General features: G+C 38.7%; 62 protein-coding genes and 1 pseudogene (2 of these 63 only partly in view). 16 read left to right on the top strand and 47 right to left on the bottom strand.

What is annotated here, in order from left to right:
* On the top strand, positions 1-217 hold the final stretch of the coding sequence (locus KQI66_RS08200) for a helix-turn-helix domain-containing protein (RefSeq protein ID WP_216428463.1). Its footprint begins 746 nt before the window's first position; 217 of the gene's 963 nt are visible here — the last part of the coding sequence; the start codon falls outside the window, past its left edge; it ends in the stop codon at positions 215-217.
* 112 nt (positions 218-329) lie between these two features.
* A complete protein-coding gene (locus tag KQI66_RS08195) occupies positions 330-1604 on the top strand; it encodes a GLUG motif-containing protein (protein WP_216428461.1) in 1275 nt (424 codons plus the stop codon).
* A 128-nt stretch (positions 1605-1732) separates the two neighbouring features.
* Here KQI66_RS08195 and KQI66_RS08190 read toward each other — a convergent pair whose 3' ends face one another.
* The 9 genes from KQI66_RS08190 to polA all read right to left on the bottom strand — a co-directional run bounded on the left by KQI66_RS08190 (position 1733) and on the right by polA (position 10898).
* Positions 1733-2101, bottom strand: coding sequence for a DUF6514 family protein (locus KQI66_RS08190; protein ID WP_216428459.1), 369 nt, complete (start codon positions 2099-2101; stop codon positions 1733-1735).
* Positions 2102-2179: 78 nt separating this feature from the next.
* The gene (hflX, locus tag KQI66_RS08185; RefSeq protein ID WP_216428766.1) at positions 2180-3448 is read right to left on the bottom strand and encodes a GTPase HflX; all 1269 of its coding nucleotides are present in this window, start codon (positions 3446-3448) and stop codon (positions 2180-2182) included.
* 165 nt (positions 3449-3613) lie between these two features.
* Positions 3614-4222 carry a Fic/DOC family protein gene (locus KQI66_RS08180; RefSeq protein ID WP_216428456.1) on the bottom strand — a complete coding sequence of 203 codons (609 nt, stop codon included), beginning with the start codon at positions 4220-4222 and terminating at the stop codon, positions 3614-3616.
* A gap of 5 nt (positions 4223-4227) precedes the next feature.
* Complete coding sequence (locus tag KQI66_RS08175) at positions 4228-4443, bottom strand: hypothetical protein (RefSeq protein WP_216428454.1); 216 nt, start codon at positions 4441-4443, stop codon at positions 4228-4230.
* Complete coding sequence (locus KQI66_RS08170; RefSeq protein ID WP_216428452.1) at positions 4440-5432, bottom strand: galactose-1-phosphate uridylyltransferase; 993 nt, start codon at positions 5430-5432, stop codon at positions 4440-4442. Before KQI66_RS08170 ends, KQI66_RS08175 begins: the two co-directional genes overlap by 4 nt.
* Before the next feature lie 22 nt (positions 5433-5454).
* A complete protein-coding gene (locus tag KQI66_RS08165; protein ID WP_216428450.1) occupies positions 5455-7038 on the bottom strand; it encodes an ABC transporter substrate-binding protein in 1584 nt (527 codons plus the stop codon).
* 3 nt (positions 7039-7041) lie between these two features.
* Complete coding sequence (locus tag KQI66_RS08160) at positions 7042-7599, bottom strand: lytic transglycosylase domain-containing protein (RefSeq protein ID WP_216428448.1); 558 nt, start codon at positions 7597-7599, stop codon at positions 7042-7044.
* Between the two features lie 29 nt (positions 7600-7628).
* Entirely contained in the window at positions 7629-8213 is a 585-nt protein-coding gene (gene coaE, locus KQI66_RS08155; RefSeq protein ID WP_216428446.1) for a dephospho-CoA kinase, read from the bottom strand.
* 24 nt (positions 8214-8237) lie between these two features.
* Entirely contained in the window at positions 8238-10898 is a 2661-nt protein-coding gene (gene polA / locus KQI66_RS08150) for a DNA polymerase I (protein WP_216428444.1), read from the bottom strand.
* 194 nt (positions 10899-11092) lie between these two features.
* Here polA and KQI66_RS08145 point away from each other — a divergent pair, with 194 nt between their 5' ends.
* Positions 11093-12103 (top strand): ABC transporter substrate-binding protein, encoded by a 1011-nt coding sequence (locus tag KQI66_RS08145; protein ID WP_216428442.1) that lies wholly within the window; start codon positions 11093-11095, stop codon positions 12101-12103.
* 51 nt (positions 12104-12154) lie between these two features.
* Here the strand turns inward: KQI66_RS08145 and KQI66_RS08140 are convergent, their stop codons facing one another.
* From KQI66_RS08140 to KQI66_RS08125, 4 genes are all read right to left on the bottom strand, one after another.
* Entirely contained in the window at positions 12155-12574 is a 420-nt protein-coding gene (locus tag KQI66_RS08140; protein ID WP_216428440.1) for an NUDIX domain-containing protein, read from the bottom strand.
* Between the two features lie 17 nt (positions 12575-12591).
* The gene (hslO, locus tag KQI66_RS08135) at positions 12592-13476 is read right to left on the bottom strand and encodes an Hsp33 family molecular chaperone HslO (RefSeq protein ID WP_216428438.1); all 885 of its coding nucleotides are present in this window, start codon (positions 13474-13476) and stop codon (positions 12592-12594) included.
* Entirely contained in the window at positions 13469-14242 is a 774-nt protein-coding gene (locus tag KQI66_RS08130) for a class I SAM-dependent DNA methyltransferase (RefSeq protein WP_216428436.1), read from the bottom strand. The genes hslO and KQI66_RS08130 overlap by 8 nt, the downstream gene beginning before the upstream one ends.
* A gap of 90 nt (positions 14243-14332) precedes the next feature.
* On the bottom strand, positions 14333-14563 hold the full coding sequence (locus KQI66_RS08125) for a small, acid-soluble spore protein, alpha/beta type (RefSeq protein WP_216428435.1): 231 nt from the start codon (positions 14561-14563) through the stop codon (positions 14333-14335).
* Positions 14564-14794: 231 nt separating this feature from the next.
* Here KQI66_RS08125 and KQI66_RS08120 point away from each other — a divergent pair, with 231 nt between their 5' ends.
* Genes KQI66_RS08120 through dapB form a run of 3 tightly spaced genes read left to right on the top strand, consistent with a single transcriptional unit; the run spans position 14795 to position 17500 of the window.
* Complete coding sequence (locus KQI66_RS08120) at positions 14795-15796, top strand: aspartate-semialdehyde dehydrogenase (RefSeq protein ID WP_216428433.1); 1002 nt, start codon at positions 14795-14797, stop codon at positions 15794-15796.
* A gap of 26 nt (positions 15797-15822) precedes the next feature.
* Positions 15823-16707, top strand: a complete 885-nt coding sequence (gene dapA / locus KQI66_RS08115) for a 4-hydroxy-tetrahydrodipicolinate synthase (RefSeq protein ID WP_216428426.1) — start codon at positions 15823-15825, stop codon at positions 16705-16707.
* Positions 16708-16735: 28 nt separating this feature from the next.
* The gene (gene dapB / locus KQI66_RS08110; protein ID WP_216428424.1) at positions 16736-17500 is read left to right on the top strand and encodes a 4-hydroxy-tetrahydrodipicolinate reductase; all 765 of its coding nucleotides are present in this window, start codon (positions 16736-16738) and stop codon (positions 17498-17500) included.
* A gap of 212 nt (positions 17501-17712) precedes the next feature.
* Here dapB and ligA read toward each other — a convergent pair whose 3' ends face one another.
* The 12 genes from ligA to KQI66_RS08050 form a co-directional block, all read right to left on the bottom strand.
* The gene (gene ligA / locus KQI66_RS08105; RefSeq protein ID WP_442859972.1) at positions 17713-19632 is read right to left on the bottom strand and encodes an NAD-dependent DNA ligase LigA; all 1920 of its coding nucleotides are present in this window, start codon (positions 19630-19632) and stop codon (positions 17713-17715) included.
* Between the two features lie 15 nt (positions 19633-19647).
* The gene (pcrA, locus tag KQI66_RS08100) at positions 19648-21924 is read right to left on the bottom strand and encodes a DNA helicase PcrA (protein ID WP_216428420.1); all 2277 of its coding nucleotides are present in this window, start codon (positions 21922-21924) and stop codon (positions 19648-19650) included.
* Positions 21925-22003: 79 nt separating this feature from the next.
* Positions 22004-23017, bottom strand: a complete 1014-nt coding sequence (locus KQI66_RS08095) for an S-layer homology domain-containing protein (RefSeq protein ID WP_216428418.1) — start codon at positions 23015-23017, stop codon at positions 22004-22006.
* A 58-nt stretch (positions 23018-23075) separates the two neighbouring features.
* On the bottom strand, positions 23076-23402 hold the full coding sequence (locus tag KQI66_RS08090; protein ID WP_216428415.1) for a YerC/YecD family TrpR-related protein: 327 nt from the start codon (positions 23400-23402) through the stop codon (positions 23076-23078).
* A gap of 93 nt (positions 23403-23495) precedes the next feature.
* Positions 23496-24206, bottom strand: a complete 711-nt coding sequence (locus KQI66_RS08085) for a phosphatase (protein WP_216428413.1) — start codon at positions 24204-24206, stop codon at positions 23496-23498.
* Positions 24207-24866, bottom strand: coding sequence for a tRNA (guanosine(46)-N7)-methyltransferase TrmB (gene trmB / locus KQI66_RS08080; protein WP_216428411.1), 660 nt, complete (start codon positions 24864-24866; stop codon positions 24207-24209). It abuts the gene before it with no gap.
* Positions 24867-24883: 17 nt separating this feature from the next.
* Entirely contained in the window at positions 24884-25156 is a 273-nt protein-coding gene (locus KQI66_RS08075; RefSeq protein WP_216428410.1) for a barstar family protein, read from the bottom strand.
* Positions 25157-25158: 2 nt separating this feature from the next.
* The gene (locus KQI66_RS08070) at positions 25159-25650 is read right to left on the bottom strand and encodes a ribonuclease domain-containing protein (RefSeq protein WP_216428408.1); all 492 of its coding nucleotides are present in this window, start codon (positions 25648-25650) and stop codon (positions 25159-25161) included.
* 57 nt (positions 25651-25707) lie between these two features.
* Positions 25708-26241 carry a biotin transporter BioY gene (locus KQI66_RS08065; protein ID WP_216428407.1) on the bottom strand — a complete coding sequence of 178 codons (534 nt, stop codon included), beginning with the start codon at positions 26239-26241 and terminating at the stop codon, positions 25708-25710.
* Complete coding sequence (locus KQI66_RS08060; protein WP_216428405.1) at positions 26238-27191, bottom strand: biotin--[acetyl-CoA-carboxylase] ligase; 954 nt, start codon at positions 27189-27191, stop codon at positions 26238-26240. The genes KQI66_RS08065 and KQI66_RS08060 overlap by 4 nt, the downstream gene beginning before the upstream one ends.
* A gap of 93 nt (positions 27192-27284) precedes the next feature.
* Positions 27285-29483 carry an S-layer homology domain-containing protein gene (locus KQI66_RS08055; protein ID WP_216428403.1) on the bottom strand — a complete coding sequence of 733 codons (2199 nt, stop codon included), beginning with the start codon at positions 29481-29483 and terminating at the stop codon, positions 27285-27287.
* A 239-nt stretch (positions 29484-29722) separates the two neighbouring features.
* Positions 29723-30322, bottom strand: a complete 600-nt coding sequence (locus KQI66_RS08050) for a peroxidase-related enzyme (protein WP_216428401.1) — start codon at positions 30320-30322, stop codon at positions 29723-29725.
* Positions 30323-30552: 230 nt separating this feature from the next.
* Between KQI66_RS08050 and KQI66_RS08045 the strand changes: the two genes are divergently transcribed.
* From KQI66_RS08045 to KQI66_RS08035, 3 genes are all read left to right on the top strand, one after another.
* Complete coding sequence (locus KQI66_RS08045) at positions 30553-31734, top strand: pyridoxal phosphate-dependent aminotransferase (RefSeq protein ID WP_216428399.1); 1182 nt, start codon at positions 30553-30555, stop codon at positions 31732-31734.
* Between the two features lie 369 nt (positions 31735-32103).
* Positions 32104-32646: a PBECR4 domain-containing protein gene (locus KQI66_RS08040; RefSeq protein ID WP_216428764.1), complete on the top strand. Its 543-nt coding sequence runs from the start codon at positions 32104-32106 to the stop codon at positions 32644-32646.
* A 79-nt stretch (positions 32647-32725) separates the two neighbouring features.
* A complete protein-coding gene (locus tag KQI66_RS08035) occupies positions 32726-33268 on the top strand; it encodes an isochorismatase family protein (protein ID WP_216428397.1) in 543 nt (180 codons plus the stop codon).
* 111 nt (positions 33269-33379) lie between these two features.
* Here KQI66_RS08035 and KQI66_RS08030 read toward each other — a convergent pair.
* The 12 genes and pseudogenes from KQI66_RS08030 to KQI66_RS07970 form a co-directional block, all read right to left on the bottom strand.
* A pseudogene (locus KQI66_RS08030) lies at positions 33380-33489 on the bottom strand (transposase); the annotation flags it as partial.
* 56 nt (positions 33490-33545) lie between these two features.
* Positions 33546-33785 carry a transposase family protein gene (locus KQI66_RS11625; protein WP_216428393.1) on the bottom strand — a complete coding sequence of 80 codons (240 nt, stop codon included), beginning with the start codon at positions 33783-33785 and terminating at the stop codon, positions 33546-33548.
* Between the two features lie 217 nt (positions 33786-34002).
* Positions 34003-34422: a hypothetical protein gene (locus KQI66_RS08015; protein WP_253287710.1), complete on the bottom strand. Its 420-nt coding sequence runs from the start codon at positions 34420-34422 to the stop codon at positions 34003-34005.
* A 115-nt stretch (positions 34423-34537) separates the two neighbouring features.
* Positions 34538-36187, bottom strand: a complete 1650-nt coding sequence (locus KQI66_RS08010; protein WP_216428392.1) for a sensor histidine kinase — start codon at positions 36185-36187, stop codon at positions 34538-34540.
* A 33-nt stretch (positions 36188-36220) separates the two neighbouring features.
* A complete protein-coding gene (locus tag KQI66_RS08005) occupies positions 36221-36889 on the bottom strand; it encodes a response regulator transcription factor (RefSeq protein ID WP_216428390.1) in 669 nt (222 codons plus the stop codon).
* 74 nt (positions 36890-36963) lie between these two features.
* Positions 36964-37620, bottom strand: coding sequence for an HD domain-containing protein (locus KQI66_RS08000; RefSeq protein WP_216428388.1), 657 nt, complete (start codon positions 37618-37620; stop codon positions 36964-36966).
* 11 nt (positions 37621-37631) lie between these two features.
* Complete coding sequence (gene phoU / locus KQI66_RS07995; protein WP_216428386.1) at positions 37632-38279, bottom strand: phosphate signaling complex protein PhoU; 648 nt, start codon at positions 38277-38279, stop codon at positions 37632-37634.
* Positions 38279-39034 carry a phosphate ABC transporter ATP-binding protein PstB gene (gene pstB / locus KQI66_RS07990; protein ID WP_216428384.1) on the bottom strand — a complete coding sequence of 252 codons (756 nt, stop codon included), beginning with the start codon at positions 39032-39034 and terminating at the stop codon, positions 38279-38281. The genes phoU and pstB overlap by 1 nt, the downstream gene beginning before the upstream one ends.
* Positions 39035-39153: 119 nt before the next feature.
* Positions 39154-39996, bottom strand: a complete 843-nt coding sequence (gene pstA, locus KQI66_RS07985) for a phosphate ABC transporter permease PstA (RefSeq protein ID WP_216428382.1) — start codon at positions 39994-39996, stop codon at positions 39154-39156.
* Positions 39996-40820: a phosphate ABC transporter permease subunit PstC gene (pstC, locus tag KQI66_RS07980; RefSeq protein WP_253287709.1), complete on the bottom strand. Its 825-nt coding sequence runs from the start codon at positions 40818-40820 to the stop codon at positions 39996-39998. The genes pstA and pstC overlap by 1 nt, the downstream gene beginning before the upstream one ends.
* 122 nt (positions 40821-40942) lie before the next feature.
* Positions 40943-41839: a substrate-binding domain-containing protein gene (locus KQI66_RS07975; RefSeq protein WP_216428379.1), complete on the bottom strand. Its 897-nt coding sequence runs from the start codon at positions 41837-41839 to the stop codon at positions 40943-40945.
* A gap of 236 nt (positions 41840-42075) precedes the next feature.
* The gene (locus tag KQI66_RS07970; protein ID WP_216428377.1) at positions 42076-43230 is read right to left on the bottom strand and encodes an AlbA family DNA-binding domain-containing protein; all 1155 of its coding nucleotides are present in this window, start codon (positions 43228-43230) and stop codon (positions 42076-42078) included.
* A gap of 238 nt (positions 43231-43468) precedes the next feature.
* Here KQI66_RS07970 and KQI66_RS07965 point away from each other — a divergent pair, with 238 nt between their 5' ends.
* The 6 genes from KQI66_RS07965 to KQI66_RS07940 all read left to right on the top strand — a co-directional run bounded on the left by KQI66_RS07965 (position 43469) and on the right by KQI66_RS07940 (position 48971).
* A complete protein-coding gene (locus KQI66_RS07965; protein ID WP_216428375.1) occupies positions 43469-44572 on the top strand; it encodes a C40 family peptidase in 1104 nt (367 codons plus the stop codon).
* Between the two features lie 77 nt (positions 44573-44649).
* Positions 44650-45210, top strand: a complete 561-nt coding sequence (locus KQI66_RS07960; protein WP_216428373.1) for a phosphatase PAP2 family protein — start codon at positions 44650-44652, stop codon at positions 45208-45210.
* A gap of 114 nt (positions 45211-45324) precedes the next feature.
* Entirely contained in the window at positions 45325-46395 is a 1071-nt protein-coding gene (spoIVB, locus tag KQI66_RS07955) for a SpoIVB peptidase (RefSeq protein WP_216428371.1), read from the top strand.
* Positions 46396-46547: 152 nt separating this feature from the next.
* Positions 46548-47510 (top strand): TAXI family TRAP transporter solute-binding subunit, encoded by a 963-nt coding sequence (locus KQI66_RS07950; protein ID WP_216428369.1) that lies wholly within the window; start codon positions 46548-46550, stop codon positions 47508-47510.
* Positions 47507-48694 carry a sodium/glutamate symporter gene (gltS, locus tag KQI66_RS07945; protein WP_216428368.1) on the top strand — a complete coding sequence of 396 codons (1188 nt, stop codon included), beginning with the start codon at positions 47507-47509 and terminating at the stop codon, positions 48692-48694. Before KQI66_RS07950 ends, gltS begins: the two co-directional genes overlap by 4 nt.
* A 79-nt stretch (positions 48695-48773) precedes the next feature.
* The gene (locus KQI66_RS07940) at positions 48774-48971 is read left to right on the top strand and encodes a hypothetical protein (RefSeq protein ID WP_216428366.1); all 198 of its coding nucleotides are present in this window, start codon (positions 48774-48776) and stop codon (positions 48969-48971) included.
* Positions 48972-49036: 65 nt separating this feature from the next.
* Here KQI66_RS07940 and KQI66_RS07935 read toward each other — a convergent pair whose 3' ends face one another.
* From KQI66_RS07935 to KQI66_RS07920, 4 genes are all read right to left on the bottom strand, one after another.
* Positions 49037-50068 carry a glycosyltransferase gene (locus tag KQI66_RS07935; RefSeq protein ID WP_330655091.1) on the bottom strand — a complete coding sequence of 344 codons (1032 nt, stop codon included), beginning with the start codon at positions 50066-50068 and terminating at the stop codon, positions 49037-49039.
* A gap of 42 nt (positions 50069-50110) precedes the next feature.
* Complete coding sequence (locus KQI66_RS07930; protein ID WP_253287708.1) at positions 50111-50719, bottom strand: TVP38/TMEM64 family protein; 609 nt, start codon at positions 50717-50719, stop codon at positions 50111-50113.
* 130 nt (positions 50720-50849) lie between these two features.
* Complete coding sequence (locus KQI66_RS07925) at positions 50850-51923, bottom strand: GGDEF domain-containing protein (protein ID WP_216428362.1); 1074 nt, start codon at positions 51921-51923, stop codon at positions 50850-50852.
* A 145-nt stretch (positions 51924-52068) separates the two neighbouring features.
* Complete coding sequence (locus tag KQI66_RS07920; protein WP_216428361.1) at positions 52069-52782, bottom strand: M48 family metallopeptidase; 714 nt, start codon at positions 52780-52782, stop codon at positions 52069-52071.
* A 196-nt stretch (positions 52783-52978) separates the two neighbouring features.
* Between KQI66_RS07920 and KQI66_RS07915 the strand changes: the two genes are divergently transcribed.
* Positions 52979-54916, top strand: a complete 1938-nt coding sequence (locus KQI66_RS07915) for an NAD(+) synthase (protein WP_216428359.1) — start codon at positions 52979-52981, stop codon at positions 54914-54916.
* Between the two features lie 44 nt (positions 54917-54960).
* Here KQI66_RS07915 and KQI66_RS07910 read toward each other — a convergent pair whose 3' ends face one another.
* The 6 genes from KQI66_RS07910 to KQI66_RS07885 form a co-directional block, all read right to left on the bottom strand.
* On the bottom strand, positions 54961-55149 hold the full coding sequence (locus tag KQI66_RS07910) for a hypothetical protein (RefSeq protein WP_216428356.1): 189 nt from the start codon (positions 55147-55149) through the stop codon (positions 54961-54963).
* A gap of 17 nt (positions 55150-55166) precedes the next feature.
* On the bottom strand, positions 55167-55748 hold the full coding sequence (locus KQI66_RS07905) for a TlpA family protein disulfide reductase (RefSeq protein ID WP_216428354.1): 582 nt from the start codon (positions 55746-55748) through the stop codon (positions 55167-55169).
* Positions 55732-56574, bottom strand: a complete 843-nt coding sequence (locus KQI66_RS07900) for a 4Fe-4S binding protein (RefSeq protein WP_216428352.1) — start codon at positions 56572-56574, stop codon at positions 55732-55734. Before KQI66_RS07900 ends, KQI66_RS07905 begins: the two co-directional genes overlap by 17 nt.
* Position 56575: 1 nt before the next feature.
* Complete coding sequence (locus tag KQI66_RS07895; protein ID WP_216428351.1) at positions 56576-56716, bottom strand: CD1871A family CXXC motif-containing protein; 141 nt, start codon at positions 56714-56716, stop codon at positions 56576-56578.
* A gap of 9 nt (positions 56717-56725) precedes the next feature.
* Positions 56726-57034: a heavy metal-binding domain-containing protein gene (locus KQI66_RS07890; protein WP_216428349.1), complete on the bottom strand. Its 309-nt coding sequence runs from the start codon at positions 57032-57034 to the stop codon at positions 56726-56728.
* Between the two features lie 153 nt (positions 57035-57187).
* On the bottom strand, positions 57188-57671 hold the final stretch of the coding sequence (locus tag KQI66_RS07885) for a bifunctional 4-hydroxy-3-methylbut-2-enyl diphosphate reductase/30S ribosomal protein S1 (RefSeq protein ID WP_216428347.1). Its footprint extends 1466 nt past the window's final position; only the last 484 of its 1950 coding nucleotides appear in the window; its start codon lies beyond the right edge, outside the window; it ends in the stop codon at positions 57188-57190.

Genomic DNA, 57671 nt, shown 5'->3' with positions numbered 1-57671 from the left:
CACTTCCATGAAGTCCTGTTTTAAGGGTGTATACGGAACATCAATATATTCATATATGAAAGCATACAGAATGCAGTCAGCCGCACTTATGCTCAAACTTACCGGTGACAATGTTACAGAGGTTGCCGCAAAAATGGGCTATGACAACCCAAGCAAATTTACGGAAAGCTTTAAAAAGCAGTTTGGCTGTCTTCCTTCTGAATACAAAAAACGCTGACCGTTCGGATTATTGCCTGTCCACAAAGAGTTGCCGACAATTTTATTAAATCATAATATATTAATTAGTTAGTCTTAGATAACATATGGACAGATACATAAGGAGGTATATTATGAAGAAATATGTTGGAATTTTTACAGCTCTCTGCTTAACAACAGCTCTTATGTCCGGCTGTGGAAGCAGCAATACTAAAACCGAAACGGCTGCGGCAGAAAACGAAAGCGAAAGCAGCTCAATATTCAGCGAAGGAACAGGTACGGCAGAGGATCCTTATCAGATTTCCGATGCAGAAACATTTCTTGCCTTTGCCGAAGGCGTAAATTCAGGTACGGAAGGCGGTTATGCAGACAAATACATTCAGCTTACCGCCGACATTGATTTAAGCGGAATAGACTGGACACCTATCGGAAATATGAACGATATGGAAAACTACACAACATTTTTTCTCGGAACATTTGACGGTTTAGAGCATACGGTATCTAACCTCACCTATACAACAGATGATTTCATATGTGGTGCAGGCCTTTTCGGAATGAATGCCGGAGTGATAGAAAATCTCAATGTTGAAAATTCGGTAATAACAGCCAACGAAGGTACATCGCTTGCCATCGGCGGTGTAATCGGCTACAACATGGGTGTTGCCGACAATATTCATATTTCGGGCAATTCGGAAATAACCGGAAACAACTGCACAGGCGGCATAATCGGCGGAAACAAAGGTACTGTTAAAAATTGCTCTGCAGAAGATGTAAATATTGTTGTAATCGGTGACAATCAATTCGATGACAGAATAATTCAAGTCGATATTGCCGAATGCGGCGGTCTTATAATCGGCGGAAGCTTTGGCGGAACAATAGACAACTGCACAGCCAAAGGCACAATAACAGCAGAAGGAAACGAGCCTGTCGGACTTGGCGGCATTGGCGGCTGCCTTGAAATGATGGATTCCGTAACCAACTGCACAGCAGACGTAACAATAAAATCTGCCAAAGGTGGACACGCAATAGGCGGTCTTTGCGGATATGCCGGAACTCACTCCGATCCTGATGTATGCCTTGAAACAGAAGGTTTTTCAACGACAAATTATCCGTCTGTAATTAATAACTGCAATGTAACTGTCAGCATTGATGCAGACAATGCAACACATGTAGGCGGTATCGTCGGAACAGGGCTTTATTATTACGGAGAAGAAACTGCTTTCAAAATAACAAACTGCTCTGTAAAAGGTGAAATAAACGGTGCCGTAACTCCCGGGGCCATTGCAGGACGTGCGGAAGGCAGCACAATAGAAAACTGCAACGCAGACGTATTATTTAACAGAAATTCACTTACAAGCGAAATTGGTTCTACAACTTGTATGTATGAAAGCGCCGACCAGTATGAATAAACATATTTTTAATTTTTGACTCACACAAAAATGACAAAACCCATTGGTAATTCAATTCATTACCGATGGGTTTCTTTTAAAACACTATTTATGCTTTATGGGGATAAAAGCATTTATTTCTAAATTCGTTATACATTAATATCTTTGGCTTCGTCAATCGCCTCAGCGAGATGAATCGGTGAAACATCATTTTTTGAAAAGTACTCCAGAATTTCTTCCACCTCTTTACGATTTTCACTGACACCGGCGACATAATCAATAAACCTTTCATTAGAAATCATAATACCGTAAATGGCATTATCGCCGACATCTTTTTTCAACATGTAATAACGGTTCCCCTTTTCGTTATTACCGTGGAACATAAGTAATTTTTCACACAGCATTTGTATTCCCCCATTAATTGTTATATTTACATTATTATCCACAACTCCTATATACGCAACGATTTTATAACGATAAAATTCGACACCAACAACAGCTTGATTATAATAAATCAAATATAATCAGGATTTTATTTGCGTAATACGGAAAAATTCACGCAAACATTGTCGATTATTTAAAAATTTTGTTTACAATTATTTTACTAAATAATTACTTAAACGGTTCTCCATTTCTTCATCAACATATAACTCCATGAGAATTCCGTTACCGGTATGCTCTTCACTTATCACTTCACATCTGCCGTATACCATTGACGCTGTCTTTCCGTCACTATACGGAATACAGACCTTAATACTCTTTTTAAAGCTCTTTATCAGCTTTTCGATTGTTTCAAGCATTGCTTCAACACCTTTACCGTCGAGTGCCGATATTCTTGCTTCACATCTTGCATTAAAATCGATAGTCAACGGCAGTTCTACATCTCTGTCCATCTTGTTATACACCGTAATCACAGGTGTATTCTCACAGCCCAGCTCCTTAAGTGTATCATATACAGTATTCATCTGTTCCTGTCTGTCCGGATTAGAGGCATCGACAACATGCAGCAGTATATCTGCATATTTAAGCTCTTCCAAGGTTGCTCTGAAAGCTCTTATAAGATGATGAGGCAATTTTCTTATAAATCCTACTGTATCTGTAAGAAGTATCTCTGTACCTCCGGGGAGCTTAAGACTCCTCGTTGTTGTGTCAAGTGTTGCAAAAAGTTTATTTTCGGCAAGCACACCGGCATCTGTAAGTCTGTTAAGCAATGTGGATTTTCCCGCATTTGTATAACCGACAAGCGATACACTGATCGTTCCACGTTTATTTCTTCCGTTTCTCAAAAGCTCTCTGTGCGTCTGGATATTTTTAAGCTCGCCTTCAAGCTCCGATATTCTGTCTTTTATATATCTTCTGTCTGTTTCAAGCTTTTTTTCTCCGGGGCCTCTTGTACCTATACCACCGCCAAGTCTTGAAAGTGATGTTCCCTGTCCCGAAAGTCTTGTAAGACGGTACTTAAGCTGTGCAAGCTCAACCTGAATTTTACCTTCGTTGGATAATGCTCTTGCGGCAAAAATATCGAGTATAAGCATTGTTCTGTCCATAACCTTTGTTCCGAGCATTTCTTCAAGATTTCTCATCTGTGCCGGCGAAAGCTCGTCATCACATATTATTCCGGTTGCGTCAACAGCATTTATAAGCATTTTCACTTCTTCGATTTTGCCTTTACCGATGTAATGACCGGGATGTCTTTTTTCTCTTCGCTGTATAACTCTGCCGACAGTAACCGCACCGGCTGTTTTTGCCAGCTCCTCAAGCTCATTTAAAAATGACTCTGCGTCTGTGCCGTCCTCTTCGACAGCAACAAGAATAACTCTTTCCTCTTCTTCCTCTATATTATATAATTTTGTTTCTTTAGCCATTTTATCACCTCTGATTTCAAACTGATTACCGTTTATTTTAGCACACATTTCTAATCCGTTCCATATTCTTTTATAATTGCAAAATCTTTATAATAAAACAAAGAGAATATCAGCAATTTGTGACATTCTACATAATAATTATCATCTTCTAAATTTCTATCAAATTTAACCTCGTATAATTGCATCCTTAATTATTCGAATCAAATAGTTATACTCGGAATATTCACCGTCCGAAGCTTTTACAAGTGAATCCCTTACATAATCTGAATTTTCTTTTAATAACGATTTATTCATTTTAAAGCCATGATATTCGGCAAACTGTGTTGCAAAAGTAATTACTGTTCTTGTATTTCCTTCTCTAAACGGATGTACCTGCCAAATTGCAGCTATGATTTTAGCAAATTTATCTGCTGTTTCCTCTATGCTTAATTCTTCCCATTTAACACTATTCAACTCTTTTAAAGCCTTATTTATATCTCTTTCAATGTAGTTTGAATCAGAATATCTTACAGTATCTCCTCCAAGAACACGTTCTCCTTTTACGATATTAATTCCTCTTTCTTTTCCTGCCCATTCATAAATATCACCGAATATATAAAAATGAATTTTCTTCAATCTGTCATAATCAAAATTCTCTGACTTTACTTTGTCATCAATATCCAACAACTTTATATATGTGATATTGCTTTCAGCTTCAAGAAGGAGTTTTTCGTCCTTGATATTGAGTAAATTTCTTAATACAGGAACATCATCATATAAATAATAATCCTTCATAAAGCTTATACCTCTGCAATCTTATAGCGCTTTATAGTGGCTTCCAATATTTCTGAAATTTCTTTTTGCCCGTCTATATACTCCTGTACCAAATCCATAGTTTCTTTAGTAGGTTCGCTTGCGTCAAGAGTTGATATCGCAAGAGCATCATTTACTATTTTTTCACGAATAACCTTCGTTGTTTCCTTTATAGTATATTTCTTTTCAACAGTATAGCTCATTTTACCACCTCATTTTTCTTTACCAAAATATTTCTATAATATTCAGCCGCAGTTTCCGGCAGAACAGGATTTATATAGCTGTTCGTTCCATATTCAAAGCCTGCCGGATTTCCCATTCTCGGCAATATACGCATGAACCAATGTCCGTCACAATCCTTTGGTGTATCCTCAAAACATATATTGTAACAGATATTTTCTCTTAAACCGCTTACCATTTTTAGCATTGTTTTAAGCATACAAGCAAGCTCATCAAGCATTTCATCACTGAAATCTCCATAATGCTTAATATGCTTTTTTGCGGCTATATCTATTTCATAGGACATTCTCGATGCAAACGGAGTATATGCCGCAAAATTATCACTTTCGTCTATAATTCTTATTTTTTTATCAAGCTCATATTCCGTTATTGCACAAACCGCACATTTTCCGTTTTTCAGCTTATATTCATTATTCCGTTCGCATATCACCTTCTGTTCTCTCGGAACAACCGTAACAGCAATTATCTGCCAGTGCGAGTGCATAAGCGATGCACCGGATTCCGGACCGCAGTTTTTAAAAGCCTCAACATATTTTATGTCCGGATTTTTCATCATTTCGTTATATCTCAAACGTATTGTTTTGAGCACCTCTGCAATATGCTTAACCGAAAAATCGTGTATTGCCTCGGAATGCTCTGCCGTATCAACAACAACCTCATGTATTCCGTTTCCATATGCCGATGTATAAAAATCTTCATCACAGCACTCTGACTTATCATTGTTTACTGCCGGATATTTATTGGGAAATACTCTTATTGTCCATTCTCCATCAGCGGCATTTTGATAAACCGCATTGGGTGTCATGGCTTCATTACCGGGGCAGAATTGACAATCGGTTTTATCAGATGTTTTAGGTATGCTGTGCTTAATAAAATCATATGGTCTTGATTTTCGGTTACCTGCAAATATAACCCATTCACCGGTCAGTATATCCTGTCTTAATTCCGACATGTTACCATCTCCCCGTTGTATTTTATCTCACTGTTATGTTTTCTATGCCGTTAAAAACTCTGTTTCTTACCGGCGTAAGATCTCCGTGTATTCTCTGCGACATATAAACAGACGATTTTCTGTAAACAAGGCTTATATAAGGCAATTCCTGTGAAATATAATTCTGAAGCTTGCCATATGCGGTCATCATTTCTTCATCGGTTACGGCGGAACTGCATTCGGAAATATATTCATCCATTCTTGAACTTGAATATCCCATTACATTATTATCGGTACCAAACATATTTGAAAAATCATTGGACGGAGATACTGTCCAACCACCGACAAAAATATCATAACTTCCGTTATTTATTTTATCCATATATGTCTGATAATCTGCCTCTGTCACCGATACCTCAAAGCCAAGTGCATTTAATGCCGAAGCAAGATTTTGTGCAACCTGGCATCTTTCGGAATTTTCTTTATTAACAAGTATTGCCGCCTGAAGCTTCCTGCCGTCCTCATTTTCTCTTACCGTCTGGCTTGTTCTGAATCTCCAGCCGGACTGCTCAACGAGCATTTTTGCCGTTGTCAAATCGTTATCATATCCGTATACACTGCTGTCATAAAGCCATGATGATGTTCTGACAGGAGAATATGCTCTTTCAGCATTGCCGAGATAAATTCCGTCAATTATATTCTGAATATCAAGGGAATAAGCTATTGCCTGACGTATATTTCTATCCATAAATACGGCGTTATTGAAATTAAAGCCTATAAAATCATACACATTTGTAATATAGCTTACACGTTTTCCGTTAAAGGCTGTATTTCCGCCGGCAAGCTCCGTTTCCTCTGCCAGAAGAATATCCGTAATGCCCTTTGTGAACAGATTAAGCTGTGTTTCCCTGTCCTTTGTCATTGTAACAGTTATTTTATTAACAGCCGCCTGTCCTTTGAAATCATTCATTGCCGCCGTAAGCATAAGCTCCTTTGCCGGAGAAAAGCTTTCAAATCTGTATAAACCGGTTGTTACGGCAGTTGTAGGATTATCACTCATAACCGCATAATCTCCGCCGTAAAAGGCACTGCTTATAACAGGAAAAGCAAGATATACCATATTTCCGGCTCCGCTGTCATAAAAGGTTATGTCAATCTGATAGCCGCCCTGTGCCGACCAGTTTTTTATATGATCTGTACAGCTTTTATAATATGAATTTTCGGCATTATCTATCGTTCTGAGCGAATATATCACATCGTCAGCTGTAAGTATTGAGCCGTCCGAAAAGCTTACACTGCTCTTTAATGTAATATGTGCTGTTTTTCCGTCCTCATCAAATGTCCAGCTGTCGGCAATATTTGGCTCTGCTTTTCCGTCCTCACCTATATTTACAAGATTTTCATACATCAGTGTAAACACATCATTAACCGTTTCATCTGAATTGAGCAGAGGATTAAGTGTTTTTGTCATATTCATTGAAAGCTGTAATTCGGTTTCATCATTATTTTCGCTGTTTATTGATGCCCCCTGTCCCGTTACGCTGCCCTGAACAGCCGCCGTTTCGGAGGACGAACAGCCTGTTATAACAAATATCAAAGCACTAAGCAATGCAATAATTTTTTTCATCAATTACAGCTCCTTATAATATTTTTCATAGGCAGACATATATTTAACGGTTTTTTCAACATATCCGTCCGTTTCCTTATACGGTATGTTATCAAGAGTTTCTCCGTCTGAACTGTATTTGGAATCTGCAAGCCATTTGTTTACATTTCCGCAGCCCGCATTATAAGCGGCAAGTGAGGTTTCCAGTTTTCCGTCATACATATCCAGAAGATACCTCAGATACCAACAGCCTATTCTTATATTTGTGTCCTCATCATAAAGCATATCAAGACTGAAATCATCAATTCCGATTATATCTGCCGCCCATATGCCTGTTTCCGGCATAATCTGCATAAGTCCTCTGGCACCTGTTTTTGAACGGTCGTTTTTATCAAAACCGCTTTCCGCTTTTATTACTGCAAACACAAGTTTTTTATCTATATTATAATCTGTGGCATATTTTTCAACATATTCATCATAGCGAACAGGATAAAGCACATTTGGTACAACATATGCCCTGTATACAACCGAAACCGCTATAACAAAAATAATAATGCCGATCAAACATTTACTTTTTTTCATTTATAAAGCTCCCAATCGTATTTTTATCATCAAATAAGAGCATCAAGCTGACTTTCTATATTATCATCATCTGAGCTGTTGTCAATTATAACTGCACCCATAGCCTTGTATTCCTTCCATGATTTTTGAGAAGCAATGCGTTTTTCTGCCTGCTCATATGTTATTCCGTCACGTTTCATAATTCTTTCGGCTCTCACCTTTTCATCGGCATAAACCACCCATACGGAATCGCATATATCAACAAGTCCTGCCTCTGCAAGAAGAGGTGCATCAATTATAAATATCGAATATTTATCCGTCTGCGGTGTTATTTCTTCAATAAGTTTTTTAATTTCCGCAACTATGTATTTATGTGTGCATTCATCAAGGAATTCAAGCTCATTTTTATCCGAAAAAACAATATCTCCAAGCTTTCGTCTTATAATATTGTCGTTTTCATCAAGTATGCCTTTTCCGAAATGCTCAACAAGCTCATTATAAGCCGGCTTTTCTTTTTCTATTATTTCATGTGCTATGACATCGGCATCGGCTATGTATGCGTGTCTTTCCTTAAGCATTGAGCCTACATGGCTTTTTCCGCTGCCTGTTCCGCCAGTTAATCCTATTATTCTCATATTTATCACCAGTTTTATTATTTTTTATTTTGCCTCATACCAGCTTTTGCCGCTGTGTACATCTACTTCAAGAGGTGCTTTGAGTTCGGCGGCATTCTCCATTTCCTCCTTAAGATACTGCTTAACTCTTTCCACCTCATCATCATAAGCCTCAATAAGGAGTTCGTCATGTACCTGTAATATAAGCTTTGATTTCATATTTTCGTTTTTAAGTCTTTTGCTTACATTAATCATCGCTATCTTGATTATATCTGCGGCACTGCCTTGTATAGGCATATTCATTGCCACTCTTTCGGCAAACGATCTCTGTATGGGATTACCCGAATTTATTTCCGGAACCGGTCTTCTTCTTCCGTAAATAGTCGAAACATATCCGTTTTCGGACGCCTCCGTAATTGTTCTGTTCATATATACCTTGATATTCGGATATTTTGCAAAATAGCCTGCCATATATTCCTCGGCTCTTTTTCTTGTTATTCCGAGGTCCTTGCTTAAGCTTGACGCTCCCATACCGTATATCATTCCAAAATTGACCGTCTTTGCCTCACTTCTCTGCTTCGGTGTAACCTCATCAAAAGGAACATTAAACACCTGTGATGCAGTAAGGCGGTGAATATCCTGCCCTTCCTTAAACGCATTTATAAGCGTTTCGTCCTCTGCCATAGATGCAAGAACTCTGAGCTCAATCTGCGAATAATCCGCATCAACAAATTCACAGCCGTCCTTAGGTATAAATACCTTTCTAAGCTCTCTGCCAAGCTCAAGTCTTACAGGAATGTTCTGAAGATTTGGCTCTGTTGAGCTTATTCTTCCGGTTGCCGTTATTGTCTGATTGAAGGTAGAATATATTCGTCCGGTTTTTTTATCAATAACCGAAAGAAGTCCGTCTGCATACGTACTCTTGAGCTTTGCAAGCTGTCTGTAATAAAGCACACTTGCGACTATCGGATTATCTCTCTTAAGGCTTTCGAGAACATCGGCGGCAGTTGAATAGCCTGTTTTTGTCTTTTTGCCGCCCTTAAGTCCGAGCTTTTCAAACAATATAACTCCAAGCTGTTTGGGCGAATTAATATTAAATTTTTCTCCGGCAAGCTCGTATATTTCCTTTGAAACCTCATTCATACTTTCCTCAAGACGTTTCTGGAAATCCTCAAGTGCTTTTTTATCAACAAGTATACCTTCCCATTCCATATCCGAAAGCACGCCGATGAGCGGCAGTTCTATATCATAATATAAACTATGCTGTCCGTTTTCATCAAGCTTGTTTTCCAGTATGTCCTTAGCCTTAAATGCTGTTTCCGCACTCTTTACGGCAATATATCTTCTTTCTTCCTCAGAAACTGCCCAAAGGCTTTTCTTTGATTTTCCTTTTCCCAGTATTTCCTCTTCGGATTTTATCTCTTCTCCGAAAAACTCACTTGATATATCATCAAAATGGTAAGTATCCTTCATCGGATTTATTAAATATGCCGCAATGGACACATCAAATGACAAACCGTTATATTCAATGCCGTTCTTTCTTAAAAATGCCATATCGGATTTGCTGTCTATTGTTATTTTCTTAAGGCTTTCGGACTCAAAATAAGACTTTACGGCATTAAGAAAATCATCCGATGACATAAGCCCGCCTGTTTCCGCCCACGCAGTAACATCATCACAGGCAAACGCCATTCCGACAACGGCATTATCCTCATGCAAAAGCGTATAAGCAGACATCTTGTTTTCAAGTTTTGTTATAAATTCCTTAACGTCGTTGGCGTCTTTAAGCAAAAGCATATGCTTCTGTTTATTTTCTTCGTCCTCTATATTTGCCTCAAGCTTAACTCTTCCAAGCATACTTTTAAATCCAAGCTGTTTAAATATATTATAAGCCTCTTCGGAATAAGGTCTTAAGGCGTCCATATCGTCAAAATTACATTCAATAGGCACATTAAGGTCAATTTCCACAAGCTTTCGGCTGAGTCTTGCCTGTTCTGCAAAGGCTGTAAGATTTTCAGACGCCTTTTTCGGCTTTATCTCTGCCGCATGCTCTATCGAATTTTCCACATCACCGTACTGCTGTATTATTTTTACAGCAGTCTTTTCGCCTATTCCGGGCACGCCGGGAACATTATCTCCGGCATCGCCCATAAGAGCCTTTACCTCAATAAAAGCCTTTGGATTTACACCGTATTTATTTTCAACCTCATTCGGACCGTAATCCTCTATTTCGGTTTTGCCCTTAACTGTTTTCGGTATTCTTACCTTTATATTTTCAGTACATATCTGAAGCAGATCTCTGTCGCCGGAAACAACGGTTGCACTTATTCCGTTTTCTTCCGCTTTTTTTGCCATTGTGCCGAGTATATCGTCTGCCTCATATCCGGCAAGCTCAAAGCATGACACATTCATTGCGGCAAGTGCCTCTTTAAGAATCGGCATCTGGCCTCTTAATTCTTCGGGCATACCTTTTCTGTTTCCTTTGTAATCGGAATACATTTCATGTCTGAATGTAGGTGCGTGAACATCAAAGGCAACACCGAGATAATCGGGCTTTTCATCGTCCATAAGCTTAAAAAATATATTCATAAATCCGTAAACGCCGTTTGTATACCTTCCCTGTGAATCCGTAAGAAGCGGAACACCGTAGAAAGCACGGTTTACGATACTGTTTCCGTCTATAATAAGCAATTTTTTACGGGACATTGTTTTTCCTCCCTGTCAGTCATATGTAATCAATTTATTATACATCAATTCCTTTGTTTACACATTACTTTTTTATTAATATTTATAAAACAATGCTTTATATTTTGACAAAATAAGCATGTCAATTTTATTAACATATTCTTTGGTACCGCATATAATATAATACGTTTTTTCTATCGGAGGTAAATTTATATATGTCTGAAAAAAAGTTATTAAGCATAGCCGCTGTAACAATTTCCGCAATAACCGCTTTGTCCGGTTGCGGTTCGTCAAAAGAAAATGAGCTGACAACAGTACGGCTGAATGAGGTTGTTCATTCCGTATTTTATGCACCGCAGTATGTAGCACTGGAAAATGGATATTTCAATGAAGAAGGCTTGGATATTGAGCTTTCTGTCGGTCAGGGAGCCGATAAAAGCATGACAGCTCTTTTATCCGATTCGGCAGACATTGCACTTCTCGGAACAGAAGCCGGAATATATATAATTAATGAAGGTAAGGAAGATCATATAAAAACATTTGCACAGCTTACACAACGTGCCGGAAACTTTCTTGTATCGAGAAAAGATGAACCGAATTTCAAATGGTCGGATTTAAAGGGAAAATCAATAATCGGCGGCAGACCGGGCGGTATGCCGGAGCTTGTGTTGGAATACGTTCTCAATGAAAAAGGTCTGGAAAAAGGCAAAGACGTAGATATAATAAACAATATTTCCTTTGAATCTACCTCCGGAGCATTTGCGGCCGATGTCGGAGATTACACAGTTGAATTTGAGCCGTCTGCATCGGCTTTGGAGCAGAAGGGCTTAGGCCATGTTGTGGCATCTCTCGGAACCGAATCCGGCTTTGTTCCGTATACGGTATATATGTCCACCTCGGATTATATAAATGAAAATCCCGAAATAATACAGTCCTTCACAAATGCAATATACAAAGGACAGCTCTGGGTAAACGAGCATACCTCCGAAGAAATTGCTGCAGTAATACTTCCGTACTTCACCGAAAGCGATCTTGAAACGCTTACCGGCATAATCGAGCGGTATAAAGCTCAGGACACATGGAAAACCGATCCGATATTCGAAAAAGAAAGCCTTGAGCATATTGAAGACATAATGGAATTCGGCGGAGAACTTTCCAAACGTGTTGATTTTGACGGCTTTATAGATAACAGTTTTGCGGAAAACGCAGTCAAAAATATAAAATAAGCTAAAAATGCCGAGCCTTTTTTTCAAAGGTTCGGCAAATATTATTGTCAGTTATTTTAATTCCTGTAACGCTCTTTTCATATCCTTTATCATCCAGTTCGGAATCTTCATCTCTTCAGCTTCTTTGACCGTAAGCCAATAATAGCTGTCGTGTTCTTCGCTGAGTATTACCTTTCCGCCTTTATACACACATAAGTATGTACAAAGCGTCATATGTACCTGCTCTCTGATAACATCAAATATTCTGAGCGGTTTTATTATTTTTACCTTAACCGAGGTTTCTTCGGAAATTTCTCTTAAAAGACCTTCTGTGCATTTTTCGCAGAAACGCACACTGCCTCCCGGCAAATCCCATACCTCATATTTGTTAAGAAAGCTTTTTTCCATTTCTTTTTTACTTCTTCTTAAAAGAAGTATTTTATCCCCATTCACTATAACTGCCTTTGCAGCCAGTGCAAATCCCGACCTCATACACGACCTCCGAATAATTACTTGGATGTCGCTTCGTCTAAGAGCTTTTTAAGATCTGCCTCATCAAAGTTATAAACCTTGTTACAGAAATGACATGATATTTCTGCTTTTTTATCCTCTTCAAGGATAGTTCTTAAGTCCTTTTCACCTATTGAAATAAGTGCTTTTTCAACTCTCTCTCTTGAGCAATCACAATAAAATTCGGTAGGCATCTTATCAATTATTTCAAGATCCATATCACCGAGAACAGCATCAAGTATAGTTTCCGGTGTTTCGCCTCTGTCAAGAAGCTCTGTTATATACTTAAGATGAGTTATTCTTTCCTCAAGCATTGTTGCAACCTCAAGCGTTGCTCCGGGCATAAGCTGGATTATAAATCCGCCTGCCGCTTTTATTGATGTATCCGTATCAACAAGAACGCCGAGTGCAATGGCTGTCGGTATCTGCTCACTCTTTGCATAATAATATGTGAGATCCTCTGCAATTTCTCCCGAAACAAGCTCTGTCTTTCCTACATAAGGCTCTTTAAGTCCGAGATCCTTAATTACTGTAAGATAACCTTTGCCAACTGCTCCGCCAACATCAAGCTTAACAGGCGATTTGGGAGGTATATCTACATTTGGATTAAATGGATAACCCTTAACTCTGCCTTTGCTGTCGGCTGTAACAAGAAGTCCTTCGATAGGGCCGTCACCCTTTATCTGCAATGTAACAAGGTCTTTCTCGCCCTTAAGCATAGTTCCCATCATTGCTCCGGCTGTAAGAAGTCTGCCTAAAGCCGCAGACGCAACCGGAGTTGTGTTATGAAGAGATCTTGCTGTCTGAACTGTATTTTTTGTTGTAGCGGCAAATGCTCTGATAAGTCCGTCTGCCGCAGTTGCTCTTAATATATAATCATCCATTGACTATTTCCTCCTTTTTGGTTATTTCTCTTGCGACAACGTAAATACGCTCGCTGTCGTCCCTTGCAGGCTCAAAAGTAAAGGCATCATATGCCGCTTCAAATTTCATTCCGCTTTCTTCAATATATCTGCGTATCGTTTCGAGATCATAAGCTCTTTCGTAATGCTCTTCCTGTGTTCGGTCATATGTGCCGTTTTCATTTTTAACAAAGAAGTTAAGATAATATTCGTTTATCTTTTCTTCCTCATCATAATAATTTTCCCATATATATGCGGCATCGTCCGTTATTTCCGAAAAAGTATTATAACTATAAATATTTTTGAATTTATATTCAGTATTCAAATCAAAAATAAACAGACCATTTGGATGAAGATAATTATTGACAAGTCTGAAAACCTCTTTTATATCCTCGTCCTCTGTTATGTAATTCAAGCTGTCGCAAAGGCACAGTATACAGTTGACTGTGCCGTAAAGCTCAAATTCACGCATATCCTGGAGAAGAAAAAGCGTATCAAGGCCTTCCTTTTCCGCTTTAAGCTTTGCCTCGGAAAGCATGTCCTCGGAAACATCAATTCCGATAACATCATAACCCTTCTTTGCAAGACGGAGAGCAATGTTGCCCGTTCCGCAGCCAAGCTCACAGACAAGCTCCGGCTTTATATTGAATTCAGAAAATATTTTTTCCACATAGTCAACCCATTCATCATAGTTGACATCCTCCATAAAGAGGTCGTAAACAGATGCAAAGCTTTCATATGCACCCACAAAATCACCTGCTTTTTATATATTTACAATACAGGACTGTATAACTAATTAATTATAAATAATTTACAAAACATTTGCAAGTTTTTGCCGTCAATTTTTATTATTTTTTTCGCGGTGTTTTCCCGCTATCTTTCCGCCGATTGCTCCGCTTTCTCTTGAGGTAAGACTCTTCCAGCCTGTTTTTTCTATTTTTTCACGCAGTCCCAGTTCTTCGGCTATTTCAAGCTTAAGTCTGCCGACCTCGGTTTCCAGATCGAATAGTGGTTTTTTCTTCTTCTCCTTTTTATTCTTATTACCGGTCTTTTTGGTATTCTCATTCATTTCGGCACCTCCGATGTTTTATAATACTCCTATTGTTGACATTTACTCATAGTTTTATGTATATTTATTAATTCATACCCTAATTTCATTGACACTTTAAAGGATTGGTGTTAATATTTAATAATATTTACAGTATATAAATTTCATACTTTTGCAGATTAAATTTTTGTCTGTTTTGTATCATAACCGGATAATTTAATTTTATATAATATGTATAAAGGAGTGTTTCCAATGAAAAAGGTAAATCTCGCTGTTGTCGGTGCCACAGGCATGGTAGGTAGAACATTTTTAAAGGTGCTTAAGGAGAAGAATTTCCCTATTGACAACCTTTATCTTATGGCATCTAAACGCTCTGCCGGCACTAAGCTTGAATATGACGGAAAAGAATACATTGTTGAAGAACTTACAGAGCATTCATTTGACAAACCGATTGACATCGCTCTTTTCTCAGCAGGCGGTTCAACAAGCGAAAAGTTCGCTCCTATCGCTGCCGCTCATGGTGTAATCGTTGTTGATAACTCTGCTCAGTGGAGACAGCATCCAGACGTACCGCTTGTTGTTCCCGAAGTAAACCCTGAGGATATTTCATGGAACCACGGTATCATTGCCAATCCCAACTGCTCAACAATACAGGCTGTTGCCGTTCTTAAGCCGCTTGATGACAAATATAAAATAAAGAGAGTTGTATATTCTACATATCAGGCTGTTTCCGGTGCAGGTGTTGCCGGATGGAACGATCTTGAAAACGGACTTAAGGGCGAGGCTCCCAAAAAATTTCCTCATCCTATCGCAGGCAACTGCCTTCCCCATATAGACGTATTCATGGAAAACGGCTATACAAAGGAAGAAATGAAGATGATCTGGGAAACAAGAAAAATTCTCCATGATCCCGATTTAAAGGTAACAGCAACAACAGTACGTGTTCCCGTATTCAGCAGCCATTCCGAATCAATCAACGTTGAGTTTGAAAAACCCATTGATGATATTGAAGATGTTAAAAAGCTTCTTGCCGCTGCTCCCGACGTTGTTCTTGTTGACGATCCCGCAAACAACAAATATCCTCTTGCAATCGACGCCGCAGGCACAGATGAGGTATATGTAGGACGTATCAGAAGAGACGAAAGCGTTGAAAACGGTATCAACCTTTGGGTTGTAGCAGACAACATCCGTAAAGGTGCGGCAACAAACGCAGTTCAGATTGCCGAAATTCTTGCAGAGGCAATGGATAAATAATTTTTTAATATAGAGGAGGAAAATATATGTCAATATTCACAGGCTCGGCAGTAGCCCTTATCACTCCCTTCAATCCCGACGGTTCAGTTAATTTTGAAAAGCTCAAAGAGCTTATTGATTTTCATTTAGCACACAAAACAGATGCTCTTGTTGTATGCGGAACAACAGGCGAGGCTTCAACTCTTACAGATGAAGATCAGGTTGAATGCATCCGAGTTGCGGCAGAGCACGTAAATAAAAGAGTTCCGGTTATCGCCGGAGCAGGAAGCAACGACACAGCACATGCGGTAAACCTTGCAAAAGCCTGCGAAAACGCAGGTGCGGACGGACTGCTCCTTGTAACTCCATACTATAACAAAACTACACAGCGTGGACTTATACATCATTACACAACAGTTGCAAATGCAGTAAACATTCCTATCATTCTTTACAATGTACCCGGAAGAACAGGAATGAGCATTGCTCCCGAAACATGTGCAGAGCTTTCAAAGATTCCCAACATCGTTGCCGTTAAAGAAGCAAGCGGAGATATTTCCGAGGTTGCAAAGGTTGCAAAGCTTTGCGGTCCCGATTTTGATATTTATTCCGGAAATGATGACCAGACACTTCCTATTCTTTCACTTGGCGGAAAAGGTGTTATTTCGGTAACAGCCAACGTAATTCCCGATGAAATGCACGACTTATGCGAGGCATATTTCAACCACGAAACAGAAAAAGCCCGTGATTTACAGATAAATATACTCGGTCTTTGCGACGCACTTTTCTGCGAGGTAAATCCTATTCCCGTTAAAGGTGCAATGAACATGCTCAGCTTCGGCGTTGGCGAATGCAGACTTCCTCTTTATGAAATGAGCGATGACCACAAGGCATTTGTTAAAAAAGAGCTTGAAAAATTAGGACTTATTAAATAAGAAGTACAGACTTAGGAGTAAAAACTATATGACTAAAATAATTATGAACGGCTGCTCCGGAAAAATGGGCCATGTTGTATGCTCGCTCGTTGCCGAAGACAAGGATTGCGAAATCGTTGCTGGTATTGATCCTTTCGGCGAAAGCAAGGACTTCCCTATTTTCAGAACACCGTCTGAATGTAATATTGATGCAGATGCTATAATCGACTTTTCAACAGCAAAGGCCATACCTGCCCTTCTTGATTTTGTCGAGGAAAGAAAAATTCCTATTGTTCTCTGCACAACAGGTTTAGATGAGGAGCTTCTCAAAAAAGTTGATGAGGTTTCAAAAAAGGTTGCCGTATTGAAGAGTGCGAATATGTCAATCGGTGTAAATCTTTTATTTGCACTTGTGCAGAAAGCCGCTCTTGCTCTTCAGGATTCCGGCTTTGACATTGAAATTGTTGAAAAACACCACAATCAGAAGATTGACGCTCCCAGCGGAACGGCACTTGCCATTGCAGACGCAATCAATGAGGTTTCCGACAACCGCTATAACTACGTTTATGACCGCTCACAGGTCAGAGAAAAACGTACAGCAGACGAAATCGGTATTCATGCCGTAAGAGGCGGAAACATTGTCGGCGAGCATGAGGTTATGTTTGCCGGAAAGGACGAAATAATCGAAATAAACCACAGAGCAATGTCAAAGGAGATTTTTGCAGTAGGCGCAGTTAAAGCCGCAAAATATCTTGCAGGCAAGCCGGCAGGTTTCTATACAATGAAGGACGTTCTTAAGGATATACTGGAATAAAAAGCTCTATTTCAAATAAGCAACACATAGCTAAAACTAAACCCTCGTAGAAATACTGCGAGGGTTTTTAGCTGTTCAAGTTTGTAATACTAATTTCAATTTTTCCTAAACTACATTCGCCAGAATGTAGTTATTAAAATTTGGATTGAACCTTTTTAAAGGTTCATGGGGTTTGGGGCAAAGCCCCAAGGTCTTTCAATAAAGTATATTACTTATTCCGTCATTTCTATAAAATCCTCTTCGGAAATAACCGGTATTCCGAGCTCTGCCGCCTTTTTGTTTTTAGACGATGCAGACATTTTATCATTATTTATAAGATAGCTTGTTTTTCCGGTTACACTGCCCGTAACCTTGCCGCCGAGTGACTCAATATAAGCCTTAAGCTCATTTCGATTTTTATAATGTGTTACGTCACCGGTTATTACAAACGTAAGGCCTTTGAGCCTTTCACCGGTTTCCGCCGGCTTTTCAAATGTGAGCAATGAAACCGCTTTATTGAACAGCTCCATGTTTTCCTCTTTTTTGAAATAAGCACATATGCTGTGCGAAATTACTTCGCCAAAGCCTTCTATTGATGCAAGCTCATCCTCATCTGCCGCAAGTATTTTATCTATATCATAATCAAAATGCTTGCAAAGAAGCTTTGCATTGCTCAAGCCGACCTGATTTATGCCAAGTGCATTTATAAAATTTTCAAGCGGAACCGTTCTTGATTTTTCAATGGCAGCTGTCAGCTTTTCAAAGCTTTTCTGTCCGAAACCGTCCATATCCTTTATTTCTTCGTGATCCTTTATGCTGTATATATCGGTATAGTTTTCAAGTATGCCCTTATCGGCAAACTTTCGTATTGTTTCCTCCGAAAGGCCTTCTATGTTCATCGCATCTCTCGAAACATAATGAACAAGCGATTTTATACGCTGGGCCGAGCAGTTCGGATTTGTGCAGTAAAGCTCTCTTCCTTCCTTAAGCATACGTATTTCCGTTTCGCCGCCGCATACGGGACAGTATTCGGGAATGGTTTCCGTTGCCGAACAGGTAAGGTTTTCTGCAATCTGCGGTATAATCATATTTGCCTTATATACCTTTATTCTGTCGCCTTTGCCAAGCTTAAGCTCCTCCATGATGCTGACATTATGCACACTTGCCCTATTCACTGTTGAGCCTTCAATATCCACAGGCTCAAACACAGCAACAGGATTGATTCTGCCTGTTCGTGATGTGTTCCATTCAACGCCAATGAGCGTTGTTTCTGCCATTTCATCACTCCATTTGAAAGCGATTGAATCTCTCGGAAACTTAGCCGTTATTCCGAGAGAACGGCTGTATTCAATATCGTTATAAGTAAGCACAAGTCCGTCCGAGGCAAAGTCGTTTTCGGTTATTTTGTTTGCAAACATTCTTACTTTGTCCTCAACCTCATTGCCCTTTATAACATAATGCTCCACAACATCAAAGCCAAGCTCAGAAAGAAAATCGAGCTGTTCACTCTTTTTCTTGAACTCCATGCCATCAGCCTTAACAAATGTGAAAGCATAGAACATTACATTTCTGTCTGCCGCAATTTTGCTGTTCAGCTGTCTTACAGTACCGCTGCAAAGGTTTCTCGGATTTTTATATACCTCATCATCGTCAAGCTCAGCGTTTATTCTTTCAAACTCACTGTATGCTATAACGCCTTCACCACGCAAATTCAGTTCTCCGTTAAACTTGATTTTTTTCGGAAGATTTTTGAAATATCTTGCATTGTGCGTTATATCTTCTCCGATTTCTCCGTTTCCCCTTGTTACCGCTCTTTCGAGAACCCCGTTATTATACGTCAGCACAATAGTCAGTCCATCAAGCTTCCAGCTTATTATTCCTTCTCTGTCGCCAAGCCATTCGGCAAGCTTTTCCGGGCTTTTGGTTTTGTCCAGCGACAATATAGGACTGTCATGCTTTACCTTTTGCAATGAACTTAAAACGGTATAACCGACTCTCTGCGTAGGACTTCCACCATACACTATTCCACTCTCTTTTTCAAGCTTTACAAGCTCATCATAAAGCTTATCATATTCATGGTCGCTCATTATCTCTCTATCTTCCTGATAATAAGCTCTTGACGCATTGTTCAGAACATTTATAAGTTCCTTCATTCTATCCATATATCATTACTCCGTTTCAACCTTTTTCAGCTTAGACAGACCTGCCATAAATTTCTTTGTGCCTTTGCCTGTGAAAGCAACCTCAACCTCATAATCCCTTCCGGCATTTTTTATGGATTTTACCTCACCTATACCGTATTTCGGTGCTCTTACCTTATCTCCGACAGCAAAGTCAATTGTTACATTTGTCGGCTTAGGCATTTCAGCTGCGTAAGGCTTAGGCACAACAGGTCTTGCCGACATATTCCCGGCGGCAACTCCTGCCCTGCTTGCGGCAAATCTTGCACCGAAGTTATAGGGTGATGCCTTCGGCGGTTCATGACTCGGTATTTCTCTTGTCTGAACCTTTTTGAAAGGATTGTCCAAAAGCTCAGGCGGCAGTTCTCCGAGAAATCTTGACGGTGCATTATAAACAAACTGTCCATGCTGCATTCTCTGTCTTGCATAGGTAAGGAAAAGCTCTTTCTTTGCTCTTGTTATACCGACATAGCAAAGTCGTCTTTCTTCCTCAAGCTCCTTAGAATCTCCTGTGTTTATTGCCCTTCCGCTGGGAAAAAGTCCTTCCTCCATGCCTATCATAAACACATAAGGGAACTCAAGTCCCTTTGCACTGTGCAATGTCATAAGAACGACAGCGTCATCATCTTCGCTGTATGAATCAATATCTGCAACAAGTGCAACATCTTCAAGAAATGCAGACAATGTGGCATTTTCGTTTTCCTTTTCAAACTCGGCCGCTTTTGATGCAAACTCCTCTATGTTTTCAATACGCATCATTGCATCATCTGAGCCGTCCTGTTCAAGCTCATCACGATAGCCTGTTGCATTTACAACATATTCAATAAGCTCATGTACAGAAAGCTCCTCTGCCTTCTGCTTGAATGAACAGATAAGCTCATAAAACTCACCAAGCTTTTTGCCTCTGCTTTTCAATTCGGGATATTCCGCAGCACAGCCGAGTGCTTCAAAAAGTGTAGTTCCGTTCTTTGAAGCCGCATTTTCCGCTGTTTCAACCGTCTTGTCGCCTATTCCTCTTTTGGGAACATTTATTATTCGCTTAATTGCAACGGCGTCCGCCGAGTTATCAATCAGCTTAAGATATGCAAGAATATCCTTTATTTCTTTTCTTTCATAGAACCTTACTCCGCCGAAAAGTCTGTATGGTATTCCCTTTCTCACAAATCTGTCCTCAATGGCTCTGGACTGTGCATTGGTTCTGTACAGAACGGCAAAATCCTTATATTTTTTGCCCTTAAGTGCATTTTTGTTTATAATCTCCGTAACAAAAACTGCCTCTTCAATATCATTATCCGCTCTGAAAACATGTATTATACTTCCGGTATCGTTTTCCGTCCAAAGGGTTTTGTCCTTTCTTGCACTATTGTGCTTTATAACCTCATTGGCGGCTGTAAGTATGTTTTTGGTTGAACGATAATTCTGTTCGAGTTTTATAACAACCGCATTGGGAAAATCCTTTTCAAAATCAAGTATGTTTCTTATGTTTGCGCCTCTCCAGCCATATATACTCTGGTCATCATCGCCGACAACACAAAGATTTCCGTATTTTCCGGCAAGAAGCCTTACAAGCTCATACTGCGATGTATTCGTGTCCTGATACTCGTCAACCATTATGTATTTAAAACGCTCCTGGTATACGTTAAGCACATCGGGATTTGTTCTGAAAAGCAGAACTGTTTTATATATCAGGTCATCAAAATCCAGTGCATTGTTTCTTCTCAGCCTTTTCTGATAAAGCTCATAAACTCTTGAGGTTTTATAGGCTCTCATATCTGCCTTATCAACTTCTTTTGCATAGTCCTCCCATGAAATCATTTCTTCCTTAAGATGGCTTATTGCAGAAACCGCACCTCTGACCGTATAGGTCTTATCGGTTATTGAAAGATTAAGCTCCTTAAATACTTCCTTCATAACCTTTTCCTGGTCATCGGCATCATATATCGAAAAATCTCTTGAATAATCAAGCTTTTCTATCTCTCTTCTCAATATCTGTACACAGGTTGAATGGAATGTGCTTATCCACACATGCTCTGCCGAAGGGCCTGCAAGCTTATCGACACGCTCACGCATTTCCTTTGCCGCTTTGTTTGTGAAGGTTATTGCAAGTATATTATAAGGGCTTATTCCATGCTCAAGCATATCCGCTATTCTTACCGTAAGTGCGCCTGTTTTTCCTGAGCCTGCTCCGGCAAGTATAAGCACAGCACCGTCCTTTTGTTTGACAGCCTTCTGCTGCATCGGATTTAGTTCGTCATATCCTATCATATTTATATTCTCCCATATTAAAAGGGAAGTTAAGTGAAAATTTAACCTCCCAAAAGCACTTTAATTTTTAAACATCAGATTACCAAGCATTCGGTGTTCCGACATATCCCTTTGTGTAGAGATAATCCCATGAATATTCCGTTGAAAGCACAGGCTTTCCGTCAAAACTATATACACCGTAATATGTTGCACCGTTTTTAACAGCAGAAACAATTATATTTTTGTTTGCATATGTTCCGCAAACATTTCCGTTTACGGTAAAGAGCTTTCTTCCGCTTGAAATACTGTATATATCGCTTGAATTTCCGCCCTTCATCGAGGCAAAAGCAAGTATTTCACTGCCGTTTGAATAAAAACTTACTCCGCCGTATCTTTCGGCCGGAAGCATAAACACAACCTTTCCGTTTGCATCCGATACCCAGTAAAAGCTGTCGTTATATAAATAATAGAGATTACTGTCTATTTTTTCTCTGCTTTCCTTCGGCAATGCTCCGGCAACCCTTATCATAGAGCATATTGCCTGTTCAACAGTATAATAGCCTGTCGGATTAAATCTGCCATCGCCCATTCCGCTCATAAGGTTCATACCACATACATTGTTTACGCTTTTATATGCCCATTCGCCTATATGTCTGCTGTCGGTAAAACGGTCGGAATTTGTGAAACGCACAAGTCCGAGATATTCTGCGGTTTTGTCAAGAACAACAGCCGCCTCTTCCCTTGTTATGTTTTCCTTAGGCGCAAAACGGGTACTCGTTCTTCCGGCAATAATCTCCATTCTGTAAAGCATCATTACCGCTTTTGAATCCGTATCGTAAAAATGAGCCTCTCTTGCGTTATAGGTTATTTTTATGCTGTTCTGTTTTGCAACAGTAATAACCGTATTATAAACCAGCTCGCAGAATTCTTCTCTTGTTATATTTCTTGTCATGTCGATATTGCTTATTCCGGACGGAATAATTCCCATGCTGTCGGCGGACGAAATATAGCTTTCCGCCCATGCGGAATTAACTCTTTGTGCCGCCATAGCCGGAAATGCGGAAGAAAACGCAAGCATAACCGATAAGGCAGCCGCCACAAAGGTCTTTTTCATAATTATCACTCCAATAAAGAATTACCCACTGAATTATCATTCAAGTGGGCAATTGCTATTAACAGTCTTTATTTTCTTCCTGCTCTTCTTTTTCCTTCTGAGCACGCACTCTTTCGATTGCAAGCTTATATCCGTCCGTTCCGTATGTTAATGCACGGTTCACACGGCTGATAGTAGCAGTTGACGCTCCGGTCTTTTCGGCAATCTCTATATAGGTACATTTTCTGTCAAGCATTTCCGCAACCTGCATACGCTGGGCAATCGCCTGAATTTCATGTACCGTACATAAATCCTCGAAAAGCTTATAGCATTCCTCAAGGTTATTCATTGTAAGAATACATCTGAATAAGTTATCCGCAGCTTCACTTTTTATTTTACTGTTCATAAACACCCACCCGCTTCATTATTTTTCTCATATATTATAGTATTATTTTATCATACTAAAGTTTTAAAGTAAATAAGCAGATAGAGATTTTAGTTATTTTGTAATATATTTTTCAAATTCTTCAACTGATCTGTTCACAACAAGCTCCTCCGGGAACTCTGCCTGCTCAAACATTTTCTCCACATAGGTAAAATCACCTATATGTGTACAGAAATGAGCGTCCGAAGCGGCTATAACAGGAACCTCCATTTTTTTGCAGAGCTTTAATATATCGAAAATATATTTTTCGCTTCCGCCTCTGAAACCGTTGGGAACAAGCGACGCATTGTTTATTTCTATAAGCGTTCCCGTTTCCGCAGATTTTTTAACCAGAGCCTCACAGTCAATGGGGTATCTCGGATCACCGGGATGACCGAGTATTTTTACATACTTATTCTCCATTACCTTAAATATGGCATTCATGTTCTGTTCAAGAGTACCAAAGGGTATGCAGGGCGGATGAAGGCTTGCTATCGCATAATCCATTCTTTCTAAATAAAAATCCGGAAGATCTACATTTCCGTCATAATCAATTATATTCAGCTCAACGCCCATTCTTACCTTAACTCCGTTAATTTCACGGGGAATCACGCCGAAATTGATAAAATATGCCGAGCCGAAGCTGCCTTCCATTGCCGGAGCATGGTCGGTAATGCCGATAAGCTCAAGGCCTTTTTCAGCCACATAATTCACGTTTTCCAAAAGTGTGGAATAGGCATGACCGCTTGCTATTGTGTGCGTATGTGCATCAAGAACAAATTTCATTTAATTACCTTCCTTATCAGCGCCATTCTGTTTCCATCTTGCCTCAAGACGATAAATAGGCTGTCCCATTGAAGAAAATCTTTCTTCGTATTCTGTCATAATATTTCCCTCATAATCACTGTTATGCAGGTCAAGAGAAATATTTGAAAGACTCCAGCCTGTTTCGCAGAACTCATTTAACGATGACTCAAAGAACACTGTATTGTCGGTTTTAAGGAAAATTTCCTTATCTCCGCCCAAAAGCTTTTTATAAAGCTCAAGAAAACCTCTGTATGTAAGTCTTCTTTTTGCCCAGCGTTTTTTAGGCCATGGATCACTGAAATTGAGATATATTCTGGAAAGCTCACCCGGCTCGAATATGTCTCCGAGCGTTTCCGCATCACCTCTTATGAGTGCAACATTTTCAATTTCAGGGCTGACCTTTCTTGCGGCAATAGCCATTATTGTTGTCTGTCTTTCTATACCGATAAAGTTCACATCGGGATTTTCGATTGCGTTCTGAACAATAAATCTGCCCTTTCCGCAGCCGATTTCCGCATAAATGGGTTTATCGTTTCCGAAATATTCATGCCATTTGCCCTTATACTGCTCAGGCTCATGTACAAGATGTCTGTTTGATGAAAGCTCCTCAGCTTCCCATGATTTTTTACGAATTCTCATATGCTACTCCTGTTTTATTACTTTGATTCATAGTATGTTATTTTCGGATTATGCTTTGCCGCAAGCTTTATTACAGAGCTTAAAACCGTTGCAAAGCGACCGAATTTCATTTTCATTCTTTCTCTGTTTATATATCTTATTGTTACCGGAGTGTTAAGCTCATCAAGGCAGTCTGCCAGTGCATCAAGATTATTTCCGTAATAATCCGGAAAATCCAGCTCCTTAACAAAAATCTCATGCACCTCTGATTTGCTTTCTATTTTATCTCCGTCAATTATAATTTCCTTCAACTTTATTCCTCCCCATAGAGTAATTCAAACGACTGATAGTGGTCACCCGTATAATAAATAAGTCCGTCATTGGAAAAAACTATTCTTTCTGCACCTCTGCTGTCCTTTCCGAGCGTATTTATATCACATTCGGTATATTCTCTTCCGTCGGCCTCCGGCAAAAGTCCTTCGTAGTTGCCGAAATGCGTTCCGCCGATACATTTTCCCGGGGCATAAGGCTCAAGAGAGCCGCATTCCCAGCCGAGAGCCTGTGCCTCTTTTTTGGTGATATAATTACTCGGAAGATGTCCGTAGGTTTCTATATACAAGGCAACATCGTCCTTGCTGTCATATGTTCCGTCCTCATCAATAACAGTTCCGTCATTTTCAGTTGTGCTTTCGGTAACCTCGGAAGTATTTGAACCGATATTGTCTGCCGAGCCTGTTGCACAGCCGGTTATAATAAGCATAAGCATCATAAGAACCGATACTATGGATATTATTCTCTTTCTCATAAATTATCCTCCATAAAAAAAGTGCTATACTACTAATATAATAGTATAGCACAAATTTCAGCATGTTCCAATATCTTTAATCGCATAACCCTTCAATTTATAACCGACAACGACAGCAACAATAAGCTTGATAATATCACCCGGAATGAAGGGAAGTATACAAGCACCGAGTGCATATGCAAGCTCTTTTCCGGAAACAAACATAAACCAGTATGTACCGATAATATAAAGCACTGCTGTTCCGAGAATTACACCGAGTATACCGTATATTTTCTTGTTTCCGCCGTATTCACACATAGCTCCTACAATAAACGCACAAGGTATATATCCTATTATATAGCCGCCTGTTGCGGAAACGATTTTCTGAAATCCGCCTGAAAATCCCGAAAATACAGGAAGTCCGACAGCACCAAGAAGAATATATATAACAACCGCAAGTGTTCCGTATTTTTTGCCGAGCACAATAGCCGCAAGATAAATCGCAAAGGTTGCCAATGTTATCGGTATAGGCCCTACCGGAATTGAAAATGGTGCGGCCACACATAATATTGCGGCAAAAAGTGCCGTTAAAGTCAAATCTCTTGTTTTCATAATTTTATACTTACCTCCCCGGAATTAAGTGTTTTTCTGCCGTTCTCCGTTTCAACAACGAGAGCCGCATTGTCATCTATTTCAACTGCTCTGGCGTCATAGCTTTCGTTTCCGTAATAAACGGTTATGCTCTTGCCGAGAACATTGGATTTTTTTCTGTAATATTCAAGAAAGCTCTTATCATGTATGTCATTCTCAATATTATAAACATTGTTGAGTATCTCTGCCGCAAGTTCATTTCTTGAAAGCTTTACTCCTGTTTCCTTTTCTATTGATGTTGCGATATTTTCTATATCTGCCGGAAATTCTTCTCCGAGCACGTTTATGCCTATTCCTATAACGGCATAATCCAGCATACCGCCTTCAAAATCAAATCCTGCCTCAGTGAGTATTCCGCATATTTTCTTGTTATTTATATAAATATCGTTTACCCATTTTATCTGTGTGCATTCTTTTCCTGTAAGCTTTTCAATCGCTTTGGAGACAGCCGTAGCCGTATAGGAAGTTATAAGTGGAGCATAATCCACACTGAGCTTAGGTCTTACAAGAATACTCATATAAAGGCCTCTGTTTTTCGGTGAAAAGAAAGGTCTGCCTATTCTTCCTCTGCCGCCTGTCTGGCTGTCGGAAATAACAACGCTCTTTTCGTTCACTCCGTTTGCCGCCATTTCCTTGGCTCTGTTATTTGTGGAATCGGTTTCCTCCATAACAATTACATTCCATCGGTCTTTGCAGTCGCTCTTGACTGCGGCGGCATTTATTTTTTCGGTCATTTTCTTTAAGTAATAGCCTTTGTTGGTTACCGCCTCTATATCATAGCCTTCTTCTCTAAGCGATTTGATTGCCTTCCACACACCGTTTCTGGAAACAAAGTGTCTTTTTGCAATTTCTTCGCCGGAAATATATTCATTATTTGATAATTCGGTAAGCACTTCATCTTTAAGTGACATATTATCCCTCCCGTTTAAAAGATAATAGCAATAAAAAAAGAGATTGTCAACCAATCTCTTTTAATTGGTGACAATCTCTTATGGATTTTTAAATTAGTAGCTTGTCTTGATGTTTGTTATTTTTCCGTCCTTATCAAGTGTAAGTGTTGCTGTTACAGTTTCATCATCATCATTGAATGCCTTGTCAATATCTTTGGTATCATCACAGTCGCCTGAGAATTTTGTCTTTGATGTAAAGTAATATTTTGCATTTGATGAATTATCAAGAACTACATAGCACTTTGAAGCTGTCTTATTGTACTCAAATTTATCAATATCAGCCTTTACGGATTTTACATAGCCTTCAACCTTAGTTACTTCTTTGTTTTTGATTGTAAGCTCTATTTCGATAGTCTTCTCGTCCTTCCTGATTGCGTCATAAAGGTCGTCATCATCGTCTATTTCATCATTACCATCTGTAATGCTGAAATCTGTACTCTTTGTGTAATCGTATGTTTTTGAACCGATTTTGATTGTTCTATCGTCTGTATCAATTGATTTAAGTGTGCCGGAAGCATCTGATGAACTTGAACCGATTGTTACAGTAATTTTATAAATATACTCATCATCATCGTCCATTGTGATGTCAGCCTTAAGTGTTTCATCGTCATCAAGTGCATTTTCGAGAGCCTTTAAGAACTTATCGATTCTTTCGTATGTGTCTCCGTCAAACTTCATTGTTTTTACATCGTCATCATCATCGGGGAAATGGTATTTATCTGATCCGATTTTGATATAAGCTTTATCTCTATCAACAGAAGATATAGTTTTACCTGATGAAGATGAACTCTTACTTGAAATAGTTGCAACGATCTTTTCTATGTCATCATGCTTATCAAGTGTAAGAGCAACGGTCATTTTTTCTGAGCTCTTCATATCATCGAATTTTTCAATAAGATCATCAATGTCATCAAGTGTCTTTGTTGATGTTCCGGAAACAAGCTTAACAACAAGTTCATCATCGTCTACATAGCCGTATGACTTACCGTTTGTAAGAGTGAGCTTTCTTGATGTAATGCTCTTAACTTCATTACCTGAGCTTTTTCCGCTTTCAGCAACAATCTGGATTACTTCATCGTTTGAGTTGAGTGAAAGTTTTACAGTGTAGTCATTTCCGCCATTGAATTTGTTTTTAAGTGAAGCATATGTGCTATTACTTCCATCTATTGTAACCTTTGTGCTTGATGTATCCTCTACGTCATATGTTTTTGATGAACTTCCGGATTTGATTGATATAGTGCTTGAAGTCATTCCGGAAATTGTTCCTGATTTTGTCTCAGCAGCTGTTGTTGATGAACCTGATGCCATTAAAAGGATTGTTGATGCAACGCTTCCGTTACATACAGCAACGATTGAATCACCTGTCTTAAGTTTATCAACAGTTGTCGTTGACGAACCACTGATAACAGTAGTTGCTGAATTTGTTGTAAATGTATATGTTATAGAAACTCCGTTAGTTTTGCCACTTACAGAAATTGAATATCCGCCGGCAGTTGATGTTTTTGATTTAATTGTACCTGAGTACTGAACAACCTGTCCTGTCTGTCCGGGATTTGTGGGTGTTGATGTACCGTTACCCTTAAGTGTATTATATGTCTTTGACACAAGAACAGCCATTTCGGCACGATTTATTGCCGCTTTTGGATTGAACTTGTTGTTTGAATCGCCAACCATTATATTGAGTCTGTTAAGGAGCTCAAGATAAGGCACAGATGTTGTTGAAACGCTTGATGAGTCACCGTAAGAAATAGTCGGTTTTGATGAAAGGCTGTATACTGTTGCAAGAGCCTTACCAAAAATAACCGCTACGTCCTCTCTTCTTGCATTGTTCTGTGTTGATGCATTAGCCATGAAAATTCTGAGGTCGTTTTTTGAAAGTATGGAATTTTCAAGTGCATAAGCAACTGCGTTATATGCCCATGAAGGAATATTGTTGGCTGCCATTGTGTTTGTCCATTTGCTTACAACCGATGAGCTTACAGTTGTTCCTTTGTATTTGCTCATTATTGAATACATAAGCTGAACAGCCTCGTTATATGTAACATTGTTTTTTGCCTTACAGTAAAGCTTGCCATTTTCATTATAACCGGCCATAAGTCCCTGATTATATGCCTCTTCGATATATGTAGCCGCACCTGCCCAAGGAAGATTATTTATATCCGCAAACACTGATGCCGCATATGCCGGTACTGTTCCTACGCTGCTAATTGCCATAACTGCCGCAGCAGCAACTGCTAAAATTGATTTTTTCAAGGTTATTCCCCCTATCATGATTTAAACTCATTACATAATTTTTACTTTATATTTATATCAAATTTATTTTTATGACTATATTGTAACTAATATTGTTAAAATAATCAATAAACACAGCCATTCAAATGATTAAGAATTTCTTACAAAAGTTATACTTTTGTAAATTAATGCCATAAAAAGCGGCATACTGTAAATTTAAGTACACCGCTGTAATATAAAAATTCTGTTACCACATAATATTATTTTTCTCTGTTATGGAAGAAATGACCTTCGTTTGCAAGTGGAGCAATCGTTCCTACCCATCTGTTTGTGTAGTTAAAGAAACCGGCAACATAAGCAGCTTCAAGGATTTCATGGTCATTGAAGCCGACAGCACGAAGCTTGTCAACCTGCTCTGAATCTATTTCCTGAGGATGAGCTGTAACAAACCATGCATAGTCACAAAGTGCTCTCTGTTTGGGAGTCATCTTTGCTGAACGGTAGTTATATGAAATTCTGTCACACCATTCAGGATCGCCTGTATAGCCTCTAAGCGCATCACCATGAGTAGTAAGACAGTATGAACAACAGTTTACAGAAGAAACAACAACACCGATCATTTCCTTATCCGCATTTGAAAGATAGCATGTTTCGGGTGTAAAAAGAGATGCCTTAAAGTTAAGGAAACCTATGTACTGCTTTGCATTAAGCGGAAGAACCTTAAAAAGATTGTTGCAGAATCCCCAGTTTTCCATCATTGCATCAACATTTTTTTCAAATACTTCAAATTCCTCGTCTGTCATTTCTGCTCTATCAGGCTTCTGGAGTAAAGAAAGCTGCTCATTAAATTCAAGTGCCATGAAAATCTCCCCTTTTTCTTAGTTTAATTTTTTATTATTTATTTCAATATAATACCATAACCGCCATAAAATACACAATATTTTTTCAAATTTATTATAAAAATTTACATTTCGTTCTATGTGAAGTTTTCACAAAATTCTCTTTACTTGAATGTTTTAATATGCTATTATAGTGAAAGTATTGACAAAAATCTACATTAATAAAACAATGCACAGGAGGAACTTCGGAAATGCCCAGTTTAAGCAGAAGAACAGACACATTTACAGAATCAATGATAAGAAAAATGACAAGAATATCTCTTGAAAATAACGCAGTTAATCTTTCACAGGGATTTCCCGATTTCAATCCTCCCGAAGCACTTATCAACCGTATGGCAGAGGTTTCACACGAAAATTATCACCAGTATGCAATTACATGGGGTTCACAGAGAATGCGAGAGGCTCTCGCAAAAAAGCAGGAGCATTTCTCCGGTATGAAATATGACGCAGACAAAAATGTACTTGTTACCTGCGGAAGCACAGAGGCAATGATGTGTGCAATGATGACAGTATGCAATCCCGGCGATAAGGTAATTGTATTCTCACCCTTCTACGAAAACTACGGTGCAGACGCAATTCTTACAAGTGCAAAGCCTATATATGTTCCACTTATTCCTCCTGCATTTAATTTTGATGTTGATGTACTTGAGGCCGCTTTCAAGCAGAATCCTAAGGCTATCATATTATGCAACCCTTCAAATCCCAGCGGAAAGGTTTTTACTCGTGATGAGCTCCAGATAATTGCCGATTTTGCGGAGAAATATGATACTTTCGTTATCACTGATGAGGTTTACGAGCATATAGTTTATCAGCCCAACAAGCATGTTTACTTTGCAACTCTTCCGAGAATGGCTGAACGTACAATCACTTGCAGTTCACTTTCAAAAACATACTCGATAACAGGCTGGCGACTCGGATACATATTTGCCGATGAAAAAATAATCGACGTAGCCAAAAAGGTTCACGATTTCCTTACAGTAGGTGCAGCTCATCCTCTTATGGAAACAGTCGTAACAGCACTTGAGTTTGATGATAAATACTACTCTGATTTTCTTGCAGTATATCAGCACAAAAAAGATTTGTTCATCAACGGACTTAAAAGACTTGACTTAAGCTTCAGCGATCCTCAGGGTGCATACTATGTTCTTGTAAACACAGATGAATTTAAGGTAACAAACGATATTAAGTTCTGCGAATGGCTTGCCCGTGAGGTCGGCGTAGGTGCTGTACCCGGCTCAAGCTTCTTCCGTGAAGATGTGAACAACTACATCCGTTTCCACTTTGCAAAGAACGACGATACACTTATCGAGGCACTCAACAGACTTGAATCACTCAAGAAAAAAGCAATCGCAGCAAACGGAAATTTTAATTAAGCATAGCTTAGTCAATTTAATTGACATATTTTAAACTTCTGCATATAATAATAGTAGATAGATACGTCTATCTTGGTGTGCTGACACCATAAAAATCTGACATTTAAGCTAATATTGAAGGTTAGCAAGTTGGGGAGCAACAGAAAAACTCCACATTAATACCGCATATGAGTGGCGGCAAGTTGGCAGACAACAGAAAAATCAGCATTATTCAGATTTACAAAGGGCTGTCCTATAAGGATAGCCTTTTTCGTTGTATAAAATTGAGAAATTAAAAATGAAAAATTATGACGTAAAGCAAGCTATTCCAATAATAGTAAAAGCTACAAAGGAATATGAAGAAAAATTAAATAATTACCATTTTCTGATATATATATATCGAAAAAAACACAATTAAATTTTGTTGTTGTAGGTTTTAGAGCACTAAATTTTTTACATTTAACAGGCGTTAAAACTAAATTATCTGCACCAATGTTTTACTCCGCCTGTATTAACGGAAAACTCTCAACACGAGATTTTAGTGTCGATACCCATGGCAAGGCACAGCAAAAATTATATGTCCTTCCATATCTTTCAGAACTTTTATATCACAACTGTATGATTGGCTACTTTATAAACAGCGGAATTTTAATCAGAGCCGATTATTTTGTAGGTGATACAAAAGCTATTCTTAGTGTAGGCTTCAGATACGGAAAAGCTGCCGACATACCTGTTTCTCTGTATAGAGAAAATATTAAAACTCTTACAAATCCGACCTGCAAAGTAATAGGCATATTCAGGAAAAAATATAATGAACAAAAATTCTCGAAATATACATATTTATCAAAAGATTTTAACTCATATAAATTTACAAATGAACTAAAAAATTTATTTGACAGTACAATAATGATTAAATTAGACTTATCAGAATAGTATAACCTGTCCCTTATTTATTGTATCAACTAAATTTTTATGTTATAATTTTCTTGAATAAAATTAAGGAGCTGATTATATGCGTTTTTCAATGGAAGATACTGCTGCAATCGTTGTTGACTACCAGGAAAAGCTTGTACCCGTTATGGAAGGCAAGGATGAGCTTATTGCCGCATCTAAGGTTTATCTTGCCGGCTTAAAGGAGCTCGGAATACCTATGATAGTTACACAGCAGTACACAAAAGGGATAGGAAACACAATCCCCGAAATTGCAGAATGTCTCGGAGATTTTACTGCATATGACAAAAATACATTCAGTATTTGTAAAAACGAAGAAATTTATGCCGCTGTTAAAGCACTCGGCAAGAAAAACATTCTCATCAGCGGTGTTGAAGCACATATCTGTGTACTTCAGACTGCCATCGACCTCAAGGCTGACGGATACAATGTATTTTTAGTTGAAGACTGTATTGCTTCAAGAAAGAAATCAAACAAAGAAAATGCAGTTAAACGTGCAATGGGAGAAGGAATTTTCATCACTTGCGGAGAATCGGTTCTTTACGAACTTCTTGTAAATTCTGCTAATCCTCATTTCAAGGCTGTTTCAAAAATAGTTAAGTAAAGATATATATAAACGTCTTTGGATTTAAGGCTCTTTGTCAAGCATGGGGGTAAACTCATTTCAGAAACCTGGTACAATAGTATCAGGTTTCTTTTATATCACCATATTTGATTAAGACATTGATAACAGAATTCTGTTTCTAAAGTTCTTAAAATTACGAAATCCGTAACCATTTCTCTTTATTACTTTAATCTTATTATTCACCCTTCTGTAAATCCATTAGAATAAGAACAGTCAAAAGCATTTAAAATATATTTGCTCCAGTTTTCTAACATAGTTAATGATATCTTCTCTTTTTATAGTGCAGAAATAAAAATTTACCTTTAACAGGAGCATCTTTAATAATAGATGTACGGTAGTCGTGAACCTTATTTGTAACTGAATTACAAAACGGACAAGTAACATCTCTTTGTTCAAGATGAAAGTATAAATGAATATCAGTAGATGAAGAAATAAAATCATCAACAATTAGGTCTTTTATTTCGAGTAAATTTGATATAAAATAAGTATTAGGCATAAACATTCTCCTTGATGTGTTATTTTGTGGTGATTTAATTATATCTTATGGATGTGTTTATGCCTATCTTTATTTGCTAAAATTAGAAAGGTTCTAAACATTACCCCCAAGTAAAGTTTAGAACCAAAATAAAGAGGAGTTTTTTGACACTCCCCTTTAAAATGAATTTCGATTTTTTATAAAAGTCATATTTTATGATTATGACCTTCTTTTTTTATTATATTGCAGTTTCTCTTAAAAGCTGAACTCGTTGTTTTATTGCATTGCACAAAACATTTTTTCTTACTTTACTGATATATTCAGACTGCGAAAGAATTTCATCAGCCATATATTCTATTCCGTCTAACCTATCCAAATCAAGCCACGAAAAATCTTTTACAAGTTTAATCTGTTCACTGTGAGTTTTCTTAAACGGCTTTGAAGAAATTGAAGGAGAAATCGGTTTAATCAGATTTTCCTGTGTATTGTACCAAAGCGATGTTCCGCAATCAAAAACAGGTGCAACACCTTCCCATTCAAGCGTAATTGCATTTAAATGCTCCTTAGCAAAAACATCATATACATTTGTGATATTTGAAAGCTCGTCAATCTCTATTTCAGCTGTCGGCTTTTCTCTGTGCATTAAAATGTATCTCATCAGACCTCACCTCTTTTATTATATTTTATACTGTGCTTAACATCATTGCAATATAATAAGCAAGCTCTGATTGTACATAAAATTTATTTTTATGCCTAATTCCGACATATAGTCTTTATTTAAACACAATCGTTATCGTTGTACCTTCATTAACCTTACTCTTTATTGAAAGCTCACCACCCAGGAACGAAACGCCATGTTTAACTATGGAAAGCCCCAGACCTGTGCCGCCTATCTTTCTTGAGTGGCTTTTATCGACACGATAAAATCTTTCAAAAACACGGTTTATATCCGCATCAGGTATGCCTATACCGGTATCTTTTACTCGGAATGTTATCCATCCATTCTCTTTTCCGGCAAATACATCGACACTTCCGTTTTCTTTATTATACTTAATCGCATTTTCTATTACATTATGTATTATCTCATCGGCTACAGCCGGTATGGATTCCATAATCGTTTTTTCTCCTGTCAGCTTAACGGTTATGTTTCTTTCCTGTGCCATCGAATCAAGTCTTGTTATTGTATCCTGTGCCATTTTGAAAATATCAACAGGCTGTTTATCTCCGAATCCTGCACCTTCATCAAGCTTTGAAAGCTTGATTATGTCGTTTACAAGAGTTATAAGTCTGCCGGACTCATTATGAATATCCTTTGCAAACTTAGGAATATCGTCGGACTTTACTATTCCGTTCATTATTATTTCCGATATGCCGAATATAGACGTAAGCGGTGTTTTAAGCTCATGGGAAACATTTGATGTAAATTCCCTTCTAAGCTCCTCACGCTTTTCCTTTTCGGTAACATCAACTATAAGCAGAACCGAACCTCTTACATTGCCGTCCTCAAAAACAGGATTTGCATAAAGCTGATATATTTTTCCGTTATATTTAAGCTGTCCTTCTCCTCTTTTTCCTTTAAGAGAGCTTTCAACGCAATCTCTGAAGGCTTCCGAACGGTCTATTGTAAACACGCTGTCACCTATTTTAATATCGTGTACATCAAACAGCTTTTCAATTCCGTTATTGAACGAAAGAACCAATGTTTTTGTGTCTATTATTATAAAGCCCTCCTGCATATTTGACGTTATTGCCCTGAATTCCTCTTCGTTTTTCTTAAGCTCAGTCATCTGGCGTTCAATCAAAATATGCTGTTTTCTTATCTTTTTTACAAGTGGCATTACCTCCGGATAATTTGCATCTATATCCGGATTTTCAATATTCATTTCATTCAGCGGCTTTACTATTTTTTTAGAAAGCAGATTTGCCAGAAGAATTGATATGATAACAATAATAACAAAAACAAATATTAACGGATCAAGCATAGAGGCTATCAACGCCCATGCCGAATACTGCTCGCTCGAAATTCTTATTACTGTTCCGTCATCAAGCTTTAACGCATAGTAAACTATCTTTTCGGCAAGCGTATCAGAATATCTCTGACTTGAGCCGCTGCCGTTTTCAACAGCCTCTTTAAATTCCTCTCTGTCGGCATGGTTTTCCAGCTTAGCTGCGTCAACCGTAGTGTCATACAGCACCGTTCCGTCCTTATCTATCCATGTTACCCTGTTTTCCAAATCTATATTTTCGAGGTAATCAACCCCGTATTCTTCAACTCCAAGCTCTGCAAGCGTAGCCTCGTTCCTAAGCTCCGAAAGAAGCTGGTTATTGAAATATTCATAAAGAATACCCATTATAAAAACGAAGCTGACAATAAGAGTTATTACGGAACCGAATATAATACTCCGAAATATTTTCTTTGTCATTTATCCTCAGTCCTTTATCTCAAGTCCTTTTTCTCAGTCACCGATTTTGTAGCCTATTCCTCTGACCGTTTCAATAAGCTGTCCGCATTCGCCGAGCTTTGTACGGAGAGTTCTGACATGGACATCAACCGTTCTGTTTTCCCCGTCAAATTCAAAGCCCCAAATATTGCGGAGTATCTGATCTCTTGTGAAAACAGTTCCTCTATTGGATATAAGCAGACATAAAAGCTCAAATTCTTTATATGTAAGCACAACGTCCTTTCCGTTTGCCCTTACTATATGCTTTGAAGGACATACATAAAGACCGCCGGCAGTATATTCATCTTTTTTTGTATCGCTTTCGGTTCTTCTTAAAAGAGCCTTTATTCTTGATATAAGCTCCATCATACCGAAAGGCTTTGCAACATAATCATCGGCACCGGAATCAAGACCGATAACCTTATCATATTCGCTGTCCTTTGCCGTAAGCATAATTACGGGCAGCTTTCGTGTTTCACTTCTGTTTCTGAGCTTCTTTAAAACCTCAAGTCCGTCCTCCTCCGGCAGCATAACATCAAGCAATACAAGATTAGGTATTCTTTCCTCAACAGCTTTCCAGAAATCCGAAGGCTTTTCAAAGCCCTTTGATTCAAGTCCGGAATTGTTAAGAGCATATTCCACAAAATTTCTGATGCTTTCATCATCTTCAAGCAGATAAATCATAAGTATTATCCTTCCGTAGTCATTAACCAAAATTTACCCGTAACATAACATTACAGGCTTCCTAAAAGTATCTGTTAAATAAGCGGCTGGTCGTTGATATTAAGCTTAAAATGCAAGCCTATCATTTCCGCTGCCTTACGGCAAAGTATCATTCGTTCAAGGAATATTTCAAAATAATCCATAACCGAACCGTAATTTGTATCAATCTTAAGCTCAAGAGTTATGAGTGTATGGTCTTCGTTTATTATAAGACGGCTTTTTTCAACCGAATAGTTAACTCGGTCATGTATATCAAAATTTGCAATATCTTCGTTTCTTACTCTTGAACGTCTTACGTCTGATTTATCTGCAAGTATAAGTGCCGCCGCTATGGCATTTACCGGAACACCGTTGCCTTCATCATGGTTGCCTATTGCGGTAACTATTGTCGCAATGTCCTCCGGATCCATCTGGAGATTATCCAGTATACGGAATGCCATTGTGGCTCCGCTCTGCGAATGGTCAACTCTGTTTACAAGATTTCCGATATCGTGAAGATATGCGGCAATCTTTACTATTTCAATATCATGCTCCGAATAGCCCATTGTTCTCAATATGTATTCTGCTGTTTCGGCAACGTGTGTAACATGGGCAAAGCTATGCTCGGTAAAGCCGAGAGCCTTAAGCGACTCATCAGCTTTCCTTATATAAGTATTTATTGTTTCGTTTCTTCTTATTTCTTCAAATGTCAATCTGTATCACCTCAGTTGTTCTTACTGCGAACACCTGTTATTGAATATTCAACCCATTCTGCAATATTTGTAGCATGATCGCCGATTCTCTCAAGGTATTTCGCAATCATAATAATATCAATATAATATTCTCCGTTTGTACTGTCTTTTGCAATCATTTCTATTACATCGCTTTTCAGCTTTGCAAACCATTCATCTACGACATCATCATAAGCGATAACCTTTCTGGCAAGCTCAAGATCCTTTTTAACAAAGGAATCAACGCTGTCTGTAACCATTTTTATAGCTTCCTTAGCCATTTTCCTTATGTCATCGTTTATTGACATGCCGCTTTCAATTATGTAGCGTGAAATTTCGGCAATATCAGATGCCTGGTCGCCTACACGCTCCATATCCGTAATCATTTTAAGTGCTGCGGAAACAATTCTGAGGTCTGTGGCAACCGGCTGCTGCTGAAGCAGAAGCTTCATGCACATACGCTCAATGTCACGTTCCTTATGGTCAATTTCCGCATCTGTATCAAGTGCGGAATCCGCACTGACAATATCATTCTTTTCAAGTGCCTCAATAGCGGAGCTTACTGCGTCCTCACAAAGTGCACCCATTTTTATAAGCTCAACGTGCAGCATCTCAAGCTGCTGATCGAATTTGTTTCTCATTATCCGAACCTCCCTGTAATATAATCCTCTGTTCTCTTATCTCTCGGCATCGAAAAAAGCTCTTCGGTGTCATTAAATTCAATAAGCTCTCCAAGAAGGAAAAATGCGGTTTTATCGGAAACTCTCGCAGCCTGCTGCATATTGTGCGTTACCATGATGATAGTATACTTATTTTTAAGTTCCATTGCAAGGTCTTCGATTTTTGATGTAGATATGGGATCGAGCGCACTTGTTGACTCGTCCATAAGCAATACCTCCGGCTCTACCGCAAGTGCTCTTGCTATACATAATCTCTGTTGCTGTCCACCGGACATCTCCAAAGCACTTTTCTTAAGTCTGTCCTTAACATCGTCCCAAAGAGCAGCATCTCTGAGCGATTTTTCAACTATCTCGTCAAGCTTTGCTTTCGATCTGACACCATGGGTTCTTGGGCCGTAGGCTATGTTGTCGTATATGCTCATAGGGAACGGATTTGCCTTCTGGAAAACCATGCCCACACGTTTTCTCAAATGGTTTACATCCATATCTTTGTTTATGTCCACACCGTCAAGAAGTATCTCTCCGGTAATCTTACAGCCTTCGACCAAATCGTTCATTCTGTTAAGACATCTTAAGAATGTTGATTTACCGCAGCCGCTGGGCCCGATTATGGATATGACCTTATTTGTGGGGATAGTTATGTTTATATTCTTTAATGCGTGAAAATCTCCGAAATTCAAATTCAGATCATTAACACGGAATGATACATCCTCCATAATTCTTTCTCCTTTATGATCTATTTTTACTTACGGTTAAATTATATAAAATCAATGTAAAGTCATCAGCCACATAAATGTTAAATTTATGTTATATGTTTTTATTTTTTCTTAAATCCTCAGTTTTTTGTTAACTTCTTTGCCAAGAATGACGATAAAGCATTTATGATAATTACCATAACCAGCAATACAACGGCTGTTGCATATGCCTGATCAATATAAAGACCTTCCGAAAGCAGACAATACATATGTACCGCAAGCGTTCTTGTTGATGAAAAGATATTTTCCGGAACTGCCGCCGTTGTACCGGCTGTGAATATAAGTGCCGCTGTTTCACCAACGATACGTCCGACTGCAAGTATAACTCCGGCAAGTATACCGGGCATTGCGGCAGGAAGTATAATCTTGAATATAGTTCTTAATTTTCCGGCACCAAGACCGTAGCTACCCTCTCTGTATGAATCCGGAACGGCAAGAAGTGCCTCCTCGGTTGTTCTCATAATAAGCGGAAGAACCATTATGGCAAGCGTGATTGCACCGGATATGAACGAATACTGCCAACGGAGAGCAATAACGAAAGCAAGAAATCCGAATAAACCATATACTATTGAAGGAATACCGGACAGTGTTTCAACCGTCATACGAATTATTTTAACTATTTTCGAACCTTTTTTTGAATACTCCGCAAGATATATGGCAGAAAAAACTCCTACCGGAACAGCCATAACCAATGTGCATAATGTCATCAATACAGTATTGATTATTGCCGGCATCATTGACTGGTTTTCGGAAGTAAACTGCCATTCAAAAAGCTCCGGCTTCATATTTGGAATACCTCTTACAAGTATATATCCGATAATAAATATCATTGCACCTATCATGATAACCGCAGAAAGAATTATCAGAATAAACATAAGCATAGAAAACGGATGATTTTTATATTCCTGAAGCTTTGTTTTCATCAGCTTTCCCTCCTTTTAACCATTGATAAGCATATGTTTATAATCAGAATAAATACAAACAATACCACTGCCGTTGCTATAAGTGCTTCTCTGTGTAAATCTGCCGCATATGCCATTTCGAGCACGATATTTGATGTAAGTGTTCTTACGCCGCTTAATACACTCTTTGGTATAGCCGCCTGGTTTCCGGCAACCATAATAACCGCCATTGTTTCTCCTATTGCTCGTCCGAGTCCGAGAACAACAGCTGACATAACACCGGATTTGCCTCCGACAAGAACCGCTTTAAAAATAGAACGCTCCTTTGTTGCTCCGAGAGCAAGTGAGCCTTCAAAATACTGTTTAGGAACAGCTCTGAGTGATGATTCCGAAACCTCTATAATTGTAGGAAGTATCATTATTCCGAGAAGTATAGATGCCGTAAGCACACCCTTTCCGCCTGTTCCGAAAACATTCTGTATTATAGGAACAATAATAACAAGTCCGAAGAAACCATATACTATGGAAGGTATTCCGGCAAGAAGACCTACAACAGGTTTTACAAAAGCATAAAGCTTTTTAGGGCAATAGAATGTGAGGAACACAGCACATAAAAGACCGATAGGCACACCGATTATCATTGCTCCGGCTGTAACATATATACTTCCGACTATCATAGGGAATATGCCGAAAAGATTTTGTCCCGGTCGCCATTCGGTTCCGAGAAGGAAATTTCCGAAGCCGATTTTTGCCATTGCAGGAAAACCGTTTGCAAACATAAACGCACATATTACGATAACCGCAACAATGGAAAAGCATGCGAATATCAGAAATACAAATTTCATTATTATTTCTGTTAGTTGATTTGACTTCATATAAGCCTCCGAATTTGACTCTATACTAAAATTCGGCAATGAGGAGCAGATTCACCCCGTCACTGCCGAATCGACCATAATCTTAATTGATTTTACTTAACATCTTCCCAGTTTGTTACTTCGCCAAGATAGATGTTTTTGATGTTTTCCGATGAAATGTCATCAGTAGGATTTTCGTTGTTTACGATTACTGCGATACCGTCAAGTGCAATCTGGTCTGCTTTAAGCTCTGCCGCTTCACTTTCCTTAAGCTCTCTTGATGACATACCGAAGTCACATACACCTTCGATTGCTGATGTGATACCTGCACCTGAACCTGTCTGCTGGATTTCGATTGTTACATCGGGGTTAAGTGCTTTGTAAGCGTCTGCAAGCTTTTCCATTACAGGTGATACCGATGTTGAACCGGCAAGAACAAGTTTTCCGCTTAAGCCGCTTGCTGTGTAAGCTTCTGCCGAATCAGATACCGATATGTAACCGTTTTCTGAGATAATTGCCTGTCCGTCTGCACTAAGTATGTATTTAAGATAATCCTGAGCAAGCTCTGAAAGCTGTCCGTCTTTGTATGCTACAAGGAAAGGTCTTGATACCGAATATGAACCGTTCTTGATGTCATCTACGGAAGCTTCAACTCCGTCTACCTTAACTGCCTTAACATCATCCGAAAGTGAACCGAGTGAAACATAACCGATTGACTGTTTGTTTCCTGCTATTGTTGTAAGCATAACTGATGTTGAGTTTGTGATTTCTGCGTCGATTGTTGTTATATCGTTGTCGCTGTCATCAACAATACCCATAAGCTCTACAAAAGCTCCTCTTGTTCCTGAGCCTTCCTCTCTTGAGATAACAGAAATCTGACCTGTCATTCCGTCTGCTGTTGTATCTGTTGAGTTTGAATCTGTTGTTGAACTTGATGAGCTTGAGCCGCAGGCAGCAACTCCGACTACCATTAATGCAGTCATAGCGATTGCTAAAATTTTCTTCTTCATAGTTTTAAAATCTCCTTTTATTTGTCTTCACTTTTTTATTTTCTTTTGTTTACAAGTAAGATTATATGAAGACTTGGTTAAATCCCCAACCGCAGTAATGATAAATCTATGTTAAATTTTTTGAGGCTGAGCCTCTAAGTCGAAAACTCGCTTTACGAACTTATTGAAATATATTAAAAAATCTGCGGCATATGTGTTAATACATACACCACAGACTGATTTACTTCATTATTAATTTACATTTTCTCCTCAACAGCCTCCATTCCGGGAAGAACAACCTTAAACAGATTTTTCTTTATGAGATTTACATATTTAACCTTCAATCCGTATTTTTCAAAGCTGTCATTGAGCGTTCTTATGCCTATCGGGCTGTTAAGAAATCTATCCTTTTTGTCCGTAAGCAGAAGTCTTTGGTAAAGCCAGCTGTTTCTTCTCGGAGGATTTATGTCATTATCCATGTTTATTACTCCGTCGGTGTTCCAAATCGCTCCCGGATTGGTTATCTCTATGCTGGACGGTCTTATTATGACAAAGGTTTCTCTTGTTGCGTCCCAATAATCCCTGTGAACGACTGCGTTATACAATGCCTCGTATATTGCATTTACCGGATAATTTTTAAGCATAGGCAAAGAAGAAATAAACTCCTCAGCATTATCAAGCATTGTCGGAATATTGCCTTCAAAAAGCTTAACCTTCTTATTTATTTCTATTCTTATTCCGGTTGACGGCAGAAATCTCTGCGGATTTTTTCCGAAAAGCAGAAGTCCTCCGGCGGTCGGATTATATTCCTTGGTATCATTATTGTAGGTTATTATTCCCATGCTTTCCAATATAATAAGCCCGTTCAAATCCGTTGCCGGAAGATTATTAAGAACATATTTTTCAAGCATTCCACTGTCCAGATCGCCTATATTCGCATCTCTTACCGGCGTTGTTTCATAGCTGACCAATCCGCTGTCCTGGAGCATTGCGGCTATTTCATATCTTCTTGCAATGTCCGTTGTTGAACCTCTTCTTATGTAAAATGTACCTGTCTGCAAAATCTGGTGCGGACGATGGTTGCTTTTAAATATAGTAAGAACCGCAACAAGCTTATCCTTATACATTATTTCTTCATATCTCATAGGCACCGGCGGATCGCATCTTGTACTTATTATCTGAAAAATACTTTCCTCTGTCGGGTGCTTTCCGGTTATACCTATAACCTCTCTTGTTTTATCGGCAACACCGAAAACGAGGTATCCTCTACCACCCTTTGTATTGGCTATTGCTGTAACGTCCTTTGCAAACTCCTTTTTCTTTGTTTCGGTATCAAGCAAAAGCTGTTCCTTATAATCCAGTTTTTCACCTTCACCTGCATTAATAAGCTCTTCAAGTTTTTGTACGGTCATGTCTATTTCTCCCTAAAAATATTATTAAAATTCAATTAAATTATAAAAATCTATGTACTATACAACCATTAAATGCTAAAATTATTCTATATTAATTTAATTATAAACTCGATTTTAGATAGATTTCAATAAAATTTGCGATAAATAACGGACATAAAATTTATTGACAATATGCTGAAACCTTTGTATAATAAAAACGTAACAAATTTGTAATAATTTAATTTGGAGGCAATACTAAATGAATATAAATAGAATTCTTGTTAACTCGACGGTTGTAGGCTGTGTGTTTGCGGCCTGCTTTTCTGCAACAGCATTAGCTGCCACACACGGAACTCTTAACGACAGCGGAGTTAATGTAAGAGCCGAAAGCAACACTTCATCTACTATTGTGGACAAGCTTAACGAAGGCGATATGGTTGAAATTCTCGATAAAAGAGGAAACTGGTTCAATGTATCCTATGCAGATAAGAACAGTGCATATATCTACGAAGATTACATTGAAATAACAGAAACAGATGTTACAGTCATTGACGAAAAAGTAAGCTTAAGAGAGGCTCCAGGCGAAAACACAGGAAAGCTTGACCGACTCAACAAAGGCGATGTTGTAACAGCAAAAGGAATTGCCGGTGACTGGCTCCTTGTAAATTCAAAAGGCACAGAAGGCTATATTCCCGCAAGCAGTGTTGACGGAGATTACATAGATTGTCTCAGTGAGGTTGATTATGCAACGGCAGTAACAGAGGATTATGGTTTTGTTACTGCGGTTACGGGACTTAACTTCAGAACAGAACCTACTCTTGACGGAGATATAATCAGTGTTCTCCCCTACATGACAAAGGCAGAAATCATTGACAGCGATGATGAATGGGTACATATTTTAACTGATGACGGAAGCGAAGGCTATGTCAGTGCAGAATATTTCGATGTTAAAACAGACGAAGATTCGGAAGAGGCTCTCACAAAGGGTGGACAGCTTATAAATTATGCAAAGCAGTTCTTAGGCACACCTTATGTATGGGGCGGCACAGATCTTTCATCGGGCGTTGACTGCTCAGGCTTTGTATACTGCGTATTCAAAAATGCCGAAGGAATTTCTCTTACACGTTCTTCTGCCGGAATGGCTGCAAACGACGGATATTTAATCGACAAGAGCGAGCTTCAGGCTGGCGACCTTGTTTTCTTCGATAACGACGGAAACGGAACAATCGACCATGTCGGAATTTATATGTACGACGGTTACTATATCCACTCTTCATCAGGAATCAAAGACGGCGTAATAATAAGCACACTCAGTGATCCTTACGGATTATCTTCATTCGCTTATGCTAAGAGAGTTCTTTAAAAAATAAAAATATTAACAAGAAGTCAACCCTGTATTACAAATTGATACAGGGTTAATTTATTATAAAAGGAGAGTTTATGGGAATTATATATAGTATTGATTACAGTATACTTATGTTCCTCCAGGAGCATATAAGAAACGATATACTGACGGGAATTTTCAAATTTATTACCATGCTTGGAAACGGTGGCTGGTTCTGGATAGTATTATCGCTTTTACTTTTAATAAATAAAAAAACAAGAAAAATCGGCTTAACCGCAATTATCGCACTCATCATAGGTGCTCTGATAACAAACGTATGCCTTAAAAACATGGTTGCGAGAATACGTCCTTATGACAGATACAGCGATATTATTCCGCTTATCGCTAAACCGAAGGATTTCTCATTTCCTTCCGGACATAGCTGTGCATCCTTTGCGGCTGCATTTGTCTATTTCAAGCTTATGCCTAAAAAAATCGGTATTCCTGCTGTAATTCTTGCGGCACTTATCGCCTTTTCAAGATTATATATTGGCGTACATTATCCGACAGACGTTCTTTTCGGAATTTTGATAGGAATATTTTCGGCATATATGGCGGTAATTATTTATAAAAAATATTTGAATAGAAACGAAACCATAGATATTCGGAACCGATAAATATATATGTTAAATTTAAAAAACATTGCCTGTATAGCTTATCTGTATCAAGGTTAAATTAAAATCGTGCAGAAAACAATTCTGCATAAGCCGAGGTATGGGAAGTGATCAGGTATGCCGGAAAACGGCAAGGTTTTAAAAAAAATCATCAGCTTAACTTTTATTACTGCATGTATGACCTTGACAGCATCGTGCTCAAATGTCAATGACAAAAAAATTACAGCTTCGGCTTCGACAATTTCCGATGACAACACCACAGACGAGCTTATTCCCGGCGGACAGGTTATCGGCGTAACTATGGAAAGCAGCGGAATACTTGTGCTCGGAACAGGCAGTGTTACCGGAGAGGACAGGCATGTTTACACTCCGGCAGGCGATACACTGAAAGCCGGAGATATTATTCTTATGGCAGACGGCATTGAGCTGAACGATAAAGAGGCTCTTATGAATGCGGTTGACAACTGCAACAGCTCAATAACACTCACTGTTTTAAGAAAGGACAGCACTCTGGACATAAAGCTGACTCCGGTAAAATGCATTGAGGACGGAAGTCAGAAAATAGGTGTATGGGTAAGGGACAGCACACAAGGTATAGGCACGCTGACATATATAAATCCCGATGACATGACCTTCGGTGCTCTCGGTCACGGCGTATATGATGCCGATACCGAAAAGCTTATGTCTCTCAAGGAAGGCAGTCTTGTCGGCAGTTCGCTCAGCGGAATAAGAAAAAGCCAGAAAGGCAGTCCCGGAGAACTGACAGGTATATTGAACAAAAACATTGTCTACGGCAATGTGATTTCCAACACCGGGCATGGCATATACGGTAGTATTGAAAATAACTCCTTTGCTGAAAATGCCGAAACTCTGCCGGTTGCCGATTTTGACGAGGTAACGACAGGCGATGCCGTAATACGTTGTTCTCTTGACGGAATTAACGTAGAGGAATACAAAATACAGATAAAAGATATAAATAAAAATGCGGAAAACTCCGATAAATGCCTTGTATTGAAAATAACTGATGACCGGCTTATCGACAAAGCCGGCGGTATTGTCCAAGGCATGAGCGGCTCCCCTATTATCCAGAACGGAAAAATCATCGGTGCGGTAACGCATGTATTCGTAAATGAACCGACTAAGGGATATGGAATATTTATCGGTGATATGCTAAAAGCAGAAAAATAAAATATTTTTTACAGTACAAAATTTAAGTTAAATGTATCATTTACACTGCCAAAGTATATATATTGACACACTTTATATTGTACTGTATAATAAAAAAATCATCGGGGAATTGGACGTTGTCCAATTCCCTGCTTTGTTTGGAGGAATAAATATTGAAATTCAAATCAGCTTTAATACTGTTTGGTTGTACCATAATACTTCTTTCCGGCTGTTCGGCATCCGGAAGTGAAAGAATAAGAACCGGAACCGCCGGAATAGGCGGTACATACTATTCATTCGGAACTGCATTTGCCGGAGTTTTTGACGAGGAAACAGATAAAATAGAGCTTGATGTTAAAGCGACAGCCGGTTCTGCCGCAAATCTCCGATTAATGCCTAAAAAATACATTCAGCTTGCAATAGCACAATCAGACTTAATATATACGGCTTATAACGACGATACAACCGACGGAAAAGATACCTTCAGTGCCGTTGCCGGATTATATCCGGAGGTATGCCACATAGTCGTGCAAAAGGATTCCGACATACAGACAATATCTGACTTGAAAGGCAGAAAGGTCGGCATAGGCGAAGAAGAATCCGGAACAGAAATAAATGCAGAACATATACTGCTTTCGGAAGGTCTTACTCTCGACATGATAGACGGAAAAAATCTCAACTACTCAGAGGCCGCAGAAGCACTCAAAAACGGAGAAATAGATGCAATGTTCTGTACTTCCGGTTTTCCCGTTCCCGTTCTCAGCGACTTATCGGGAAATTGTGACGTAAGACTTATAGGTATTGATGATAACGCATTGGAAACAATAATGAACAATTACGACAGCTATGACATATGCACAATACCTGCCGGAACATATTACGGACAAACTGAGGACATAAAAACAATCGGTGTAAAAGCCGTACTTATAGCAAGCGATAGCCTTTCTGACGAAACCGTATACAAAATAACGGAAAAACTTTTTGAAAACGGAACGGCTATTCAATATTCCGTACCGACAAAAATGGCTATAAGCGAGGAATATGCAACCGACGGAATAAACATTCCTTTCCATAAAGGTGCTGCCGAATATTATGCCGAAAAGGGAATAACTGTTGAAAGTGAGGAAAAGAAATGATAATTAATCTTGATATGTATCAGACGGTAGCCGTAGCCGTTCTTGTTCTTTTTCTCGGTCTTATGCTCAGAAGGAAAATACGTGTGCTCGAAAGATTTTGTATTCCGGCACCTGTTATCGGCGGACTTATATTTGCCATAATATCCTGCGTACTTTACGAAACAAATATATGTGAAATAAATTTTGATGAAACTCTGCGAAATGTCTGCATGGTTATGTTCTTCACATCGGTAGGCTTTCAGGCAAATTTAAAGATACTCAAAAGTGGCGGAAAAGCAATGATAATATTTCTTGGTGCCGTTTTCGTGCTCATTGTCTGCCAGAACTTTCTTGCCGTCGGATTATCCAAATTACTTGGCATTGATCCGATGATAGGCATGTGTACCGGCTCAATACCTATGGTCGGCGGACATGGTACAGCCGGAGCCTTCGGTGCCGATTTAGAGGACCTCGGCGTTGCCGGAGCAAGCACGCTTTGTACTGCCGCCGCAACCTTCGGTCTTATTGCCGGAAGCCTTATGGGCGGCCCTTTGGGAAGAAAGCTTATATTAAAGCACGACTTACTTAGAACCGTCGTTGATGCAGACGATACATTTCTTGAGGAAGAAGAAGAAAAACACGAAAAGAATTACTCAATGTATGCCTCTGCCGTTTATCAGCTTGTTCTCGCAATAGGAATCGGAACAGTATTTTCAATGTTGCTCAACAAAACAGGAATGACATTTCCGGTTTATATCGGTGCAATGATAGCTGCGGCTCTTATGCGAAATATAAGCGAATTCACAGGAAAATTCACTATACACATGGGCGAAATAAACAATCTCGGCGGTATATGTCTTAACCTTTTTCTCGGCATAGCAATGATAACTCTTAAGCTCTGGCAGCTTGCGGATCTTGCTCTGCCGATGATAATACTTCTTCTCGGTCAGACCTTATTTATGATGTTCTTTGCATATTTTGTTGTATTCAACATAATGGGAAGAGATTACGATGCAGCAGTGCTTACCGCCGGAACATGTGGTTTCGGTATGGGTGCAACACCGAATGCCATGGCCAACATGCAGGCAATAACGGACAAATATGCTCCTTCTGTAAAAGCATATCTGCTTGTACCGCTTGTAGGAAGCTTGTTTGCCGATTTCATTAACAGTCTGACAATAACATTATTTATTAATTTCTTATAATATATTGGTAAAAGCCGACTTTGATGTTATAATCAGCTTAAGAACATTTAAACATTAAAGCTGCTTAGGAGTGGATAAGATGGATAAAAAAAATAAGCTTAAACATAGTATAGAAATTGATTTTGATTCGCTTGCTGTTCCTGAGATTCATATAAGGAAAAAGCATAACAACGAGCCCAAAAAAGACAAGGACAATTCCGAGGATAACAAGCACAGCGTTGAGATAAGCTACGACAACCTTGCTGTTCCGGAAATACATATAAAGCACAAAAAATAAATCTAAAAATCTATACATTACAAAATGCCGACGGATTGCTCCATCGGCATTAATTTTATAATTATTTATAATTTATCATTATTTCCGGCAAGCTTTACTCCGTTAAGCTTATGTACTGCCGCATAATTATTTATCGTGTCATTATAAATTTTTTTAAGCTTATTCCCTATTTTATATATTTCTCTCTGTTTGGCAACAGAATAACCGTTTTCGGTTATATCCGGTTTTTCTCCGGCAATTATCTGTTTGATTTCTGTTTCAAACTCATCTATGCTGTCTGCCTTATACACATCTCTGTCTTTTTTCAGCCAATCGCTGTATACAGGAATGTCTCTCAACAGCACAGGAGTTTTCATTGCAAGTGCTTCAAGCACAACTATGCCCTCTGTTTCTTCCTTGGACATAAACAAAAATAAATCGCAAGCCGCATATGCTTCTTTTAAATCATCTTTACTTGCATATCCTGCAAAGCATAGATTCGGAAGCTTGGTTTCAACCACTTTTCTTACGTTCAACGGAACTGTGTTAAGATTTGTTTCACCGAACCATATAAATTTATACTGAGGCATTCTTTTCGCAAGCTCAACAAAATCACAAACGCCTTTACGCTCTATTGTAAGGCCGACAGACATTATAATTTTATCATCGTCACTGTAACCGTATTTTTTACGGAAATTCTCTGCATTTGTTTTTTCTCTATTATAATAATTAAGGTCAATGCCGTTTGATACGGCTTCAATTCTTTTTTTAATTCCGTATGACATCAAAAGCTGTTTGGAATATTCTGTCGGTGTAACAATAACATCACCTAAGCTATAACAAAACTTAAGCCATTTTCCGAATGCATTCGCAAAAAGATTTGAACCGATATAAGAATTTTTAAAATCCTCTCTTGTTGAATGTGCGTGGTATATAACCGGAATATTTCTTATATGCGCTCTTAAAGCAAGAATAGCCGATTTCGGAAATACCGTATTTATATGTACAATATCGGCATCATTAATATTGTCGGTCAGTTCGATACCGTTTTTTTCGGCAGCATTGCGCTGATGATGTATCGCCCGTCCGACACCGCTTTTTTCAATAAGCTTCTGCATTTCCGAATACAAATAAACCCTCATAAAACTCCCTTACTTTCCCTAAATTTGTGTAAGCATTGAAAATGCCTTTTGTAAAACAGTATTAAGTCCCATACTGTATAAAAATATAGCCGCCGGTTTTCCGAGAAGAATAATAGTCACGAATTTCTTTAAATCCATCTTGCTTATTCCGGCAAGATAACAAAGAAAATCATCAGGTGCTACCGGAAGAAAAATAAGCAATGCAAATATTTTTTCAAATCTGTTTTCCATCTCAAGATATTTGCTGTATTTGTCATAAAATTTTTCGCCTGTCATCTGTATTACCAGCCTTTGTCCGAATCGTCTTGCTATTAAAAAAGCTCCGATGGATCCGATACAAATTCCTATATAGTTAAAAATAAATCCCTTTAACGGTCCCCAAAACATAACTCCGTAAACACAACCTACCGCACCGGGCAGAATAGGAATAATTACCTGAACAGCCTGAATAAAAACAAAGAACAACGGTGCAAATATTCCGCAGGAATTTAAAAACAATTCCATCTGTGTTTCATCGGTAAAAATACCCTTTTTATATCCGATAACGGTCAAAACAACAGTTATTGCCGTACATACTATCAGCAAAATCTTCTTATATAAATCAATCGAATTATTATTCTTATTCATAGAGATACCTTCTTTGTATTCTTTTCTGCTTATATGCCGAACCTCCTTTTATCTCACCATGATAACTATAAGCAACAAGATTAAACATATAATATATATTTTATAAACAATTTGCAAACAATATTTAATTTTATCTTACAGCATTTTCGCCCTTCATTTCCGCCTTGCATTTATACATATTTTTATCGGCTTTTTCGAGAAGTATCTTTAAATTACTCTCACTGTAAGATGACGAAACCGCATATCCGTAAGCATACTCAAGGTGAAGCTGTTTACTGAATTTATTATAGTTATCGGCATTTTCCTTGACTGCTTTAAGTACCTCTTTTGTGGTGTCTTCATCGGCATTTTCCAATATTGCTATAAATTCATCACCACCGTATCTTCCGACAAAGTATTTTTCCGGAATTGCCGTTCTTATTATGCTTGCAAAGTTCATAATAAGCGTATCTCCGGCAATATGTCCCAACGTATCATTTACTTCTTTAAGTCCGTTAAGGTCAAATATAACAACAGAAGTAGTTTCTGTAAGACTTTTCCTGTTCATAAGAAGTTCTTCACATCTGCTCTTGTTCGGAAGACCTGTATGCAGGTCAATATAAGCTTTTTTCGCAAGCTCCTTATTATTTTTCATAAGCATTATTTCATCAACGGATTGTTTGATGAGCATTATAACAATAAGCACCATTACAACAGTCATTATCTTTTCTATACGACTTATTTTCATTGCACACTCCTGTGAATAATCTTCTGCCGCACCTACCGTCTGATCCGCAAGATTAAAATACTCTTCACTCATGGAAATAATGTCCGTATTTTCATAACCGACCTCGCGGACCTTTTTTATCTCGTCTTTAAGCTCATCCCAATAGGCATTAAGAGTATTAAGTCTTTCATTATAAACCTCATCATCAAGCTTTGTAAGCTCATACTTGCCGCCTCCGTGCATAAGTCCGGAAAATATGTCATCAAGATATTCGATAAGGTCATCGTTCCCCTGTCCGGCTATTTCAAGCTTCATTTCTCTTTGAGTTGCACCTCGTATAATTCCGGCATAATTAACGACTCTTGCATTGCCCTGTATTTTATTAACCTCACCCATCATAGCAACCGTAAGAGAAATCAGTATAATTATCAATACAGCACTTATTATATTTTCGAATTTGTCCTTTTTATTGTGTTTATCAGCATCAGTATGGCTCATAGCTATTTCTCCTTAATAGGCTCCATGTTATTGTACTACACCGTATCATATGTATCTATTGTTTATTACAATATTATAGCACAAAAAAAGCCGATTTACGGCTTTTTTAATATATTATTATGAAATTTGTAATGATTCTCCTGCTTTATCTTATACCATCCTGCCATTTTGTTTCAAGCATATTTTTTCTTTCTCTCCAATCCGGCATAAGTTTGTCAAGAACAGAGTAGAACTTAGCCGAATGATCGGGATATACAAAATGAATAAGCTCATGCAGAACAACGTGGTCAATACATCTCATTTCCGCTTTCATCATCTGTACATTAAGCCCTATTCTGTGCTTATCGGTGTTGCAGCTTCCCCAGCGGCTTGTCATGTTTCTTACATATATTTCCGGACGTTCAATTTTGTATTCCTTTGCAAGCTCAAGCATCCGTGTAAGCGAATTTTCGAACACAGGCTTTGCCGCCTCCGACAGCCAGTTTATATATTTCGGTTTTAAATTTTCATCGCCGTAGCGTGCCAGAACAACTATATTTCCGTCCTCAACGAACGCCTCGAATCGGCTACCTCTTTCAAATTTAAGTGTATATTCGTGTCCGAGTATGTAAGCTGTCTTTCCGTCGTAAAATCCGTCATCGGGCATATTTTCATGTGCCTTTTCAAAATCAGCAAGCTTTCTGAATATCCATTCAGCCTTTTGTTCCACAAAGCTGTCCGCCATTTCTCCGGTATATGAAAGCGGTGTTGTAACGCTGATTTCTCCGTCTTTTTTAATTCGTATATACGCATTTTTTATATTTTTCGGAACATACTCATATTCAAGTCTTAGTCCGCAGTAATTTATAAATCTTGTCATCTGAATCTCACCTGTAAAAACAATTAGTAAATATATTTTACAATTACATATGAGTTTTTTCAATACTTTTACATATAAATACAATGTAACAAAATAAGCTGTCCGGGGATTTTATAATCAATATTTTTCCTTGACATTTCATACACTAAAACCGATAATTTATTAATAGATAACTTTCGATAAAAGGAGATAATATATGTACGGTTTTGTCAGAACAGCGGCCGCCATCCCAAAGCTTCGTGTGGCTGACTGCGATTATAATACAAAAGAAATAATTACGCTAATAAACAGTGCATTTCAAAAAGAGGTTGACTTATGCGTATTTCCGGAGCTTTGTATAACCGGTTATACCTGTGCCGATCTTTTTCTTCAGAGCACACTTATTGCCGCCGCAGAGGAAAGCCTTGAAAAAATCGTAACGGCAACCGTCGGAAAAAACATGGTGGTTGTTGTCGGTCTTCCTATAAACATAGGGAACAAGCTTTACAACTGCTCTGTTGCGATATACGAAGGCGAAATACTCGGTGCCGTTCCGAAAACACATATTCCGAACTACGGCGAATACTACGAAAAACGCTGGTTCAAGAGCGGTAAAAAGCTCAACGGCTGTATAGCTCTCTGCGACCAGAGCGTTCCCATAGGCACAAATCTTCTTTTTGCCGCAGAAGGAATTGACAACTTCACCTTCGGAATAGAAATATGCGAGGATTTATGGGTAAATATTCCGCCAAGCTGTAACCTTACTCTCGGCGGTGCATTGATAATTGCAAACACATCGGCAAGCAACGAGCTTGCCTCCAAAAACGAATACAGACGTTCACTTGTTGCCAACCAGTCCGCAAGATGTATATGCGGCTATGTATACTGCTCGGCAGGCATAGGTGAATCAACACAGGACATGGTTTTCAGCGGACATTCGCTCATATGCGAAAACGGCTCTGTTTTGAACGAAAGTGACCGCTTCTTAAATGAAAACAGTCTTATCATTTCGGATATAGACACAGATTTACTCGTAAACGACAGACGCAAAAATACAAGCTACTGCGATGATGATACTGCTCCGGAAATGAATATTATCGGCTTCGGAATGTATGACAGAGTTAAAAAAGGTCTTGAGCGTTATATATGTCCTCACCCGTTTATACCGAAAAATGATTCCGTACTCAACGAAAGATGCAGTGACATTTTCGCAATACAGTACACAGGCCTTGCAAAGCGTATTATGCACACAAATGCCAAATCGCTCGTAATCGGCATTTCCGGCGGACTGGATTCGACTCTTGCACTTCTTGTTGCCGTAAGAGCCTGCGATTATCTCAAGCTTGACAGAAAAACAGTTATCGGCGTAACAATGCCGGGATTCGGAACAACGGACAGAACCTACAACAATGCAATATTCCTTATGCAGGCTTTAGGCGTAACCATAAAAGAAATCCCCATCGGTGAGGCGGCAATGCAGCATTTTGCAAGCATAGGACACAATCCCGAATTGCATGACATAACCTACGAAAACACGCAGGCCCGTGAGCGTACACAGATATTAATGGATCTTGCCAACAAGGAAAACGGTCTTGTTGTCGGCACAGGCGACCTTTCCGAGCTTGCTCTCGGCTGGGCAACATATAACGGCGATCATATGTCCATGTACGGAGTAAATTCCGGTGTACCTAAAACATTGGTAAGAGTACTTGTTAAATGGGTTGCCGAATACGAGAACCTTGATAAAGAGGTTAATGACGTTCTTTTTGACGTACTCGATACTCCGGTATCGCCGGAGCTTCTTCCGCCCGACAGCAGTAACAACATAAACCAGAAAACAGAGGAAATAGTAGGACCTTATGAATTGCATGATTTCTTCCTGTACTATGTTGTAAGATGCGGTTTTGAGCCGATAAAAATATATTATCTTGCACTCAATGCCTTTGACGGTGTTTATGATGACAAGACAATACTCAAATGGCTGAAAAACTTCTACCGCAGATTTTTTGCACAGCAGTTCAAGCGTTCATGCCTTCCTGACGGGCCTAAGGTCGGAACAATCAATCTTTCACCGAGAGGAGATTGGAGAATGCCTTCAGATGCAATGAACACCATATGGATGAAGGAGCTTGAAAATCTCGAAAAGAATAACTAAAAACAAACGGTCGGTACAAATTAATGTATCGGCCGTTTTAATCTCTATATTGCGGAACCACTGTTTATTACTGCTAATGATATATACACAATAGCACCAAAAATTATTCCGCATGCTATTTTCTTTTCTTCCGCTTTATCCTCATCTTTGCATCTTATTGCATTCACAAGCGTAATCGGAAACATAACACCTAAAATTGTTGCCACTATAATCATAATATCAATTAATGACATATTTTACCTCATATCAATTATTTATTTCCAAGCATTTCCTTTACAGCAGGCTCATAAACATCATTATACATTGAATCTGCATCGCTTGCACCCATATTAATGTATTTAACAACACCGTCTGCATCAATCATAATTGTAAGCGGTATTCCCTGTACATCATATTTGCTTGCCTCATCCTCTGAAATTTCAGCAAACTCAAATGTATAACCGTTTTCTGAAACAAAGTCTTCAATAGCTTCCTTTGTATCTCCGCCACAATCAAGTGCCAAAACTGTTATATCCTCACCATAGTTTTCTTTAAGCTTTTCAAAAGCAGGCATTTCACCTACACAAGGTTTGCACCATGTAGCCCAGAAATTCATAACAACAGGCTTGCCTTGATAATCGGAAAGCTTTTTCTCTGTTCCGTCCATAAGTGTGAATGTAATATCAGGTGCTGCTTCGCCTTCCTTTACTGTTCCTGTTTCACCACTTGCATTGTCCTCTTCAACCTGACTCTGGTTTGTATCTGTTGCATTGTTTTTGTTGGAATTTCCGCAAGCACTTAATGATAAACAAACTACCGCAAATAATACCGCTACTTTACTGAACTTTTTCATTTTTTAACTCTCCATTTCTTTTGTAAAATTCTCTTTTTGACATTATAGCATTTTTATGGCATTTAGCCTTACATTCTCCGCATTGTATACATTCCATATCTCCAACATGAGAAACGTCCATTTTACATTCTCTTATACAGCGTCCACAGTTATCACATTTTGTTTCATCAACACACACGCCCATAAACGCTATTTTATTGAAAAATGAATATATTGCACCAAGCGGACATATAAAACGACAAAAATCTCTGTATATAAATACCGCTCCGATAACAATTATACACAGAACTATGCTTTTCCATGTGAATAATGTTCCGAGCATAGCCGCTATCGACGGATTACCGAGAGCAAGCGGTATACCGCCTTCTATCGTTCCGGCAGGACAAATATATTTACAGAATGCCGGATATTCTTTTATTGCCGAAAGCACAAAAACAAAAACAACCAATATAACGTATTTAAGCTTAGATAATGCTTTTGTTACTTTATTCTTTTTTATTTTAGGCGACGGTATTTTATAAATAAGCTCTTGTATAAGTCCAAATGGACACAAAAATCCGCATATTACCCTACCGAATATAACACCTAACAGCAAAAGTGTGCCGACAATATAAAACGGTATTGTTTTTCCCGAAGAATATATGGCATTCTGAAAGCTACCGAGCGGACATGCGCCGACCGCACCGGGACAGGAATAACAATTAAGTCCGGGAACGCAGACATTTTTTATTTTTCCCTGATATATTTTGCCTTCCGCAAAGCCCTTGAAATTTGCATTATACAAAAGAGCCGATATCACCTGTATATATTTTCTTTTTAAGCTCATATCACCCAATTCCTATACACTCCAAACATATTCTTATTGCCTTATTGAATACGGCAGACATACTTCCGTTCATTACTCCGGCTATTATAAAAGCCACTCCAAGAACAAGTATAAACGACCGCACATATTTTACATTCATCATATGCACCTCTTATTTAAATTTTACTGCCGTTCCATAAGCCGTGACCTCAGATGCAGCCTGCATAACCGAGCTTGTGGTATATCTCATTCCGATTATCGCATCCGCACCGAGTCTTTCGGCAGCATTCACCATTCTGCCTGTTGCCGTTTCCACAGCCTCATCAATCATTTCCGTATAGCCTTTTATTTCGCCGCCGACAAGCGTTTTAAAGCTTGCGCCTATATCTCTGCCTATATTTTTGGAATTAACAGTTGTGCCTCTTACAATACCGAGAACGGTGTATTCCCTGCCTATGTTTTCAACCGTTGAAATAAGCATAATTCTCTCCTCCTATTCGTAAACACTATTTATTGATTATAATATACAATATATACTTATCTTTTACTATACACTTAAAATTTTTGTAAGAAAAAAGTACCTGACTTTTAAAAAGTCAGGTACTGATTAGTTAAAATTCAGCTCTGTTTAAGATTATTCTTCTGTAGCTGCTTCTTCAGCAGGAGCTTCAGCTTCTTTCTTTGAAAGGCTGATCTTCTTCTGCTCTGCGTTTACATCGATAACCTTAACCTTAATAACTTCACCGATCTTAAGCTCATCTTCGGGTTTTTCAACTCTCTTGTTAGCGATCTGTGAAATATGAACAAGTCCGTCAACGCCGGGTTCAAGTTCAACGAATGCACCGAAAGGTACCATACGAACAACCTTACCTTCAACGATTGAGCCAACAGCATACTTATCAGCAGCAAGTGACCAAGGGTTAGGTGTAACATCTTTAAGTGAAAGAGAAATTTTGCTCTTTTCTTTATCTACATCAAGAACAACAACTTCAACTGTGTCGCCTTCTGAAAGTACTTCCTTAGGGTTAGAAATTCTTCCCCAGCTCATTTCTGAGATATGGATAAGACCGTCTACTCCGCCAAGGTCAACAAATGCACCGAAGTCTGTAAGTCTTGAA

Source organism: Anaerotignum sp. MSJ-24 (assembly GCF_018918145.1).
Lineage (GTDB): Bacteria > Bacillota > Clostridia > Lachnospirales > Anaerotignaceae > Metalachnospira.
Note: the sequence above shows the minus strand (reverse complement) of the source record. Positions and strands in the feature narration are given on the sequence as shown.

Coding starts and splice junctions, on each gene's coding strand:
- KQI66_RS08035 (WP_216428397.1), top strand. CDS start 32,726: ATGCGTTTTTCAATGGAAGATACTGCTGCAATCGTTGTTGACTACCAG.
- KQI66_RS07975 (WP_216428379.1), bottom strand. CDS start 41,839: ATGAAGAAGAAAATTTTAGCAATCGCTATGACTGCATTAATGGTAGTC.
- KQI66_RS08015 (WP_253287710.1), bottom strand. CDS start 34,422: ATGAGATACATTTTAATGCACAGAGAAAAGCCGACAGCTGAAATAGAG.
- KQI66_RS08120 (WP_216428433.1), top strand. CDS start 14,795: ATGAAAAAGGTAAATCTCGCTGTTGTCGGTGCCACAGGCATGGTAGGT.
- trmB (WP_216428411.1), bottom strand. CDS start 24,866: ATGAGAATTCGTAAAAAATCATGGGAAGCTGAGGAGCTTTCATCAAAC.
- pcrA (WP_216428420.1), bottom strand. CDS start 21,924: ATGATAGGATATGACGAACTAAATCCGATGCAGCAGAAGGCTGTCAAA.
- KQI66_RS07925 (WP_216428362.1), bottom strand. CDS start 51,923: ATGAGCCATACTGATGCTGATAAACACAATAAAAAGGACAAATTCGAA.
- KQI66_RS07910 (WP_216428356.1), bottom strand. CDS start 55,149: ATGTCATTAATTGATATTATGATTATAGTGGCAACAATTTTAGGTGTT.
- hflX (WP_216428766.1), bottom strand. CDS start 3,448: ATGGCTAAAGAAACAAAATTATATAATATAGAGGAAGAAGAGGAAAGA.
- KQI66_RS08065 (WP_216428407.1), bottom strand. CDS start 26,241: ATGAAAACAAGAGATTTGACTTTAACGGCACTTTTTGCCGCAATATTA.
- KQI66_RS08180 (WP_216428456.1), bottom strand. CDS start 4,222: ATGAAGGATTATTATTTATATGATGATGTTCCTGTATTAAGAAATTTA.
- KQI66_RS08165 (WP_216428450.1), bottom strand. CDS start 7,038: ATGAAAAAAATTATTGCATTGCTTAGTGCTTTGATATTTGTTATAACA.
- KQI66_RS08090 (WP_216428415.1), bottom strand. CDS start 23,402: ATGAACAGTAAAATAAAAAGTGAAGCTGCGGATAACTTATTCAGATGT.
- KQI66_RS08070 (WP_216428408.1), bottom strand. CDS start 25,650: ATGAGAAAGAGAATAATATCCATAGTATCGGTTCTTATGATGCTTATG.
- KQI66_RS08005 (WP_216428390.1), bottom strand. CDS start 36,889: ATGATTTATCTGCTTGAAGATGATGAAAGCATCAGAAATTTTGTGGAA.
- dapA (WP_216428426.1), top strand. CDS start 15,823: ATGTCAATATTCACAGGCTCGGCAGTAGCCCTTATCACTCCCTTCAAT.
- KQI66_RS08085 (WP_216428413.1), bottom strand. CDS start 24,206: ATGAAATTTGTTCTTGATGCACATACGCACACAATAGCAAGCGGTCAT.
- spoIVB (WP_216428371.1), top strand. CDS start 45,325: ATGCCGGAAAACGGCAAGGTTTTAAAAAAAATCATCAGCTTAACTTTT.
- KQI66_RS08010 (WP_216428392.1), bottom strand. CDS start 36,187: ATGACAAAGAAAATATTTCGGAGTATTATATTCGGTTCCGTAATAACT.
- KQI66_RS08060 (WP_216428405.1), bottom strand. CDS start 27,191: ATGTCACTTAAAGATGAAGTGCTTACCGAATTATCAAATAATGAATAT.
- KQI66_RS07900 (WP_216428352.1), bottom strand. CDS start 56,574: ATGAGCTTAAAAAGAAAATATATACAGGTGATATCGGCTCTTTTGTAT.
- KQI66_RS08050 (WP_216428401.1), bottom strand. CDS start 30,322: ATGGCACTTGAATTTAATGAGCAGCTTTCTTTACTCCAGAAGCCTGAT.
- ligA (WP_442859972.1), bottom strand. CDS start 19,632: ATGAAGGAACTTATAAATGTTCTGAACAATGCGTCAAGAGCTTATTAT.
- KQI66_RS08170 (WP_216428452.1), bottom strand. CDS start 5,432: ATGTCGGAATTAAGACAGGATATACTGACCGGTGAATGGGTTATATTT.
- polA (WP_216428444.1), bottom strand. CDS start 10,898: ATGTCCCGTAAAAAATTGCTTATTATAGACGGAAACAGTATCGTAAAC.
- pstC (WP_253287709.1), bottom strand. CDS start 40,820: ATGAAATTTGTATTTCTGATATTCGCATGCTTTTCCATTGTTGCGGTT.
- KQI66_RS07905 (WP_216428354.1), bottom strand. CDS start 55,748: ATGAAAAAGTTCAGTAAAGTAGCGGTATTATTTGCGGTAGTTTGTTTA.
- KQI66_RS07935 (WP_330655091.1), bottom strand. CDS start 50,068: ATGCAGAAGCTTATTGAAAAAAGCGGTGTCGGACGGGCGATACATCAT.
- coaE (WP_216428446.1), bottom strand. CDS start 8,213: ATGAGAATAATAGGATTAACTGGCGGAACAGGCAGCGGAAAAAGCCAT.
- KQI66_RS07930 (WP_253287708.1), bottom strand. CDS start 50,719: ATGAATAAGAATAATAATTCGATTGATTTATATAAGAAGATTTTGCTG.
- KQI66_RS07965 (WP_216428375.1), top strand. CDS start 43,469: ATGAATATAAATAGAATTCTTGTTAACTCGACGGTTGTAGGCTGTGTG.
- KQI66_RS07960 (WP_216428373.1), top strand. CDS start 44,650: ATGGGAATTATATATAGTATTGATTACAGTATACTTATGTTCCTCCAG.
- KQI66_RS08140 (WP_216428440.1), bottom strand. CDS start 12,574: ATGAGGTCGGGATTTGCACTGGCTGCAAAGGCAGTTATAGTGAATGGG.
- KQI66_RS08175 (WP_216428454.1), bottom strand. CDS start 4,443: ATGAGCTATACTGTTGAAAAGAAATATACTATAAAGGAAACAACGAAG.
- KQI66_RS07940 (WP_216428366.1), top strand. CDS start 48,774: ATGGATAAAAAAAATAAGCTTAAACATAGTATAGAAATTGATTTTGAT.
- KQI66_RS08095 (WP_216428418.1), bottom strand. CDS start 23,017: ATGAAAAAGACCTTTGTGGCGGCTGCCTTATCGGTTATGCTTGCGTTT.
- dapB (WP_216428424.1), top strand. CDS start 16,736: ATGACTAAAATAATTATGAACGGCTGCTCCGGAAAAATGGGCCATGTT.
- pstA (WP_216428382.1), bottom strand. CDS start 39,996: ATGAAAACAAAGCTTCAGGAATATAAAAATCATCCGTTTTCTATGCTT.
- pstB (WP_216428384.1), bottom strand. CDS start 39,034: ATGGAGGATGTATCATTCCGTGTTAATGATCTGAATTTGAATTTCGGA.
- KQI66_RS08125 (WP_216428435.1), bottom strand. CDS start 14,563: ATGAATGAGAATACCAAAAAGACCGGTAATAAGAATAAAAAGGAGAAG.
- KQI66_RS07895 (WP_216428351.1), bottom strand. CDS start 56,716: ATGATGAATGTAAAATATGTGCGGTCGTTTATACTTGTTCTTGGAGTG.
- KQI66_RS08160 (WP_216428448.1), bottom strand. CDS start 7,599: ATGAAAAAAAGTAAATGTTTGATCGGCATTATTATTTTTGTTATAGCG.
- phoU (WP_216428386.1), bottom strand. CDS start 38,279: ATGAGAAACAAATTCGATCAGCAGCTTGAGATGCTGCACGTTGAGCTT.
- KQI66_RS11625 (WP_216428393.1), bottom strand. CDS start 33,785: ATGCCTAATACTTATTTTATATCAAATTTACTCGAAATAAAAGACCTA.
- KQI66_RS08045 (WP_216428399.1), top strand. CDS start 30,553: ATGCCCAGTTTAAGCAGAAGAACAGACACATTTACAGAATCAATGATA.
- KQI66_RS07890 (WP_216428349.1), bottom strand. CDS start 57,034: ATGCTTATTTCAACGGTTGAAAACATAGGCAGGGAATACACCGTTCTC.
- KQI66_RS07970 (WP_216428377.1), bottom strand. CDS start 43,230: ATGACCGTACAAAAACTTGAAGAGCTTATTAATGCAGGTGAAGGTGAA.
- KQI66_RS07915 (WP_216428359.1), top strand. CDS start 52,979: ATGTACGGTTTTGTCAGAACAGCGGCCGCCATCCCAAAGCTTCGTGTG.
- KQI66_RS08145 (WP_216428442.1), top strand. CDS start 11,093: ATGTCTGAAAAAAAGTTATTAAGCATAGCCGCTGTAACAATTTCCGCA.
- KQI66_RS07920 (WP_216428361.1), bottom strand. CDS start 52,782: ATGACAAGATTTATAAATTACTGCGGACTAAGACTTGAATATGAGTAT.
- KQI66_RS08195 (WP_216428461.1), top strand. CDS start 330: ATGAAGAAATATGTTGGAATTTTTACAGCTCTCTGCTTAACAACAGCT.
- gltS (WP_216428368.1), top strand. CDS start 47,507: ATGATAATTAATCTTGATATGTATCAGACGGTAGCCGTAGCCGTTCTT.
- hslO (WP_216428438.1), bottom strand. CDS start 13,476: ATGGATGATTATATATTAAGAGCAACTGCGGCAGACGGACTTATCAGA.